This is a genomic window from Marinococcus halophilus, from assembly GCF_900166605.1.
GTDB lineage: Bacteria > Bacillota > Bacilli > Bacillales > Marinococcaceae > Marinococcus > Marinococcus halophilus.
Window position 1 is genome coordinate 1,547,505 of the sequence record NZ_FVZD01000006.1, and the last position, 57,671, is coordinate 1,605,175.

Here is a 57,671-nt window from a genome sequence, read left to right on the forward strand (position 1 = left end):
CCAGGGGTTAATACACTGTCGACCTTATATTTGGCTGCTTCAGCATGCTTGCATGTAACGTATCTCAGCGTATCGCTGTTTTTCCATTTCTGATGAATCATCGTAAGCCTCCTAACCATTTTAGTCATTATTATTGTAGCATATCACTTGCTGCAATGCCGTAACGGATAAAAAAGCGCCCCTTTGAAAAGGAGCGCTTCTGGTAAATCTGAATTTTTACAGGACAAACATGCCGGCAATCGAAGCACTAAGGAGTGATACTAAAGCTCCGGCCGCTACTGCTTTCAGCCCCATTTGAGCGATATCGTTACGGCGTGTCGGCGCCAGTGAAGCGAAACCGCCTAAAATAATAGCAAGGGACGACAGGTTTGCAAACCCACAAAGCGCAAAAGTGATGATCGCCTGGGATTTTTCACTGAAGCTGTCAATTTCCGGGGCAAAGTTCGCATAGGCGACAAATTCATTCAGTACTAGCTTCTGCCCGATAAATCCGCCAGCCTGAAGAGCTTCACTCCAAGGAACGCCGATCATAAATGCAACTGGGGCAAATACATATCCAAGAAGTAGTTCAAGCGTAATTCCATCAGCTCCGAACCAACCTGTTACCCACCCAAGCAGCAAATTAATCATTGCAATTAAAGCGACAAATGCGATCAGCATCGCCCCAACGTTTAAGGCAAGCTGCAGGCCGGTAGATGCTCCGCGGGCCGCAGCGTCAATCACGTTATGAGACTCAGTGTCTTTTTCTATTTCAATCTCATCCGTCGTCAAGCTGAGATCCGGTTCCGGGAAAATCACCTTTGCAATAATCAGCCCGCCCGGTGCCGCCATAAAGCTCGCTGCCAGCAGGTAATCGAGCGGAATACCAAGTCCTGCATAGCCAAACAGCACTGAGCCGGCAACTGAGCCGAGTCCCCCGGTCATAACAGCAAACAATTCGGATTTGGTCATGTTTGCCAGGAACGGACGAACAACAAGCGGCGCTTCCGTCTGGCCAACGAAGACGTTTGCTGCTGCGGACATGGATTCGGCTTTACTCGTTTTCAGAAGGGCGGACAGGACACCGCCGATAAATTTGATAATTACCTGCATGACCCCGATGTAGTACAAAATACCGATCAGGGAAGAGAAAAAGATAATAACCGGCAGTACGGTAAACGCAAACGCACCGGTCTCTGTAATACTTTCTCCAAACAAGAAGGTATATCCTTCACTAGCAGTATCGATAACGTCCTGCACACGAACGACCAGCCATTCGAAGGCCGTGCTCCCCCACGTAGAGCCAAGCACTAAAAATGCAAATATAAGCTGGAATAGAAGCCCTACGAGTACGGGACGAAAACGAATTGATTTTTTGCGGGAAGATAGTAAAAAAGCTAAAAACAGGACAAAAACAATTCCCATCAATCCCCATAATATGTTCATATACCCACCACCATGTATGTAAGATTGATCTAATTCACAAAGAATAGATCAAAGTTAATGTATCAAAAGGCGGGCATGAAGTAAATAACTATCTCCTCTTATGCTTAAAAATTGTGTAATTTCTCAATTATCAGTCAGGCCCCTGTGCTTTTAACAAGAAAGCGGTTACGAAATTCACAGGCGTTGAAAATTAGAAAACCCCGGGGCATTTGCCAGGGGTTTCAGCCTGTATAATGTTTACTCTACGCTTAAGCGCAGATCCGGCAAGTGGTTTAAAATAAATTGGGCTTTGTTCGTATCTACTTTCATTTTGAACTGCCGGTAATACTTCAGCGCTGTTTCAAAATGAGCAGGCATATGATGATATTCGTCCATCACACGGTCAAAGGCGTCATAGGCAAGCATTAATGAACTGACCATCTCTGTAAGCGGTAAAATATATTTATCAGTGCCATGGTGCGGAGATGTGCACAGTGTCATTTGCTCTACCTGGTCATCAAAGAAAGCTGCTGCATCCTCCACGTACGGACGGTACACGGATTGGACACTCTTTGCTTTTTCTTCAAAATAGGAGCGCCATTCCCGGCAGAAGCTGATCATGTACGGAAGATCGTCCCGTGTAATAACAATATCAAAGCCGGCCTGCCGGACACGATCCATACTCATTGGTTCCATCTTTTCCTGGTGTAAAGGCAGATAAAAGAATTTGCGACGATACGCTTTCATGCTGCACCCCGTCTTTCTACTATTTTCGGCATATTTTAAAATATTATAACATCTTCCTCCGGTGTTTCCTACTCTTTTCCTTTACTTTTTTCAGGTTGGCCGTCTTCTGTTTACCACTCAAAGGAAAAAGGCATTTCCGTATCCACTGCTCCCCGAATTTTTGTGATCCGCATCGGCTCTGCGTTCAACCAGGAAGCAAACGGCAGGAGCGCCGGGTACCTGTTCCCGCCAATACCCACATATATATTCTTTTCCGCGGGAAGATACTGAGCTGTATGAATGGTGCCTGACCAATGCTCATAGTCATTCGAATAAATCATATCTGTATCATGGTTGAAACGGCGAAAAGCACTATAGACTGTCTCCCGGTTCCAGTCGATGGAACGAATACGGGCTTCACGCTCCCGTGAATTTCCCATTAAATGGCGGTTTTCTTGCTGCATGGACGGTACATTGAAATGATTGGTACAGGCTACTTCTCCTGCTGGACGAACAGCGGTGCCCCGGGGGGAGGCCTCCACCACTGCCCCTTCTCCCGAAGCATCCATCATGGAATAATTGAATGAATGCCGGTGCGGAAGTTCCTGGAGAAGCCGGACGGCCTCTTTTGTAGTACGGCAAGTCTCGAGCACGATACGGAGAAGGTTTGAACAGACAATTCCCGGTTTTGGCTTAATACGGTGCACAAAATGGTAGCCAACAGAGAGCCCATATTCATTCATCGCATCCGAACGGCCGATAATCCGCTGGGCAAACCCTGCTGTTCCGGGACCGCCGGTTGGCTTTGTGAATAAGAACCGCCCTTCATACGTACTCGGCAGGTAATCATAATTTCGAATATACATACCGTTTGCCATCAGCCCGCTGCATCCCGATCGCACTTTTGACGCCTGATAGCCGCTAAACTCCTGAAGCACATCCCGAAATGTCCATTCGAGTCCTTCAGCCAACCCTTTCAATTCTTCCCACAGCCCAGGAACATAAAGCTGGTAAAGTTTTTTGACGTCCTCTACTGGAACATCATATTTTGCAAGTGAACGCTTCAAACGTTCATTATAATGGTAACGTACGAGCGGCGTATGTTTTAAGTAACGGCCCTGCCGGTAGCCGATATCTGCATAAGTTCCTTTGTAAGCTTTTACGTCTACATGAATATTTTTCATTGCTCTTTTGGACTCCTTTGCCCAGCATTTCTATTTGCTTTTATAAGTATAGAAAATATAACTCTTTTTATCGAACCATGTGCTTGGCAGCATAAAAAAACGCCCGGAGTACGGACGTTTAAAATTTATCATTTTTATAAGCAGGACCAGCGCCTTACATCGCTGATGAGTTCGAGTGTTTCACTCTCACGAAAAGCAGTCTGTTCAAGCATTTCTTTGAATAGATAGATGACAATGGTATGGCGGTCCCGGTTATCAATCATTTCTACTCCGGTTTTTCCTTCGTTTCCATGCACAATATCGAGATCCAGGCGTTCGCTCACCTCTTCAATGGAAGTTCTTCCTTTTGGAATATCAAGCACCACTTTGAGGAAATTTTCCCTGTCATCATTAATCATGCCCCAGCGTTTTCCGAACCATGCCCGGCAGCCGGTCATGCTTACTAACGTATATCCGTACGGAGGAGTCGGGACAAGTTTCGTGCTCGCCCACCCTCTTAATTCCATCGCATTTGACAATTCTTTCGCCTTTTCCTGAACGAATGTCAATTGATTTTCCTGTACTTCCATTTTATAGCCTCCTTAACAATCTCGTTTTACCGCTTGGTCTACTTACCACTCCCCAAGATATACATTCGTCCATGTGTGTAAATAAATATATCACAATTGAAAGCGGTTGTCGATAAAATGAAAGAAAATTCAAACAATGTTTATCGGCGCATTCACTGAATGCTTTTTCATTATACCTTATTTTCATATTTTTAAAACATCTCGTAAAAATTGTACTTTTACTGTTAGAATACGTTTGAGAGTGTTAATATAAGGAGATGAGTTTTTGAGCTGTTCAGAGGTAAAAGTTCGAGGCGTTTCTTTGGATGAAGAAACAAGATGCGCCCATTATCATACATCAGTCGATATTGTTGCCATGAAGTTTTATTGCTGTGGACGCTGGTACAGCTGCCACACCTGTCATGAAGAAAGTGAAAGCCATCCTATAGCACCCTGGCCTTCTTCGCTCTTTTCCGAAGAAGCAGTTTTGTGCGGAAAGTGCTGGCACACCATGAGCGTGACTGATTATCTTCATGCCGATCACCAATGCCCGAATTGTCATGCGGCATTCAACCCAGGATGCCAGCGCCATGCTTCCCTCTATTTTTCGCTATCACAGGGCTGAGAAATTTTTGAAAACCATTAGGTCTTCCTGACCTTTCTTTTCAACATAAATGCCTTTATTATAGATAAGTCGTTAATAGGTGAAGCACTGGCGGTGTCAAATGACGTTCAAAAACTAATCAGACCACCCAGAAAGGAGTTTGACCCGTCCCGTGAATGCACAAAAAATAACGTACATACTTGCTGCGGTCGTTGTCGCAGGACTGCTCATTTACGTAGGAGTAACAAACTTTGGAGGAAGCGACCAAAGCGGTTCCAGCTCTGAAGAAGAAAGTGCTCAAAATGACTCTAATTCAAGCCCCGGGGCTTCCAGCGACATTGCTTCCGGTTCTAACTACGAGGGCTACGGTGTTAGTACAGACAATGAGCTTGCGACAGAAGCCGGCATGCAAATTCTTGAACAGGGAGGAAATGCGGCAGACGCTGCGGTTGCTACTTCCTTTGCCCTGACGGTAACTGAACCATACGGATCCGGCATCGGAGGCGGCGGTGCGGCTCTTGTGATGAATGGGCCAAACGCTTCCCCGGAAGTTTACGATTACCGTGAAGAAGCTTCTACGACTAATCGTGCTTTAAATGTAGCAGTGCCTGGTTTCGTAAAAGGCATGGCTGCCCTGCACGAAGAACAGGGAAGTGGCCAGTTCACCCTTGCTGAGTTAATGCAACCGGCTATTGATTACGCCGAAAACGGGTATGAAATTAATAGTTATCTGGCCAGCCGCATGTATTACGCTCAACCGAGATTAAACCAGCAAAATTCTCCTGCCTTTTACGATGAGAATGGCAATCTCCTGCAGGAAGGCGATACTCTCGTTCAGGAGGAATACGCTCAAACCCTTCGTACCATTCAGGAAAATGGGCCGGAGAGCTTTTATAGCGCAAATGGAGCTATTGCCCAGCAGCTGACGACCGATTACTCACACATAACCCCGGAGAGCCTGCAGCAATACAATGTGCAAACCCCTGAGGTGGCACAGGGAACTTTTGAAGGTCAAAACGTCTACAGTGCTCCTTCTCCTCTTTCCGGGGTAACGCTGATTCAAATGCTCGGCATGGGCGAGCGCCTGAATATCGGTGAAGCTCTTCAGGGAAACGAAGCGGACTACATTCATATGATGAGCGCCATCACCCGGGAAGCTTATTACCAGCGCCTTGAAAACTTGGGAGATCCGGAGTTTAACGAAATCACCACCGAGGAATATGTGAGTGAGGGTACCATCGATGATCTAGCACAAAACGTCCGTGAAGAGCGTCTGGATACAGAAGAGCTTGAAAACGCGACAGGGTATAATTCTTCCGATGGCCAAAATACGATTACCCACTCGAGCACCACCCATGTAAATGTAATGGATGCTGATGGTAACACGGTGGCTCTTACAAACACGCTGGGTAACTTCTTTGGCAGCGGCCAGACGTCTGCGGGCATGTTTTTAAACAATCAGTTGAACAACTATAACGAGACTCCGTCTTCGCCAAACAATATCGAAATTGGAAAGCGTCCGAGAAGCTTCATTGCCCCTACCATTATTCAAGATCCAGAAGAAGAAACAGTTATGGGCATCGGATCTCCAGGAGGCTCGCGCATTCCAACTGCGATGGCAGAAGTTATTTTCCGCATGGAATATCTAGATGAGAGCTATGAAGAAGCTTTCGCTGCTAACCGTTCCTTTGTAGATGTTGTCGAAGGCCAGGCAACACTTGCTATTGAAAACGGGGACCAGCCGGAAAATGCAGAACTTATTGAGGAAATCAACAGTAAATACGGGGACCGCTACTTCATCGCCCCTGATAAAGGCCCTTCCTATTTCGGAAACGTCACCTCATTAATTAAAGATTACGACGACGAAGAAATGCAGGGAATTATTGACCAGCGCCGCGGAGGTTCCGCCCAGACTCAATAAAGGAGAAGTGAATGTGAATATCTTAAAGAAAATCGGCCCTTACCTCTTTTTGTTTGCGTTAGTGCTGTTTATGTATTTCTTTAAAGTGGATGCTGAGCTGTCCACCACAGAAGAAGTTGAAATCAACAGCGCACTCAATACACCGCCGGAAACAGAAACTCAAGAAAATACAAATACGCAGTAACTATTTTCTTAGATAAGCGTCTTAGTATTGGCATTGTTTGTGGGAGTGTCTCTTAACACAAGAGACACTCTACGCTTGCAATGAGACGATTACTCCTGACGTAAGCGGGTATGGAATATTGTTGGTGTTATTTGACATTCAAAGGGAGATAATATTAGAGAGCACCGAGGAGGTAAAGCGTCGATGTTATTATTGTACGGTTCATGTATAGCAATTGCGTTAGTGGGCATTTTTGAACTTCGCAGACACCAGAAGAGAGTTGACCAGATACCACTTCGCATCAATGTAAACGGCGTTCGCGGCAAATCAACAGTAACCCGTTTAATTACGGGAATGCTGAGCGAAGCTGATTACAAAGTAGTTGGAAAAACGACAGGCACGCAGGCACGCAGAATTTATTGGGATCGGACTGAAAAACCGATCGAACGTTCACTCGAAGGCCCGAATATCCGTGAGCAAAAGGAAATATTGAAGCATGCTTCGAGCCTTGAAGCCAATGCATTTGTCAGCGAGTGTATGGCTATCAATCCGGATTACCAGCGTGTACTGCAGGAGAAATACCTCCAGGCAAACGTCAGCGTCATTTTGAACGTATTTGAAGACCATATGGAAACACTTGGGCCAACCCTGAAATACGTAGCAGAAGCATTCAGCTCGACGATTCCATATAACGGCAAGCTTATTTTGTCCAACGGCCCTTATTTTCATTACTTCAGTGAAATTGCTGAAAAAAGAAATACGGAAGTATACCTTGCCAATCCGGAAGAAATCCCGGACGGCTTTATCGACAAATTCGATTACATGCTGTTCCCGGAAAATATTGCAGCGGCACTTGCCGTCGCCCGGGCAGTTGACATCGACAAGCGTACAGCTCTTTCCGGTATGCTAAATGCTAACCCGGATCCTGGGGCTCTCCGGATTGTTACCCTTGAAGACGGCAGCCGGGAGCGTTCCCACTTTGTGAATGGGTTTGCGGCGAATGATGCCCGGTCGACGCTTGAGATTTGGTCACGCGTACGGTCGTCAAGCTACATGACCGACAACCCGGTGATTATTATGAACTGTCGTGAAGACCGGGTAGACCGGACCGAAGAATTTACAAAGTATGTTCTGCCTTATTTACCGGCAGAGAAATTAATTCTTATCGGCGGAAATGTACGTCCGATCACCCAGGCTTTTGATCAGGGTGACCTGCCATTTAATTCCGTTATCAATCTGGAGGGCGAAGATGCAGATGCCATTTTGGCCCGGGTGAAGCGGGAAGCTTCCCATTCGCTTATATTCGGAATTGGAAACATTCACGGTGCTGCTGAAGAATTTATGGAAAAACTTTATGATTCCCCGGAAACACTCATTAGTAAAGTCGGCGAGGAGGCCATGTAACATTGTTTGGTACAGATCTTTATATCGCATTAGTCGTAGGAGTTATTATCAGTTTGATATACGCAGAAAAGACAGGAATTATGCCAGCCGGGCTAATTGCGCCCGGCTATTTGGCAATTGTTTTTGATCAGCCTGTCTTTCTGTTAACGATTTTTCTCATCAGTTTCTTGACGTATTTAATTGTCGCCCACGGGTTGTCCCGTATTATGATTCTTTACGGACGCCGGAAATTTGCAGCCATGTTATCTACAGGGATTGTGTTAAAGCTGATCTTTGACTACTTTTATCCTATTCTGCCTTTTGAAATATACGAGTTTCGTGGTCTCGGGGTTATCGTTCCGGGATTGATTGCAAACGCGATGCAGCGCCAGGGCGTTGTCCCTACCGTGGCAAGTACACTGGTTCTTACCGCTGCAACATTTGTAATCATCACGCTATACTATTTAATTTAGGGGTTCTTACATATGGCCAAGCGATTATTAAACTTCAAAGAAAAGTATTTAGCCTACACCAAACGCCAGCGCCGAAAAGCCGGCAAACATGCCATTCTCGGCATTATTATCTGCCTTGTGGCAATGACTTTAATCCGTGTGGTAGAGCCATCTGCTGCTGAAAGTGAATACCAGCAGGAACAAAACACTATATTTACATCTGCTATGGTTGGCGACATGATGACCGGCCGCCATGTAGAAGAAATTGCCAATCAGGAAGGTTACGAATCACTATTCCAATATGCAAAACCAACGCTTGAAGCTGCCGATTACACAATTGGAAATTTTGAAAACCCAATCGTGGATAACCCGGACCAGACAGAAGAAGCTGACAAAATAATTAATCTTTCTTCAAAATCAGGAGCTATTGATGGTCTTGAAGATGCAGGCTTTGATGCTGTCAATTTAGCCAATAACCATATGATGGACTACCAGTATGCAGGATTGAATGAAACCCTTCAGGCGTTTCAAAACTCCAGCATAGATGTAGTCGGCGCTGGGGCGAATGCAAATGAAGCCCATAACTATACGTTAAGTACACACAATGGCATGGACGTAGCCACATTAGGCGTGAATGACATTACGTATGCGAATATGGAACAGGCTGGACCAAACTCCCCTGGTATTTTAACAAGCCAGGACCCGAGTGCTTACATTGACGCCGTTCAGCGGGCAGATGCGAATGCGGACCTGGTCATCGTGAACATCCACTTTGGCCAGGAGTACGACAGCACACCTACCACGCGTCAACGGCAGATGACTCAAGCCATCGCAGATGCCGGCGCTGATGTCATCATTGGCGCGCATCCTCACGTGCTTCAATCGGTAGAAGTGTACAATAATACGTTCATCATGCATTCCATCGGTAATTTTGTATTTGACCAGGGTTGGACAAGGACGAGAGACAGCGTCATTGCCAATTACTCACTTGGCGAAGACGGCACTGCCCATTTGGAAATGCAGCCATTCCGGGTGTTTGAAGCTACTCCGCGTCCGGTCGAAAGCGCATTTCACCGTGAACGGATTTTCCGTCAACTGACGAAGGACACCCAAAACAAGGATGCTATCATAGAAAACGGTGAGCATCTCGTGTTTGAAGCAGATCATTCTAATGTTATTGATAGCATGGAACAAAACAGCAACCAAAATAACAACCAGAACACTACTCAAAACCAATAAAAATATTCATTTTCTACCTGCCGGTTTCATCTGGCAGGTATTTTTTTGTTTAATTTTTTTATGTAAAACTATTTGTAATTACAATACGGTAAATGAAATTTTACCTTTTGCTTTAGAAAGCCCCTGAATCCTCAGGGACTTACACTGTCTCCATTTCTATAGTAGAACCGCTACCACCCGGACTTGCCGGAGTCACCACCAGTCGTTTCGGCACACGCTGCTGCATATCCGGAACATGGCTGATCACCCCTACTGCTAAATACTCCCCGTGCAGATTCTCAAGGGCTTCCATTACCGTCTCGAGCAAGTCCTGGTCCAGCGTCCCAAAGCCTTCGTCCAAAAAGAAAAACTCTAATGGATGCTGACCCTTCAGCTGTATAGACGTGGAGAGGGAGAGAGCCAGTGCGAGAGAAGTCAGAAACGTTTCGCCTCCGGATAGCGTGGAAACAGGGCGGTAGACCCCTCCATTGGCATCGTCCCGAATAACAAAAGCATTCTGTTCGTTTACTTCAATGGCATAGCGTCCTCTCGTTAATGCATGCAGCCGCTGCGAAGCTTCTCTTGTCACCTGCACCAGCTGCTCTTCAGCAAGAAACTCGACGAATTTTCTTCCTTTCATGATCTGGTCAAGCTCTGTGAGCCGTTCTTTTTCTGCCTGCATTTCGATCCGGTTCTGCTCGAGTTCCTGATAACGTTCTACCTTTCGTTTAATATCTTCAAGCTTTTCTTTAATGCCTCCGAGTGTTTCTTTGTACCGGTCCCATTCCTTTGCTGCTTCTTTGTATTGCTTCTCCCCCTCGTTAAATACGTCTTCAGTTACCCGTTCATTTTGAAGCTTTCCCTGCAGCCGGCTATGTTCATACTGCAGTTCTTTCTGTTTGGTATCAAATTCCTCCACCTGCTGCTGAAGATTCGTTTTCTGCTTTTCCGAGAGCGAATAGGCAAGCACTTCTTCTGGGCCGGCGGTTGAGTCTTTCTGCTGTTTTTGACGAAGCCATTCGGTTTCTGCCTCTTTCCATTTGGCTGCGCATTTTTGCAGGGATTCTTCACTTTCTCTACTCGAAGTGCGAGTGCGTTCCAACTCCTTTTCAGCTTCCCGCTCCTGCCTCTGCAGGGCTTCCTTTTCTGTTTCAAGCTTCTTTGCCCGCTCGTCGACTGCTTCTTTCCACTCTTGCCTGGTGCGTCCTTCGAGCTGCACATTTAACTTGTTTTCTGCTTCTTCTCTGGTTTTTGCAGCCTGCTTCCACTCGGATACTGCTACCGCTTCCACACTTTTTACCTCGTAGAATTGACGCTCACGGGCAGCGAGATCAGCACGTTTTTTTTCAAGATAATTCTGGCCCTTTTCAATACGCTGTTGGATACTTTTTATTATTTCTTTTCGCTCTTTTGCCTGTTTATACTCTTCCTCAAATTGATCCAGGCGAAGGGGAGCGAAGGATTGTTCCCACTGGTGCTTTTGTTTCTGCCATTGGTTCTGCAGACGCTCGAGTTTTCTTTTCTGCTCCTCGGCATGTGCTTTTTGCTGGTCGATTTTCATGGCAAGACGGTCTTTCTGACGTCTCCACTCCTCCCAGGAGCGATTCAATTCCTGGGTTTGCTCTTTTAACCGGTCTATCGTGGCTAATTCCGCTTCCCACCGGGTAAACACAATACCTTCCTCTATTTCTTCCGGGGAGGTTTCTTCTATTTGTTCTTTTCCGGAGGAAAGTGTGGAAGCCACATGCTGCAAACTAACTTTTGTATTTTCCCACGCTGTTTTCCATTGGCGGAGTGCTTCCATTTCTTCCTGTACGTGCTCTTCCACTTCTTCATGCGGATCTGCAGCCGGCGATGGATGCTCTGTGGAGCCGCATAGCGGACATGCTTCCCCCTGTTGGAGCTCTTCTGCCAGGATTCGGAGCTGCCGTTTTTGTTCGGCTCGCTGCTTTTTTTCGACATATTTTAATTCCTGCTCAACGCGACGAATGTGCGTGGCTGCCCGGTCATACCAGTAATAGATATTCTGCGCTAATTCTCTAGAACGTATCTGAAGCGTTTCCTCTTCTTTATCTGCATTACTTGTTTCTCTGGCAATATCATTCAGTTTTTCTTTAGCGGCTGTGTCCTGCGTCATCTGTTCACTCAGCTGCTGATTAAGAGCATCAAGCCACTGCTTTTGTGACGAGGCTTCATCCATATCTGGAAGATGCTCTTCTTTTTTTTCAGCTGCGGCAAAGTCCTGCTTAAGCTTTTCGAGCAGCTTCTGTGCTTTTTGTTCTTCCTTCTGCAAATGAGTAACCTGACCGGAAGCTTCCTCATACAACCGGCGCTGCTTTTCCATCTCCAAAAGCTTTTCCTTTTCAAGTTCACTAAGGCGCTGATATTCCTCTTCCAGCGTCTCAATTTGTTCGTAGCGGCGCTGCCACTCCCGCACCAGCCGTTCTTCCTCCTCCCATCGTTTTTTATTTTCAGCAGCATTACCTTCTGCTTCCTGCTTTTTGTTTTTCGCCTTTTCGTGTGCTTTTTGTTTTTCTTTTAAGTCCTGCTCCTGCTCCCTGTGCTCCTGTGCCGCTTTTTGAAGCCGGTCAGCATACGGATAAAGCGCTTCATACATTTCATTTTCTTTTAACGTGAGCCGCTTTTTTTCTATCTCCGGCCTCGACGCTTCCCATTCTTGTATGGATGACTTCAGGTGTTCAAGCTCTTCTGTCCACTGATACTTCTGTTTAACTTCTTCGTACCGTTTCCTATACTTTTCCACCTGCTTTTGCTGCTGTTCGACAAGCTTCGTCCACCGGGCGTGTTCTTCTTGAGCTTTCTTTAAATCTTCATTCGAAGCAGGTCCGAGTCCCTGCTGTTCTGCTTCAATATTATGTACGCCCTGCTCGGCAGTTGTTTTCCGGGATTTCACAGAAGCGATCAGCTGATTGCCGTATTTCTCCAGATGAAACAGCCGTTCCAGCATTTTGCTGCGATCACTGCCCCCTAAATGAAGAAATTCAGCAAATTTCCCCTGGGGGAGCACCACAGCACGTGTGAAATCATCGAGGGTCAGCCCGAGAAGCTCTTCAATTTTTTGATTGACCGCTTTTGTTTTTTCCGCAAGCACTACCGGCTCCTCTGTTTGATCGGTTAACCGGCACAGCTTTCCAGCCATTGTCGCTTCCCCAGTACGTTTATAATGGCGCTCGATATGATACACTGACGGCCCAAGCGAAAACATAAAGGAAACCCGTAGTTCATTCTCCGACTGGTTCATGATCCCTTCGGTTTTCGAAGCCCGCTCGACATTTCCATATAACGCTAGCGTCATCGCGTCCAACAGTGATGATTTTCCGCTGCCGGTCGGCCCAAAGATGCCGAACACTCCATTTTCGCAAAGCGTTTTAAAATCTACGGTCTGTTTTTGGCGAAAACTATGCAAGCCTTGAATCTGCAGTTGTAATGGTTTCATTTTATCCGTCCTCTTGCTGAATAAGTTCTAAAAAAAGATTTGTCACTGACGGGTCAGGCACCGCCCCACCGGACTGTTTTTCATAAAAGCGTTCAAACAGCTGATCGATGGGGATATGTTTTTTGCTTTCCACCGGTTCAAGCTCCTGGCGGGAATAGACCGGGCGGATCGTCAGCAGTCCAGTATGCTTCGTTCTCAGGGCATGGATATCTTCAATGGAGAGCTGATTTTCCACATATACATCCACCTCTACCCAGGCGTTCCAGTCCCGCTGTTCCTCCACCCACTGCTGCAGCTCCGCGAGCCCGTTCCTTGCCTTCCATATACTGAGCGGTTTGCCTGCTGTTAAAGGAATAGTAGAAATCTGCGCTTCACTTTGGCTATCATTTGTATCTATAATTGTTACCGACTTCTGCTGGCCTGCTTCGGAAAAGCTGTAAGCAAGCGGGGAGCCTGAGTACCTTGCCGGCCCTGCTGCTCCCCTAACATCCTGAGGCCGGTGCATGTGGCCAAGAGCCGTATAGACTGCGTGCTCGGGAAGGCTGTCAGCAGTGACAGTGTAAGCTCCTCCCACTTCGATCGGACGCTCCGAATCAGTAGAGTCGCTGCCGGCAATAAATAGGTGGCTCATGCCTATAAGAATATCCTCCGGACGCCGGGAGGATGCAAGCCGCTGAAAAATTTCCCGGACTTTTTGATTGTAGGCGTCCCGTAGATCTATTTCTGTTGCTTCCTCCATAAATGCCTGCTTCAATCTTGATTCCGACGGGTATGGAAGCGTCTGCACGTACAGCCGTTCTTCTGAGAGCGGGACTACCACCGGTTCGATACCAGGATAACCACGCAAATGAATACCGTGTTTCCGAAGCAGTGTCCGTGACGCTGCCAAGCGTTCCGGATGATCATGATTGCCGGCAATGACTATAACTGGCACCCGTCCGTTATCACTCATTCTGGCCATCGCTTCATAAAACATTTCTTCTGCAGCGGCAGGCGGGTTGACAGAGTCAAACACGTCCCCTGCCATCAGGACCGCATCGATCTTTTCTTCTTCAATAATCTGAATCATTTCCTCAAGGATACGCTGCTGTTCTTCAAGTCTCGAACGCCCCTCTAGCGTCCGTCCTAAATGCCAGTCGGCGGTGTGCAGTAAGCGCATAAACTCCTGCCTCCTTTCCTTTCTTTCATTGGCCGTTCATGGAAATGGCCTGCATGCCGTCGAAGGCGAAAATATAAGCTTCTGATATAGCCGTCTTCCATATGCTCTCCAGCGACGAGCGGTATAAATCAAGCTGAGTCTGGTAGCGTTCCCGCAAAAATTCCTGCTGCTGCAGCGGGTTTCCTGGAAATCGGGATTGTACCAGGTCCGTTTTATAATCAATAAGTACCCAACGGCCATCCGCTTCCTGGATCACGAGGTCTGCCACTCCCTGGAGAAGCTGCCGGTTTTCAAGCCCTGCCTCGGTTACTCCAGCTGTAATAGGAACTTCTTTCTGCACTTTTTCTGCCGCCAGGACACGCCGGCCCAAATCAGTGTCAAAAAAGGCGATGACCGCAGCAGTATCAACGCTTTCTGCCTGCGCAGACGTTATATATTCTTCATCCACCAGCCTCCGCAGCAGCCGCTGCACCCGTTCTTCATCAGGGGCTCCAGTAAAAGCCAGCTGTTCCATAACAATATGAAGAACGGTTCCTTTTTCTGCCGGACTCACCGCTTCTTCCATCATAAATGATGGTCTTCTTGCATAAGTTGATGTGAACGTAGTCGCGTGTCGCTGCTCCGCCTGAGGATCCTCCGAGCGCCGCTTCCATTCGCTTACTGAAATTTTGGCTGCGTGCCTCGTGTCTGCCTCATATTTATAACGCCAATACATACGGCGCCGGACTTCTTTGCTCCACTCCTCGCCTGCAGGTACCTCTTCTTTATCCTTAACCGCCTGAAGCCAGCCGGCTGTCTCCGTCTCTTCCTGCACTGAACCAATCTGCAGGGTGGATGCCGGCACAATATGGACCCTCCAGGTGGAATTATCCCTCAGGTTTCTGCTTGTCCGCTGCTCTAATGGGTCTACATCGGCGTGCTGCAACAGCACAGGCATCAGCCAGTCAAATGCATGCTGGGCCTCCAGACGGTCATGCAGTTCAAGAGTGTTCCCCGCCTGGGCGCTTTTCTGCTCCCATTCTTCGAATTTCTTCTCCACTCGCTGCATCGAGCTTACGAGGACTAATTTTTCTTCCGCTCTTGTGAACGCTACATAGAGCACACGCAGTTCTTCGGCAAGGCTTTCTGTTTTCATTCGGTGCTTAATCGCCGCATGCGGAAGGGTCGGCCAACTGATGCGTTGTGTTGGATCTACATATTTCATACCGATGCCAAGCTCTTTATGAAAGAGCAGCGGCTGCCGTTGATCCTGCACGTTAAAGCTTTTTTGCAGACCGGCAGCATAAACAATGGGAAACTCCAGGCCTTTGCTTTTGTGGATGCTCATAAATCGTACGACATCTTCCTGTTCCCCAAGCGCTCGCGCTGTGCCCAGGTCTTCTTTTCGGTTCTTCATGCCTTCAATAAAGCGGAGGAAGCGGAAGACACCACGAAAAGATGTCGATTCATACACCCGGGCACGATCATACAGGGCAAGCAGATTTGCCCGTCGCTGCTTACCTCCGTGCAGACCGGAGCAGAAATCCAAATAGCCGGTTTCTTCGAGCAGTGCCCAAATGAATTCTGACAGTGGTTCGTATTTGGAGCGGCTGCGCCAGCCTTCAAGCTGCTCCAAAAAAGCCTGGGCCCGGGCCTGCATGCTGGAGGAACCAGCAGCTGCCAGCTCTACACACTGGTAAAAAGAAGCACTTTTGTCCTCAAGTCGTACCTGGGCTAGCATTTCTTCATCCCAGCCGATGATCGGCGACCGGAGCACAGCGGCGAGCGGAATATCCTGCAGTGGGTTATCAATAATCTGAAGCAGGGAAATCATAATTTGAATTTCAACTGCCTGAAAATATCCTCCGGACACTTCCGCGTACACAGGGATGCCATACGCCTGCATCTCTTCCATCATTTCGTTTACCCAGGGCATCGACCGCATTAAGATCACGTGGTCCCGGTACACCGGCCGGCGTTTTTCCCCTGTTTCCTGGTCCGTCACCCAGCCATTCTGCATTGAAAGACTGATCGCCTGGGCAATCCACCTGGCCTCTGCCCGGGCATTAGTCAGCTCTGCCGCCTGCGGATCCTGGTCTGCGACATTTTCCTGATCTATAACAGCTACCTCAGTTTCAACGTTTCCTATGTCCGGGTACTGATCGTTGCCCCATTTTAATTCTGCCTGTCCGTCGTAGGCAATCCCGCCGAGATCGTTATCCATCAGTTGGCGGAATAAGTAATTGACAGCATCAAGCACCTGGCGGCGGCTGCGGAAGTTTTTATCAAGCATGATCCGTTCACCGTCATCGCTTTCTCCGTACCGCTGGTATTTTTCTAAAAACAGGTCCGGCTCTGCCAGCCGGAAGCGGTAAATGCTCTGCTTAACATCCCCGACCATAAACAAATTATTACCAGAAGCAAGCTGATTGACGATGCTTTCCTGCACGAAGTTTGTATCCTGGTACTCGTCCACGAGTACTTCCTGGAAAAAACTGCGATAATGCTCCGAAGCTTCTTCAAAAGCCAGAATCTGCAGGCATGTATGTTCCAGATCGGAAAAGTCCATCATCGCCCGTTCCTTTTTTATCTGGTAGTACCTTTCACTAAACACCTGCACCAGCCGGCACAGCTCCCGGACCGAGGGATGGAGAGAAGCAATATCACTCAACGCGTCTTCCGGGTTTTCGGCTACCATTTCCTCCTGCAGTTTTTGAATCACTTTTTTGGCTCCGTCCCGGCCGTTTTTTACCTGTTCCCTTCGTTCAGGAGCCACCTCTTCTTCCTTTTTTCCCGCCAGGCGTTTAAAGGTGAATGCAGCCAGCGTCTGCTGCAGATCCTTCCACGTCTGGGCTTCAAGAGCCTTCCGGCACGTTTCAAGCTCATTCTGCAAGAGAGCGAGGTTTGCTTTTGGCCCGTCCGGCTGCTCTGCAGCTGCAATTGCATTTTCGTATTTGCGGGCCGCCCCGGCCAGCGAGGTCTTTGCCTGCTGTATCATTTCATGGCCCCATGGCAGTTCTTCAACCGACCTGCTTCCGTCTGTCCGGTATTGATCGGCCACTTCCCGAAGCCATCCCGACGGGTCTGCATGAGCCCGGGAATACTGGAACAGCCGGAGCACTGCTTCGCGCAGCGAGTCGTCGCTCCGATCTTTATTCAGCCGGTCAGCAAGCAGGACAAAATCATCGTTATCCTCGCCGGCATAATTTTCCTCAAGCAGTTCCTCAAGCAGTTCCTCCTGAATCATCGCCCCCTCATTCTGGTCCATAATCCGAAATTGGGGATCCACATCCACCAGATAATAATACGTGCGGATGACGTTCATACAGAACGAGTGCAGAGTGGAGATGGACGCCCGGTTCAAAAGCGCCAGCTGCCTGCGGATATGCAGATTGGCAGGCTCTGCTTTCAATTGTTCCTCGAGCGCTTTGCCTACTCTTGTCTTCATTTCTGCAGCGGCTGCATTAGTGAATGTTACGATCAACAGACGGTCTACGTCCACCGGGTTTTCTGCTTGTGTAATTTTTCGAATTACCCGTTCAACCAGCACAGCGGTTTTCCCGCTCCCCGCTGCAGCCGAAACTAAAATATTTGCTCCTTCTGCCTGAATTGCTTCCCACTGGCTGTCCGTCCAACGGGCATCTGTCGGTTTTTCAGGAATGGTCCTCAGACTCATCGTTTTCCTCCTCCTGGAACAGCGTCTCCCATTTCATGCCACCGCTTCGAAAGCTCCGGAACTCGTTGCCCGGGAACCCGCGGTCAAACTGGCATACAGAATGAAATTCACAGTAGTCACATGCTTTTTTTTGCTTCATTTGAAAAGGTTTAATACTCGTATCGCCGGAGCTCAGTTGTTCGCCGATAGCACGGATTTTTTCGCGGATATGCCCGCGAAGGCGTTCAAACTGTTCTTTTGAAACTACTGGCGATTGTTTATTAAATTCTCCGCCTTTAGTCAGACGTGCTGGAACGATAAATGAATCGGTTTCCGATTCAAGCCGCTCATCCATCATTTTAGCAATGCCGGGATCATCAGGAAGAATCCCTTTCATCCGGAACTGCTTCATCATTTCCTGTTCAATATCTTCCGGTGACCAGGACCTTCCCGCCTGAATAATCGGGTTATGGACGTTAAAATATAGCACCCCCGCAGGGTCTGCTTTCGTTCCGAGCCACTCTTCCGAAAACGACAGCACCACGTCCAAATATACAAGCATCTGCAGCGCCAGCCCGAAAAATACTTCTTCCGGACGCAGATCTTTTTCACTGGATTTGTAATCAATCACCCGCAGCAGCACTCCACTGTCCGATACAGCCTGATCAACGCGGTCAATTCTCCCTGCCACTTCCATCTGTGTGCCATCAGCCAGTTCAAATAGAAGCGGCGGAATTTCTTCGCTCGGTCCAAAGCCTACTTCAAGCCCAATAGGAGAAAAACGGCTTGATTTGGCCTGCTGGCTCAAAACCATCGAAGCCCGCTGCACGGTCTCTTCAAGCTTTTTCAGTAAATACTGGTGTCTGGAATTGCTTAAAAGAATCTGCCGCTGAATCGCCGGAGCCAATTCATGCACAGCTTCTTCTGCATAGTCACGGGCATTTTGCTCGGAAAGCTCCTCCCATGTCCGGCCGTCCCGGTACACTGCTTTTGTCACGTCTTTTAAAGCCGCATGGAACAGCTGCCCGATATCCGGTGCTTCAAGCTTGTACAACTGTCTTTCCTTGAGTTTTAATCCGTATGAAGCAAACTGCCGGAAAGCACAGGCTTCATACTGTTCCATTCGCGACACGCTTGTTTTCATTTTTCGGCCGTACAATTCCTGGGTCGTTTTCCTGGAAAGGTCCACGGCTTCATTGCGGTAAAACAGGCTCTTAGTCAGTTTTTCAAGACGGTTGTGTTTAACAAAAACATTATAGACGCTCCACCAGAGGCCTGCCACTTCCTCGCCCTGTTTACAGCGTTCGAGTTCCCCAATTAAAAAACTCATTGTTTTCATGGAAGCATTCACAAAATGCAGCTGCTGGTCTTTCGGGTAAACGCTTGGTTCATTTTGAACCAGGATTGGCGCCTGGTCCGGGAACATATCCAGCAGCTGCTGGATCACGATCGAAGGCTGCAGCCGCTTCCCTTCTTCATCTGCCATCGGATAGCTGACAATCAGCTTGTCCGCTGGCATGCTCATCGTACGGTAAATGAGAAAATTTTCATTCAAGAGCTTTGCCTCACCGCTTTCTTCAAGCTCGATTCCGCGCTGCTCCAGCCAGGCACGGTCTGCCTCCTGCAGCATGCTGCTCTCTTCAAGTGCGGCCGGAAGTATGCCTTCATTCACGCCAAGCAAGTATACCACTTTAATACCGAACAGGCGTGAACGTTCCATATCAGCTGCCGTTACCTGATCGAGGGAAGGCGGCACAATCGAAAATGTAGCTTTTGTAAGGCCCGCTTCCATCATCTGTTGAAACGTCTTCATCCCTGCTTTGTCATTACCAGCAACTTCTACCATCTGCTCAAGCAGTTCCACCATCATGTCCCAGATCTGTTCGTGCTCTCTCGCCATTTCCAGGCGATTATGCCGGAGGCAGTCATCACGCATCGTTTCAAGCTTTTCCGGAATCCGCAGCTCCTCCAAAAATGTAAATAGCGCCCCCGCTTTCCCTCGTACGGTATCCGCTTGTTTCAAGCGGGCCTGCAACGAGAACAACGGAGCGCTTAACCGCATCCGCGTGTGATGAATATCCTGCTCGATTTCGTAGTTGTCTTTATGCTCCCACTCGTCCTCCACATTTGTGGCATGGTACCGGTACACCCACCGCTCTTCGCTTTTCCAGTCTTTTTCTTTGATATTTCGTGCGAGCACATAGTTTTCCAGAAAGTCTACCTGTTTTCTCGCTTCTGCCCAGGACTCCTGCACGTCAAAGAGCATATCTGTCTTAAATGTTCGAAACACCGACTCATATCTCCAGCGTTCTGCAATTGTTTCAAGCGCCGAACGAATAAATTCTACCACCGGGTGGTTTAATACGGGACGTGTTTCATCCACGAACACAGGAATACGATAATCATGAAATACAGTTTCAATAATGTGATTGTAATCCCTGGGATTTCTGGCGACCACTGCAATGTCTTCATACCTGTAGCCGTCGTCCCGGACGAGCGCTGCGATATCCCGGGCACATTCTTCTACTTCGGTCCGGCGGTTGACCGCATTTTTAACTGTAATAGCTTCGCCAGCACGAAATGTTTTATAAGAACGGTTTTCCATAAATCTTTCTAAATGCTGTAGTGCTTCGTTTTTAGTTGATGCGCTGTCGTTGAACCAGTATGGCTTGTTCACCGGCACTGCATGTTCTTCTGCCAGGGCACTTAGCTGATAATACGTTTTTGCTGTCTGCCTGAACATATCCGGGGCGGGATGAGCCTCTTCCTTATTTGTCAAATCATCGAGCGTCAACGCCACCCGGACGCCTTGTGAATACTGGAGCAGCTGCTCGACCACTGCCAGTTCCTGCGGCGTGAACCGGTGAAAGCCGTCAATATATATGACGGCATCTGCGATATACTCAGATGCAGACACCTTTTCGGTCAGCCAGAACAGCTGCTCTTCGCTGCCAATGTACCGGTCGCCGATGACTTTATCCATCTCCTCCCAAATCAACAGAAGATCCTGAAGCTTTGCTGTTAAAATACGATCAGCCCCGGTTGCCCCGCTATTTTCCAATTCTTCCACCATACCGTGCATAGCCGCTTTCGACACGTTATGGGTTTTCCATTCCGTGATCACGTCATCCACCTGGTCAATGAACCCGTCCGTATAACTTGAGGTTTCGTACAGTCGAAAATGCTTACGCTGCTCACTGATAATCTTTCGAATCAGCATCTGCTTGCCTGTTTTCTGGAGAGCTGTTTTTGCTGCTCCGCCTGTTTCCTGAAAAATTTTCCATGCCAGCCTGGGAAAACTGTAGACCTGGGCTCGCGTCATTCCTTTTTCCGACAAGTGGACTAGCTGCTGTTCCACTTGAAATGTCATTTGGTCAGGGGTAATAACGATTACCGGCGGCCCGTTGGGGTCACTGGTAATCATTTCGTTAATTTCATGATATATGGCGGTGGACTTCCCCGTTCCGGAACGCCCAAGGTAAAATTGTAGGCTCATGAACATTCTCCTCTACCGGATTAAAAACCGGATCATATGTTTGGTTTTATTATATCAGATTTTTATTTTTTTGTTTAACTTGGTATGTGAAATTAAAAAAATGATTAATAAAAACGCCCTGGCTGCAGGGCGTTCTTTGATAATATTAGGAAACAGCGTTTGCTGTTTTTTGAGGTTTGCTGAATCGCTTCACGCCTGCACAATTAAGATGTTCGAACGGACCGAATCCATGGAGGAATAGGCGCAATTCTTTTTTCAACTGTAGGCGTTCATGTACGTACACAGAGATATCTTCAAATTGGTAAAGCGTATATGTAGCAGTTTCAGCAGGGCTTCCTACCTGTACTACCGTATCAACTGGGCCTTTGTCTTTTTTCTGATTCCAAAAATAAAATGGGTCCAGCGTAACTACGCCTCCATCTCTTCTAATACGCGCAGCTGTTTTTCGGTCCATTTTAATATTGCTCATACTATCCCTCCTTGATATATCGCGTTCTCTTAACGATCACAAAGCGATTATATCAATAGGTACAAGATGTACGCAAGCGTTATTTAAAGAAAAAATCATTTATTTTTACTTCACCTCTAATTTTACGAAGAAATAGCTGAAAATCAGGTTTTATCGCAAATTATCAAAAAATGTGGGTTTTTACTCCCATGGTTTCGCACATTCATCATCCACCTGTTACTTATTTCCATAGAAAAAAGCCCGCGATCAGCGGGCTTTTTTTCCTCGGATATTAGCCTTCAAGGAGAAGGTTTTCCGGATCTTCAAGCAGCTGCTTAAGCGTTACGAGAAAACTCACTGCTTCTTTTCCATCTACGATACGGTGGTCGTATGAGAGGGCTGTATACATCATTGGGCGATTCTCCATCGTATCCTGGTCAATGGCTACCGGGCGCCACTGAATAGTGTGCATTCCGAGTATGCCAACCTGGGGAGCGTTCAGGATTGGAGTCGACAGCAGGGAACCAAACACGCCGCCGTTCGTAATCGTAAATGTACCGCCCTGGAGATCTTTCAGGGTTAATTTATTGTCCCGGGCTTTTAAGGACAGGTCCATAATCTCCTGTTCGATTTCGGCAAATGTTTTGCGATCGGCGTCCCGGACGACAGGCACCACGAGGCCATCATCAGTGGAAACAGCCATACCGATATCATAAAATTGTTTTTTAATTACTTCTGTTGCCTGAATTTCTGCATTTAATAGCGGGTATTTTTTCAGTGCAGCAATAACACCCTTCGTGAAGAAAGACATAAATCCGAGGCGCACGTCGTGCTGCTCCTGGAACGTATCCTTCCGGCGCTTTCTCAGGTCCATAATTGCTGACATGTCCACTTCGTTAAATGTAGTCAGCATCGCCGTTTCCTGCTGGACTTCCTTCAGGCGGCTTGCAATTGTCTGGCGGCGGCGGGACATTCTAATACGCTCGACCGGCTTGCCTTCGAACTCATCCTTTTCACTTTTAGCCGCAGGTTTTTCAGGCTGTTTTTCCTCTTTTTTGCTGCTGCCTTTTACTTCCTTATCCACATCTTCTTTACGGACACGTCCCTTTGGATCACTTCCGGCCACTTCGTTCAGGTCAATGCCTTGTTCGCGCGCGTATTTGCGCACTGATGGGGAAGCAACCGGACGGTCAGCCGGAGATTCTTCTTTCGCTTCCTCTTTTGTTCCTTGTTCAGGTTCAGATGCTGCCGGTTCTTTGGAATCTTCCTGTTTTTCTTCCTGTTTCGCTTCGCTTTCTTTTTCAGGGGCCGCTTCTTCCGAACTTTTTTCTTCTGAGCTTCCGCCGCCCGCTTCGCCGTTTTCATCCACTACAGCAATTACTTCGCCGACTTCCACGTTGTCGCCTTCTTCTTTCAGCAACTCCTGGAGGACACCAGATTTTTCCGATGGGATTTCCACATTTACTTTATCGGTTTCGAGTTCAGCAATGTTTTCTCCTTGTTCGACTTTATCGCCTGGCTTTTTTAACCATTCTGCAATTGTTCCCTCTGTAACGGATTCACCTAGTTCTGGTACTTTGATCTCTGCCATGACTGCGTCCTCCTTATTCGTTTCCTTTTAGGGCTTCCTGAATAATGCGGTTTTGCTCTTTTTTATGAATCGTGGGATCGCCCTCTGCCGGACTTGACCTTCTGCGGCGTCCAATATAGTCCACCGTTGTCCCTTTTGGAGCCAGATTATGCAGAAGCGGGTACATGTAAGACCATGCGCCCATGTTCTTCGGCTCCTCCTGGACCCATTGAATCGATTTTACGTTTGGATAAGCTGTTAAAATATCTCGAATTTCTTCTTCCGGGAACGGGTAGAGCTCTTCGACGCGGACGATATGAATATCACTCGGCACTTCGCCTTCAGCCAGTGCTTCATGCAGATCAATTGTCATCTTTCCGGTGCCTACAAGCAGACGTTTAACTTTCTTTTTATCTTTACCAGTCAATGGATCCTCTACTACAGACTGGAAAGAACCTTCTCCGAAAGCTTCGGGTTCACTTGCTACGGTCTGATTACGCAAAAGACTCTTTGGCGTCATAAGCACAAGGGGACGCATCTCGTCTTTTCCGAGAAATTCTGCCTGGCGCCGAAGCAGGTGAAAATACTGGGCTGAACTTGACAGATAAGCGACATTCCAGTTGTTTTCTGCCGAGAGCGTCAGGAAGCGTTCAAGCCGGGCGCTCGAGTGTTCCGGTCCCTGTCCCTCGTAGCCGTGGGGGAGCAGAAAGACCATACCTGATTTTTGCCCCCACTTGGCCCGGCCTGCAGAGACAAACTGATCGAATATTACCTGGGCAGCGTTGCCGAAATCACCAAACTGGGCTTCCCATAATGTCAATGTTTCAGGAGCCTGCACGTTATAGCCGTATTCAAATCCGACAATGCCGTTTTCAGAAAGCGGGCTGTTATAGAGTGCAAAAGCCGCATTCGCTTTCGAGAACGTATGCATCGGAGAATAAATGTCGCCATTTTTATGGTCATGCAGCACCAGGTGTCTCTGTGCGAATGTACCACGCTGGGAATCCTGGCCCGTCAAGCGCACCGGCGTCCCGTCAGCCAGGATTGTCGCAAAAGCTAATGCCTCAGCGTGGCCCCAATCCACTTTGCCGTCTTCTTCCATTGCCGGACCGCGGCGCTCAAGGATTTTTCTTAATTTCGGGAATACGTTAAAGTTTTCCGGCCAGGTAATAAGCTCCTGGTTAATTTCTTTGAGCTCGTTTAAATCATAGCCGGTTTCTACTTTTGGAAGGCGTTTCTCCACTTCTTCCGGCACTGGCCCGATCTCAGTTTCTGTTTCTTTATCTTCTGCTACTTTATTGTATTGGTCCCGCAGGTGATTCATCGTATCTTCTTTCAGCTGATCTGTTTCGGATTTACTCCAGAATCCGATTTCGTCCAGATAGTTCGCATAATGCTCACGCACGGTCGGATGCTCCCGGATCAACCCGTATAAGTAAGGCTGGGTCGCCGCTGGTTCGTCCGTTTCGTTATGGCCGTAACGGCGGTAGCCAATCAAGTCAATCAGGAAGTCTTTGTTAAATTTGTTTCTGTATTCGTAAGCAAGCTGTACAGCTGCGAGACATGCCTCCGGTTCATCCGCATTCACATGGATAACCGGGATTTCATACCCTTTAGCCGGATCACTCGAATAGGTAGTGCTTCGTGCATCATGCGTATCTGTCGTAAAACCGAGTTGGTTATTGGCAATGACATGCACAGTTCCACCCGTCTGGTACCCTTTCAGCCGGCTCATGTTTAAGGTTTCCGTTACAACACCTTCACCGGGGAAAGCTGCGTCCCCGTGCACCAAAATAGCCATGGCTTTAGAACCGTCCTGCTGTGGGAAGCCCGGTTCGCTGACATCGTCCTGTGCCGCCCGTGTATAGCCCTCCACAACCGGGTTTACATATTCCAGATGGCTTGGATTGTTTGCCAGGGAAATACGGGACTCAAAGGATTCCTGGTTAATGTTTTTATCCGCACCCAGGTGGTACTTAACGTCCCCGGTCCAGCCGTAGTTAATCCCGACCGACCCTTCAGAAGGCACGAGATCTTTATTCGGAGAATGCTGAAACTCGGAAAAAATTAAATCATATGGCTTGCCGATAACCTTAGCGAGAACGCTTAACCGTCCCCGGTGGGCCATGCCGATCATAATATTTCTTGCGCCGTCCTGCATCGCGCTGTGTGTGAGCTCTTCCATAATAGGAGCGAGGATGTCGATCCCTTCTATAGAAAAACGTTTTTGCCCGACGAATGTTTTCTGCAGAAACTGTTCAAACGCTTCTACTTCTGTAAGGCTTTTCAGCAGTGCTTTGCGCTTATCGTCCGAGACAGCACTGTAAATTTCGCCGGACTCCACTTTGCGGTTAAGCCAGCGATGTTCTTCCACATCGTGTACGTGGTCGAATTCAAACGCGATGGTTTTAGTGTACATCTGTTTTAAATGCTCAATTGCTTCAAGTCCGTCAGCCACTGATGCCGGAGCGTCCGGGCAGAGAATTTCCTTCGGAATCGTGCGAAGATCCTCTTCGCTTAATCCATACTCTTCAATTCGTAAAAACGATGTTTCTCCGTTTGGTTCCTGCAGCGGGTTAATATCCGCAGACAGATGGCCATGAATACGAATGTTTTCAGCAAGCTTGACGGCATGCGCGATTTTTTCCATGTTAAGTCCGGCACCGACTGCCTGGTCTTTTTCGTCCACAGCAGGAGCATAACTGACTGCTGCTTCCCCGTTTGAAGAGGGCGGGCCGTACTGGTCAAACCAGCTTTTGATATCCGGATCTACATCTTCCGGATTTTCTTTATATAGGTCGTATTGCTCCCACATATAACCCAGATTGGGACCATAAAATTCCTGCCAGGCTTCTTCAGCCCTGGATTGATGCTTACTCATCGAGTGATACCCCCAGCTTATGTGATCAATAAGTTTTCCAAACTATCATATTAGTCGTGTATTATCTATGAAAGTGAACCATTGGAATGGAGTTTCCACCATCACTTCCCTTCTTCGACTCAACCAATTCTTCGAGAACATGTCTTTTCATAAATCAGACATATTTTAACATGCTTAAAGCAGTTGCTCAAAACCGTACACAGTCAAGTATACGTAAAATATGTATGTTCCTCGCTGCAGGAGGCCGAAAATTCACCTGATTCCCGTTTCAAGGCACCTTTAGAGCGGCGTTTCTTATGAAGCGTTCTCACACACCTACATTGTACACTAATTCTTTTCACTTGACAGTCCCTAAACTGAATTATTTGCTTTTCAGTACGGCGCGGCATATTTCTTTTTCTTAAATAATAATCGCTGTGCTATGATTTATACATACTTTTTACTTTCACGGGGGAATTTTTATGAAGACACTTATCTTTGATTTAGACGACACCCTGCTTTGGGACAAAAAAAGCATCTCCGAGGCCCTGCGTGCTACAGCCTTCGACGCTGAGATACGCACCGGGGTAAAAGCGCCGCTGCTCGTGGAAACTGTGAAGCAGACAGCACCCGAACTCTACAAGAATCTCTCTGTGTATGACTTCACTAAAACCATCGGTATTAACGCATTCGAAGGTCTCTGGGGACATTTTGACGATATCGAGCACCGGCGCTTTCAAGAAATGAGCCGGCTTATTTCCTCTTACCAGAAGGAGACCTGGACAAGGGCGCTTTCGGCCCACGGTATTCATCAGCCGGAGACAGGGGAATGGCTGAAAAATCGTTTTATTATGCACCGGCGGCACCTTCCCTACGTCTACTCCGATACTTTTGAAGTACTCCACACGCTAAAGGACCAGTATCAGCTGCTTATGCTTACTAACGGCTCCCCGAGCCTGCAGCGGCTGAAGCTCTCCCTGACTCCAGCCCTGGTGCCTTTTTTTGATCATATTATTATCAGCGGCGAATTCGGAGTTGGAAAGCCCGACCCTTCCATATTTACTCATGCGCTCCGGCTTGCCGGCAGCGATCCCGAGAATACATTAATGATCGGAGACAATATGAACACCGATATTTCCGGGGCCAAAAACGCCGGCATCAGCAGCGCCTGGATCAACCATGACGGCAGCATCCCGGCACACGACTTCCGGGCTGACCATGAACTAGCGTCACTTGGGGAGATTCTTCATATTCTGCGCTGAGCCTCTGCCTGCTCTGTGTAGCTTATAAAAACGGGCGCAGCTTTTTAACATATCGTTTCACACGGAAGAGCACCTCACGCTGTACCGCCGGGCGGGGAATCTGGGAGGCCACTGCTTTTACGTCAGGATAAACTCCGTAAGCATGATAAGCAACCGGTATGAGGGCTTCAAATAGTATATCGCCGCGTTCCCGGTGGATGACTTCAGTTTTCACCTCCGCTATATGTGTCCGGAGCTCATCCTCTGGTTCTTTTAAATAAACGGCTTCAATATCGAAAATGTATTGCGGCATAGCCTGTTCGTTTCTCCTTTCCAGATGAAGGGTAAAAATATTCTTTGCAAATGGCGGCTTTCGTGTTAATTTAGTACAATGTTTGTAGTAATTATACATAAAATTGTATGAATATCGAGGTGAAGAAAATGAGTTCCACCCCATCCAATCGGGCGTCCCACGCCCTTAAGTTTATTATCCCTTCGTTGATCGGGATTTTCTTATTTATGGTTCCTATTTCTACCGACGCCGGCTTAACTGTTCCGGTGGCCCTTCTTGCCGGGTGGCTCGAAACACTGCTAAGCGGCATACTGCCCGCTCTGGGCGTTATTTTCATTGGCATTTCCGTAGCCGGCGCCATTATTGCCAGATTTCGGCCGTTCTCTTCAGGCATTGCTGTTTCATTGTTTCATGTAACGAACGGCTGGCTTTTCATCCGGATCTTAGGCTTTCTGTTTGCCTTTTTAACATTGTTTCAAATCGGCCCTGACTGGCTTATCGGGGATGCCACCGGCGGTCTCCTTCTTTATTCCCTAATACTGCTTTTAATTACCGTCTTCTTTTTCGCCGGTTATTTCCTGCCGTTTCTGCTTAATTTCGGCCTGCTCGAGTTTTTCGGCTCCATCCTTACCATTCTGATGCGCCCGTTATTTACGCTTCCGGGTCGTTCGTCGATTGATGGTCTTGCTTCCTGGCTGGGAGATGGAACCATCGGGGTGCTTTTAACAAGCCAGCAGTATGAAAGCGGCCATTACACACAGCGGGAGGCTGCAGTTATCAGTACGACGTTCTCGGTGGTCAGCATCACCTTCACTATCACCATTCTCGGTGAGTTGGATCTGCTTGCCTACACCCTGCCGTATTACCTCACCATCGTTGCTGCAGGTGTCGTATGCGCACTCATTATGCCCCGGATTCCTCCGCTTTCCCGGAAGAAGAACGAGTATTACAACCAGCAGCCTGCAGACGAGATTGCCAATGGCCAATCAGGCAAGAACCCTGTCGTTTCCGGGTGGGAAAAAGCGCTCCATAAAGCTTCCCACACCCGCTGGTCTTCCGTCCTGGTCAGCGGCACAAAAAACGTACTCGACATGTGGATCAGCGTGATCCCAATTGTCATGGGCCTTGGTACTATTGCTGTTGTAATTGCTGAATCCACGCCGCTGTTCGCGTGGCTTGGGGCCCCGTTTGTTCCGCTCCTGCAGCTCATGCAGGTCCCGGAAGCTACAGCAGCCAGCGAAACGATGCTCATTGGCTTTGCGGATATGTTCCTGCCGGCTATTCTTGGCACGGACATTGAAAGCGAAATGACCCGCTTTATTATTGGGGCTTTATCGGTCAGCCAGCTTATTTATATGTCCGAAGTCGGCGGCCTGCTGCTTGGCAGTAAGCTTCCTGTCCGATTTACCGATCTTGTTCTCATCTTTTTGGAAAGAACCATTATTTCACTCCCAGTTATTGTTCTTATTGCTCATTTCATTTTTTAATACAGCGGCAGGAGACAAAAAAGCTATAAAAAGCCGGCGGAGGGCTCCGCCGGCTTTTTTATGCTTCAGTACGCTGTTTTCCGTACCATTCATCAAGCACTTTTGCATCGAGTACCTTGCTTTCAATAAAGTTCTGCTGCTTTGTTTTAAATTCTTTCTGCCAATTAATATTCAGCTCTTCTGCAAGCTCTACAGTGGTAAGCAGCTCCTGCCAGGCTACGTAACGTTTGTACCAGAAAAACTGCGGCTGTTCATTCATATAAGGATACAAATCGTCAAAAGCTGTGTGTTTACAGTCGATGGTGCGTTCAAATTGAGTTTTTGCTTCCTGCAATTTGCCGGCAAAAAACGTGCTGAGGTTTGTTTCGTTTTGACTCATCAGCTCTCCATCCCTTCTGTTATTTACCTATATTCTGCCACAGAAACGCCTGTTCGAAAAGAATTAAGTGCATCCTGATCTTTCCAGAAAACAAAAAGCGCTGCGGCTCCGCAGCGCTTTGTTTATCTATTAACCAATTCGGTCAAGACGGCGTTCCATCCGCTCAAGCTGATGGTCTCCAGCTTTCTTTTTATTGGAGGATTTAATCAATTTTTTCAGTTTTTTCTTCGTCGTTCCTGCCGGAAGAAGGCCCTCGCTGAGCAGAAACTTGTAGAAGAAATCAAGGCGCCCGGTCTCGAGTTGGTAAGCGCGCGGCACCTGCTGCAAATACGAGGTAACGGCCTCTGATAAGGAAGAATTGTGAGCATCCAACTCGCTGTAACGTTCTTTATACATGCGGTAATTGTTTTCACTGAGGCGGTTCATAAGCGTCAGCAGAAAACGCTCTTCATTTCCCTGAAGCTGAAAGCCTTTTTTCTCAATCAAACGAAGAAACACCGCAAGGTCCGTGTTATAAAAGTCGAGTGCCAGCTTCATTTCGCTTGTGACAGAAAGCGTCAGCGAGTATTTTCCCTGGGCACGGGCAAGCAGCCGATTGTAAAGCGCCCGGTTTACACGGTCATTTAAAAGAAACGACGGATGGATCGTATACAAATACTTTTCGATATCCTTATTGAGAAGTTCATCAGTCCAGTCATCGTTTTCACGTCTCTGCCTCATCTGTACCTGCAGGTCTGTGTTATGACCCTGGATCCGTTCTTCTGTTTGGCGGGCAAGCTGATTGCGCTTATCTCTCCATTTTTGCTTCATTGCTTTAAGCATATGAAAGCCTCCCTTCCTTATCCTCTCTCTTATAGGCTGGTTTTATCCAACCCTCTCTTTATTTCCTAGAGCAGTGTATCACATCACAACTCAAAATAAAATAGAGCATTTAAAAGTTTTTCGTATTAATTTAAACCTTTGCGCTACTGAGAAGACTTATTAAGCTCACATAAGGATATATCGCTTTTTAAAGGCATTCATTTCTGTTTTTTGTAACAAAAAAACCTTTCCGGCCGGAAAGGTTTTACGTATCAATATGCAGGCGGGGACCCACAGTCGTTATGTATAATGAATTAATTGAATTCATGCAGGCCCAGGCTTATTTCGAGGCCCTTGCGTACCTGCTCCATGGTATCATCGTCCAGGTGGGTAATCTTATCCGTTAACCGCTGCTTGTCAATGGTACGCAGCTGCTCAAGCAGAATAACGCTGTCGCGGTCAAACCGATGCTTGGCTGCATCAATTTCCACGTGCGTCGGCATTTTTGCTTTTTTAATCTGTGCCGTAATAGCTGCTACAATTACCGTGGGACTGAAGCGGTTACCAATATTATTTTGAATGATAAGTACGGGTCGGACGCCTCCCTGCTCAGAACCGACTACTGGAGACAGGTCCGCAAAAAATACGTCCCCCCGTTTAACTACTTTTTTATGATGCTGATTGTTTTGTTTCGAATCACTCAAACCACCCATTCACCTCCTTTTCCGGTTGCGCGCTTATGCTGCCGGACAGGATGAACAGCTAGTTTTGTTCGTTCAGCCGTCGTTCTGTCAATTGTGTAGATTCTGTTTCGGCATATTCAAATTCAGCGCATATTTCAGCATTTAGTGCAGCCATTTCTGCATATCCGTTCTTCAATTTTTCCTGCATGTCTGTAGATTTTTGTTTTTCGATCTGGTCCTTTAACACCTGATGAAAAAAAGAATCCTTTTCGGACTGGGACAGATGTTCGATTTCCGTATAGAGTTCTTCTGGAAGTTCTAGAGCGATCTGCTGAAGCTGCGACATACGTAATTGGCCCCCTAATGTTCTGTTTTCCCTCCCTTATTATATAAGAAAGCTTCCCGAAAATGAAATGTGTTTTTAAAAATTTTTTATTAACATAACTGTAGAACAGTCAAAACAACTGCGGAGAAGGGATAAATAATCGATATTTAATTATGTTTATGTACATTAGAATTGGGCAATATAGAAAATACAATTAATTTTAAGACGGACTATTGTCTTTCAGGACGTTATCTGCTATGGTGTAATTAATTAATTTCATATCCTGCTTCTTTATTTGAGAAGTGAGGTTAGAGGTTGCGAAAATTATTAGTACGCTTTAGGAAGAGAAGGAGCTCTGGTGATTAAAGCGGAAAGGGGTTTTTGCCGAAGCTGAGAACGACTCACTCGTTCAACGCTGGTCTCGTATTGAATAAATGCGGGACTGTCATACAGGTTTTCTGTATGGAGGGCTATCTCACGCACGTGCGGTTCTGCTTAACAGCTGAAGCGTTCCTGCAACGATGGACTCCTTCCATGGTTGCTTTTTTCGTGTCCAGGCGGAGGCGAAGACGTGAAACCGCAAGCCCTCTCTTTTTAGGCAAGACTATACTTTTAAGAGGGTGAGTAATTATGAATTTTGGAAGATTAAGTACAGCGATGGTGACTCCATTCGATGAACACGGAGATATAGATTACACTGCATTAACCAAATTAATTAATCATTTGATCAGCACTGGAACAGAGAGCATTGTAGTTGCCGGCACCACCGGCGAATCTCCAACGCTTTCCCATGAAGAGAAAATTTCATTATTCCGTCATACGGTCCAGACTGTTAACGGCCGGGTTCCGGTTATTGCAGGCACCGGCTCCAATGACACTAGAGCTTCGCTTGCATTATCCCTTGAAGCAGAAAAAATTGGCATTGACGCTGTCATGCTCGTTACTCCTTATTACAATAAACCGAGCCAGGAGGGAATGTATCAGCATTTCCGCACGATTGCCGAAGGAATTAACACTCCGGTGATGTTGTATAACATTCCGGGAAGAAGCGCGGCCGGCATGACCCCGGAAACGATTGTCCGTCTTTCCCATGTCAAAAATATATGCTCTATTAAAGAAGCTAGCGGCGATCTTGAAGCTGCTGCCTATATTCTGCAGCATGCGCCTCAGGACTTCACTTTGTACAGCGGTGATGACAGCCTTACACTTCCACTGCTGTCCGTCGGAGCTACAGGCGTCGTTTCTGTCTCTGCCCATGTAGCCGGAGAAAGCATGCAGGACATGATCCAGAGCTTCTTTAACGGCCAGCCGGTATACGCCGCTTCCCGGCACCGGGACCTGCTGCCACTCATGAAGTCCATGTTTGCAGCTCCTAGTCCGACACCGGTAAAAGCAGCCCTTGAAATGCGCGGCATCATTTCCGGCGATGTCCGTCTGCCGATGGTCCGTTTAAATGCCGAAGAAGAAGCGCAGCTTCGCCAGGTAGTGGCGCCAGCAGCTTCCTTTTATGTTGGCTGATACTGGCCAACAGCCTTAAACCCCGCTGTTTTAAGCGGGGTTTTTCTGTTTTGTTTCTATTTATGCTACGATGTAGAGGCAAAAATGATTATAGGAGTGCGTATGGATGAAAAAAATAATAATCGCGCTGATTCAACTGTATCAACGATATATTTCCCGGTTCACTCCACCTTCGTGCCGCTTTTATCCTACCTGTTCACAGTACAGCATCACCGCCTTTGAAAGGTTTGGATTTTGGAAAGGGGCCTTTCTAACAATTCGGCGCCTCGTCAAATGCCACCCTTTTCATCCAGGCGGTTTTGATGAAGTGCCAGAAAAAAAACAAGCGCCTGCTAAGAATGATGCTTAACAGGCGCTTGTTTTCGTTTTTTTAACAGCAGCTGGTCCACCCAGCCGGTACCAAGCAGCACGCCAGCAACAATAAATACGAAGCCTCCAAGCTGCGCTGGTGATACGTTTTCTCCGAGGATAAACGCAGAACTCAATAAACCAAAAAAGGGAACGAAATTATTAAATATAGCGGTTTTCCCCGGACCGATTTTCGAAATTGAGGCGTTGTATAATATCTGGCCAAGGCCGGTGGCAAATATCCCGGAAAGCAAAAACACGAGCCATACCCAGCCGGGCGCCGTGATGTATGATTCCCAGCCGGACGGGGCGAGGATAAAGCTGACGGCAAACAATCCGACAGAACCGACCATCAGCGTATAAATCGTCAGCACTCTCGGGGCTACCAGCTCGGAGGCTTTTTTTATAAACAAAAAGCTGATAGCCTGTGCTGCCATTGCGGCAAAAATAAAAGCGTCTCCTGTGGCTGCGCCTTGAACTGCGCCCCCATCTTCTCCAGTAACATTGATGAGCACTGCCCCGGCGAACCCGGCAAATACACCGAGCCAGCGAAGTTTCGTAAAGGCATCACCTAAAAAAATCATAGCTAACAGCGATGTGGTAATAGGAAGAAGAGCCAGAATCAGGGAGCTTTTCACAGCGGTTGTTTCACTCAGCCCTACAGCCAAAAATGTATGGTGGCCGGTCATGCCAAACACCGCAGCCAGCAGAATATACTTAATGGCGGCCCTTGGGACCCATTCAAACTCCCTGCGCAGAAAAACAAACAGAGCTACGGAAAGACCGGCGAGCAGGATGCGTGCTGCCTGCATGTAAACCGGGTTTATTTCCGCCACCAGCACCTTCAATGCCACCACGTTAAGCCCCCACATCAGCATAACAAGCATGACAGATCCATATAATTTTCCGGCTTCAAGTGGTCGCATTCCTGATTCTCTCCTTCTTTATTACATTATTGTTTCGCCTAGTATAAATAACACAAGACTCAATACTACGGCAGCGCTTAAAATAAATGCAGCATTTTTCCTTATTACCTGGATGGTGGTTGTCCCCATTAGATGAGAAGACATGAGGATGGCGCCTGTGAATGGAGACACCTGGACGCCAAGCATCCAGGACATCAAAAGCAGTACAGCCATAAACGAAGCCTCCACCCCAAAAACTTCTGGAGAGAGAGCCCCGCCAAGGCCTGTAACGATGATCACTGGGTGAATCCCTAAGGTGGAGAGACCCATTACAATAGCCACCACCCAGGCAATCAGCAGAATCATATAGCCCTGGGATAAAAAGCTGACAGCCTCTGAAAGCCAAGCCCCGGCATCACTGCTTCGGAGCGCAACGCTAAAGAAACCGGCCGTTACAAAAATACCAATTTCATTATACAGGCGTTCAAACGACCCGCTCACGTGTTTCCACGTGGACTGGGCAAATGAAGTGGCCTGTTTGAGCGCAAGAGCCCATGTCCACGGATACAATAGAGCCAGTATAGAAACAATTGTCAGCATATTATAAGGTAGAAGCATTTCAAGCAAAAAAGAAGCCCCAAGCAGTATGCCCAGAAATAGTAAAAACGTACGCATCGAAGTCATCGGAGGTTTTGCTTCTTTGTTTTTTCCCGGCGACGTCCAAGTATCATCAGCAAATGCGGAGGCCCGGAAGAATACAATAACCAGGATAGTCAACACGGCAGCCATTATGATGCCGTATGGACCGACTTCGCTCCAGCTCAGATCATAGATACTTAAAATAAGGGCCATGTTTACAAAGTATGGCGACCAGAGCATACAGGAACCGAAGCCCCGCAGCACCGTCAATGCCATTCTTTTTTGTTCAAAAGATGGAAAGCTTTCCTTGGCAATACCGTACACAAGCGGCATGGAGCCGAGATTAAGTATGGCACCGATGCTTGCTGTTACTCCGTAGCCAAGCTGATGCGGAGGGACCGCTTTCTTTTCATTTCTCCGTTCAAGGTACTGCTGAAAAGCATGCAGGTGACCCGCTTCAGACATGTACGTGCCGATGAGAGGCACTGTTAGAAAAAGTGCCAGCAGGGAAAGGTTCTCCCCAAAGCTTGTCCATACAATATGCCAGGAAACTCCGTAAATCCAGAACAAAGCAATGCCGACAGCAAGCAGCACATAAACGATGCGGCGGTTCAATGCAGGCATAACAGGCAAGGAGGCCACAAGCAGTACTCCGGCAATAAAACTGTACGCGTATTCGATGTAAGGCACGTGTAAAAGCACTTCTAAAAAATAGCAAAAAACAGCCACAAAGGCAGCGGCTCCGAGTGTAGTTCTTATGCAGGCCTGATGGTTCATGTTCATACCTCTTTTTAGTCAAGTCATCGTTGCAAACATCTTTTATGCTATCACTATCCGGAAAAAATAGCCAACACCTGCCTCTCACAAAAAAAGCAGGCCCCTTTAAAAGGAGCCCGCTTCCTGTATACTATCTGTAATTGGCATTCATCCTGCTTTCCGCAAAACCATCACCAAGCACTCCGGGTTCTTTAATATACATCTCCCTCGGCACGTGGCTTAGTAATTCACACCCGTTTTCCGTAATACGGATTGATTCCGTAATTTCCACGCCGTGGTCATCCAGCCATATGCCGGGCATGAGATGAAATGTCATGTTCGGCTGCAAAATAGTGTGGTCGCCTTTCCGGAAGCTGACGGTATGCTCGCCCCAGTCCGGGGGATAGCTGAGTCCGATGGAATAACCGAGACGGGATTCTTTAAAATATCCACGTCTTGCAATGGTCCGGCTCCAGACATTTTCCACTTCTTCCGCCGTCATTCCAGGCTTAATTGCGTCCATCGTTGTTTCGATCCCTTCAACCACTGTTTCCGACAGGTCGTACATTTTCTCCGGAGCCTGTCCGATCGCCATCGTCCGTGCCATCGGAGTATGGTAGCGCATATAGGCTCCGGCGATTTCAACTGTCAAAAAATCCCCATAGTTATATTTCCGGTCTGTCCATGTCAAATGAGGCGTTGCTGTGTTTTCATTGGCAGGAATCATCGGCACAATGGACGTATAGTCACCGCCGAATTCCTTCGTACCAAGAATTTGAGCGTTAGTAATGGCCGCGGCCACTTCATTTTCCCGAACGCCGACATCCACTGTATCAAACCCTGCCTGCATGGCATTTTCAAGTATTCGGCCGGCGCGGTACATGCATTCGATTTCCGCGTCTGACTTCACGAGCCGGACCCAGTTGACGAGCGTGCTGAAATTACGGAATTCTGCATTTGGGAGACCAGCCTGAATTCGCTCGTAGCACATCGCGGTGAAGTAGAATGCATCCATCTCCAGGCCAATTTTCCGGTTGCCCTGTCCAATTTCTGTCAAAATATTCGCCGCGAAATCCATTGGGTGCTTGATTGTCGACTGTACAAATTCATCAGGGTACGGGATGATATGATCGTCATCGAGCCAGGTGGTGACTACTGCACTATGGGCATCCATTTCCCTGCCGATCCATAGCGGCTGATCTTCATCAATCATTACAATCACCATCTGATGCACATAAAACGACCAAGCATTGTATCCCGTTAAATAATACATATTGGACGGATTAGAGACCAATAGTACTTCAATCCCGTATTCCATCATTTTCATTTTTGTCTGGTTCATTCTCATCAGGTACTCATCTTTTTCAAACAACATGAGCTGATCCCCCCTTTTATCCCGTCTACATTTATTTATTCATCGATGGCAAAGCATACGAGCCGTTTTTCCGACATTTCCTCGATTGCAAAAGCCACGCCTTCCCGGCCGATCCCGGAATGTTTGACGCCGCCAAACGGCATGGCATCAATGCGGAAATCGCTGCTGTCATTTACCATGACGCCGCCGACATGGAGTTTACGTACAGCCTTCAGCGCAATATTAACATCTTTCGTATAAATGCCGGCCTGCAGACCGAAAGGCACGGCGTTTGAGCGGGTGATTGCTTCATCAAACGTGGCAACAGAAGCAAGTATGACGACCGGCCCGAACACTTCTTCTTTTACTATCGCCAAATCCTCCGGAACATTCGACAGGACGGTCGGTTCGATAAAGGCACCGTGCCGGTTTCCGCCGGCGAGTACTTTGGCTCCGGCCTCCACTGCTTCTTTTATCCAGCTTTCAATTCGCTTAGCCTCTTTTTCATTGATGACCGGTCCAATATCGGAATCCTTATCCATTTTCCTTCCGGCACGTACCTGTCTGGCCTTTTCCACAAATGAAGTCTCAAAAGCGTCGTAAATATCTTCATGAGCGTATACCCGCTGCACACTCAGGCAGTTTTGGCCAGCAGCCCCAAATGCTCCGTCTACGCCTGACTGGGCTGCTTTTTCAATGTCCGCGTCCTTCCAGACAATATATGGGGAATTTGATCCGAGCTCCATGGACAGCTTTTTCAGACCTGCTTTGTGGGCGATACTTTTGCCTGTTTCGTACCCACCAGTAAAGCTGATCATCTGTACATCTTCTGACTCCACCAGAATGTCGCCAATGTCACGGCCTCTTCCGGTAATCACCGTCATTACTTTTTTCGGCAGCCCGGCAGCGATAAATGCTTCGGCCAGCTTCAGGGCACTGAGCGGCGTTTCTGTCGCCGGTTTCACGATAAGCGCATTTCCAGCAGCGATGGCCGGCGCTACTTTATGGGCCACTAGGTTCAACGGATCGTTAAACGGTGTAATAGCTGCCACAACTCCCACTGGAAAATGATAATAGTAGCCCATCCGGTGCGTATTGCCTTCCATCTGGTCAAAATTAATCGATTCCCCGGAAAGACGGCGGGCTTCTTCCGCCCCGAGACGAATAGTTTCGGCAGTTCTCCTTGCTTCACCGGAAGCTTCTGCTATCGTTTTGCTCCCTTCAAGAGCAATTATTTCCGCAAACTCCTCTGCATGGTCGAGCACGTAATCCGCCACTTTGTTTAATATATCCATACGTTCCCGTACACTCAAAGCTTCGGCAATCTCTTTACCTTCAACAGCAATCCGCACAGCTTCGCGTGCATCGTCGCTGCTTGCCATCGGCACTGTGCTGATCACAGATTGGTCTTCGGGATTGACAACGTCCAGCGTCTGCTCACGGCCGACCCATTCTCCGCCGAGAAGCATTTTTTGCTCTGTGATTTTTGTGGTCATGTTATCCCGCCTTTATATAGTATTTCGATCCATGTTAATCAGGTCGATCAACAATGCAAATCCTGTCTCCGGCACGCCGGCTCCAGCCCCCATCAGCGTAATTGGACCGCTCAGGTCGCATTCATAAGTGACAGCGTTTACTGCACCTCCTACATTGGCGAGGGCGTCGTCTTCGGAGAGCAGCTCTGGTTTTACCGATCCTTTGATTGTGCCTCCATTGTTTTCAACACGCCCGATCAGCTTCCAGTGCTTGTTTTCATTTCTTGCCTTCTGCATATCTTCTGCAGAAAGAGCCGTAATTCCTTGGCGTTCCACATCGTCTTTTTTCAAATCCGCTCCCATCACAACATTGGCGAGAATAACTACTTTATACAGTACGTCATAGCCTTCGACATCGCTGGTAGGATCCGCTTCTGCATATCCACGGGACTGAGCTTCTTTTAAAGCTTCGCCGTACTCCATCCCCTGCTCCATCTGGGTGAGCATGTAGTTTGTTGTTCCGTTCATTATACCTTTAATTGAGGTAATCCGGTTCCCGGAAAGGCTTGTCAGCGGCATTCGAAGCGCCGGGGTGCCGCTCATGACCGTCCCTTCGAATAAAAACCGTACGCCATTATCCTGGGCAAGTGCCTGAAGTTCTTTATAGGCAAGCGCCACTGGCCCTTTATTCGTAAGCACAGCATTTTTTCCAGCCTTAAAGGCTGTTTTGCAGTGATCAATCGCAGGCTGGCCTGTGTCCACATTGGTAAACGTGATTTCAATCACGGTATCTGCGTTTGACTGGGTGATTGTTTCGATACTGTCCCAGCCGCGCACGAGCCCTTCGGTATCAGGGTAGTTTTCGACTGTTCCATCTCTTTTCAGACAATCAAGAACCTTCTGCATGTCAAGGCCCTCCGGGTGGTGAAGGGAGCCTTTATACAAATCGGACACGGAAACTACTAAAAAGTCGGAACCAAAGGTTTCTTTCAGCCAGCTCCCCCGTTCGAGCAGTATTTCTGCAAGGCCGCGGCCCACTCCGCCAAACCCGATAAAATCTAATTTATGCGGCATATTTTTTCCTCCCAGTCTAATCTGTCTTGTGCTTTGTCATATAGTGTACAGCTGCTCCTGCAAGCAAGGAAGCGCCAATTGGTAAAATGGTTTCTTCAATATCAAACTGGGGCATGTGCAGCCCACTGTCTGCACGATCAGGATAACCTGCGCCGAGAAACATCATGCAGGACGGCACCTGGCGGGCCATGTAACTGAAATCTTCTCCGCCCATGCCGTAGGATTCTTCGTGGATCATTGTTTCCGGGTACAGTTCTTCAAGCACCGCCCGGTAAACCTTTACCGCTTCGGGACTGTTAACGAGTGCCGGCTCGCCTTCAGCAATCGTTACCTCCTGGGAGGCGTTCATTGATTCCGCTATGCGAAAGGCCTGCTGAAGCTCCTCGCGAAGCCGCTTACGGGTAGCATCTGAATAGCTGCGCATTGTGCCCCGGATACGGACTTCGTCCGGTATGACGTTGGTCGACGCTCCGGCCTTTAATTCACCGATACTTACAACCGCTGGTTCAAGCGGAGATGTCCGCCGTGACACGATTCCCTGCATCGCCTGCATCACAAACGTGCTGATCCATACTGGGTCAGTCGCAAGATGCGGATACGCCCCGTGGCCGCCGCTTGCGCGGATGATCCCTTCAAACGTATCAATGCCTGCCATGCTCGGACCTTCCTGCAGCCTTACATGACCCGGCGTGAACTCAGGGTCCATGTGCAGCGCAAAGGCTGCTTCGGCTCCTTCGAGCCATCCACGGCTGATTAAATAAGGACTGCCGGTGCTTCCGTATTCATCCGTATCTTCTTCAGCCGGCTGAAAAATAAACCGGATTGTTCCTTTTAAATGCTCCTGCTGCTTGTGTAGCATAAAGCAGGCACCGAGCAGCATGGCCGTATGAGCATCATGCCCGCACGCATGCATTTTCCCTGCACACGTAGAAGTGTAATCACAGTCGTTTTCTTCCTGAATCGGAAGGGCATCAATATCAGCACGCAGAATGACGAGAGGGCCGTCACCGGCCCCGAGCTCTGCGATCACGGCCGTGTCGAGACCTGTCTCTTCTCTTCCGCTATATACTGTTAAATTGGGGAGTCTTGCAAGCGTCTGTTTAATAAATGCTGCTGTCTCATACTCCTCAAAGCTCAGTTCCGGATGGCGATGCAGGCTGCGTCTCCATTCCACCAGCTGCTCTTTGATCGCTTCTGCTTCTTCCTTAATCGTTTTTGTCATTATCGTCATCGCTCAAACCGTCCTTTAGTTTTGCACGCTTTCAGCTTTTGGCAGCGAAGCCAGCGCCTGTTCCAGATCGTTAATGAGGTCATCTGCATCTTCAATGCCGACCGAGTAGCGCACAAGGCTTTCGGGGATACCGAGCGCTGCCCGCTCTTCCGGCGTATTTTCTACGTGGCTCGTCGTTCTTGCCGGACCAACCGTTGTTTCCACCGACCCGAGGTTTGCCGCCCGGTTGGCGTACTCAAGCTTTGGCAGAAACTGGCGTACAGCATCCATTCCACCTTTTAGCGAGAAGCTGAACATGCCGCCAAACTGGTTCATCTGTTTCGCCGCAATATCATGACCCGGATGAGTTTTAAGCCCTGGGTAGAAAACCTGGTCGACCTGCTCATGATTTTGCAGATGTTCAGCGATTTTCATCGCGGATTCACACTGCTGGCGCACCCGGAGATGTAATGTTTTCATGCCCCGAATCATCAGGTAGGCAGCCATTGGATCCATTGTAGCTCCGTTAATTTCGCGGTAATGAAAGATTTTTTCTACCAGGTCTTTCCGTCCGCATACTGCTCCACCGAGGGCGTCTGCGTGTCCTCCTAGAAACTTCGTCGCACTGTGAATAACAAGATCCACACCAAATTCGAGCGGGTTCTGGTTGATAGGGGTTGCGAACGTATTGTCAACAAACACAAGTGCGCCTACTTCTTTTGCTACCTTGGTCATTCGCTCAATGTCAGTAATTTTCACTGTAGGGTTTGTTGGCGTTTCTAAATACAAAACGTCGCAGCCTTTCCGCACTTCTGCTTCAATTTCTTCGTGGTTGCCTGTTTCACAGAGTGCAACCTCGATGTCCATATGCGGAAGAAACTCAGTAAAGATTTTATTGGTGCCTCCGTACGTATCTTTCATCGATACTACCCGGTCGCCAGGGCGAAGGAACGTAGCCAGGGAGTTGCTGATTGCCGCCATGCCGGTTGAAAAACTTGTAGCCGCTTCAGCGTCTTCCAAAATACGGATTTTATCTTCGAACGACTGCAGGGTTGGATTGGTGTTCCGGCCATAGATATGCCCTTCTTTTTTTCCTGTTGCCACATCATACCAATGGTCTAAATCATCGTAAGTATAGGCAACACTGTGGACTACCGGAACCTGGGTAGCTCCAAAAGCGCGGTATTCTTTTTCTCCTGCCCATACTGCTTTCGTTGAACGATTAATGTGTGTGTTTGCCATGATTGAACACAACCTTCCCTGTTACTATTTTTTCTCTATTTTTAGTGTATAGATTATTTGGTTAAATTCCATTCACACAATTGTATGAAGTTTCGCACTTTTTTTTGCACAATGTGCATGACACATTATCTTCCATGCAAATATGGTAGAATAAAACTAGAAGAAAAATTTACGTTTTTGGTACTGTAAAGGGGTGTCTCGCGATGATTTCCATGCAACAAATATTACAGCTTCCGATTATGAACACGGCCCTTCCATTGACGTCGAATGCCGATTCAAGCTCAATTACAGTCTACTGGGCATCGGTCATAGAAACACCTGTAGAAGATTTTGTCCGGCCGCGGGAATTAATTTTAAGCTCGGGGATCGGCTGTCAAAATGACCGGGAGCTGCTGGAATTTATTGAAGAACTGATGGAAGCGGGAGCGAGCGGCTTAATTTTGTCGGTCGGTCACTATATTTCGTCTATTCCTGATGTCGTAATTGATTTTTGTGAAACAAAAGCGTTTCCGCTTGTGGAAGTTCCGTGGGAAGTTCGCTTTTCGGACATTACAGAAGCGATTTCTGGAGCTCTTCATAAAAGCTCTCTGCGTTCCATTGATGTGTCAAATAAAATCCGCACAGACCTTCTCGAAATTATTCTCGAGGGCAAAGGTATGGAAGCGATTGCTTCTTACGTATACGAACAGCTGCAGATCCCAATGCTCGTAGTGGATAAACGCGGCCGCCTGAAAGCCCAGACGGACCAGTCAGCCGGGGCAGCTGAGTGGTGGAACAAGTATTTAAGCCAGGGGGGCAACCCGCTTTTTCCTCCTTTTCAGCAGCCGGATCCGGAAAAGACCCTGCCGGCAAATATGGAATGGATGGACACTGATGCCGGCACTCTGCTGCGTTTAACTGTGCAGACGACCCAGGATATCCAGGGCTATATGATTCTTCAATGGCCCAGCAATAAAGAAAAGCATGACGTGTTTGAAGAATACACCCTGCTTCTTCTTGAGCACTCGGTCACTACTTCTGCTCTCTGCTTTCTGCATGACCAGACAGCGCTTGAAACCGAGATGCGCTTGAAGGATGATTTTGTCTGGAGCCTGGCCAAAGACAATTACGAATCCCGGGACCAGGCGTTATCCCGTGGAAAATCATTAGGCTATAACTTAGAGCTTCCTTACATCTGCTTTGTGGCAAAGCCCGAAAATGTTGAACGGGTTTTCCACGCAGAATCCCCACCGCTGTCGTATGACCACTGGCTCGAACAGATCGGCTATACGTTTGAAGAAGAAGTCTCCCATGCAAGTCGTTATTTAAAAGCCCGGGTGATGAGCACTTTTCAAAAATCCGAACTCATTGTCTATTTGGAAATGCATCCGACCATGATGTATGATACCGTTTATTATTTCGCTGAAACGGTGCAGTACCGTCTCGAGCAGAAAATCCCTCACCTTGTCATCTCCTGGGGTGTCAGCAAAACAGCCGCCCCGTGGGAATTTGTGGCCAGCTTTTCGGAAGCTTCCTCTGCGCTTGATGCCGGCCGCAGACAGCGGGGCTTCGGCTACATTCATACGTACGAAGACACGCGTTTCGACCGGGCTCTGATGTCTCTTGCCAAAAATGAAGAAATCCGCCAGATTGCTGAAGCTACAGTTGCCCCCCTTCATCATTATTCCGTTGAACGGGGCATTGATTTAATGAAAACGGTCCGCACCTATAACGAATGCAAAGGGAACGTCAGCCAGACCTCGCGGGAGTTAAACCTGCACCGCCAGTCCCTTTTATACCGCCTAAAAAAAATTGAGTCGCTTACAAGCTGTGATTTAAATAATTCCGACGATTTGTTTTTAATCGAGCTTTCCATCCGGCTTCATACGGCCGGAGCACTGTTTGTTACCGATGAGCGTACGTCTCACGCATAAAAGAACAAAACACGAAAATAACTCTGCCCGCGGGCAGAGTTATAATAATTTTTGCCGCTCGTAATCCGTTTTTACGTCACGAAGCGTTTTCAACGATTTTTGGGAAAATTCATCTTCTTTACTTTCAAGTTCCTGCTCGTAAGCATTAAATGCCTGCCGGAGAGATTCTTTATAAGTCATGTCAGGCACTGTGTCAATTGGCTTCACGGCTTTTTTCTGTACCCAGATTTTTTCCTTTTCCGCAAGCGCCCGGCGTTCATGAAAAATTGGCACATTTGTTTTTTTTGGCTGGTGCAGATCTCCCTGCTTAGGATGCTCTAGTACCATCTGTACTTCCATCAGCCACTGTTCTGGATTTTCTTTCACAGGGATTCCAACATAAATTCCTGATTTGTAAGGAAATCGATACTGTTCCATCTTTTTTCCACCTTTCCTGTCAGCCTCCCGGCGTTATCGCAACAAACCATTCCCACAACATCTCTGCCCACGGCACAAGATGCGTGTTTGTCCATTCATTATATTCGCTCCATCCGAAAAGCACCTGGGCCATTTCCCCGGAAAACGAAACCATTACAAACAATAACGCCGTTGCCAAAATTAGTACGATGATGACTGCATAAACAATTAGTGCTGTTAAAATCCCTTTCGCAACTTTTTTCACTATAAACCCTACTCCAACAAAGTTTTAATCTATTGTATCAGATTATTTATAAAAATTCATTACAGTACGTGAAATTTAAATATTTTTTCTTAAAAAAGCCCGGAGTTACCGGGCTTTTTTCTACTACTGCAAATTGGTCATTCCCATCAAAAATCGATCGCACTCGCGGGCTGCTTCGCGTCCTTCGTGGATAGCCCAGACTACAAGGCTTTGGCCACGACGGTTGTCGCCTGCTGCGAATATTTTTTCATTGTTAGTCACATAACTTCCGTACTCGGCATTCACTGTGCTTCTTTCAGTACGCTCGATTTCCATCTGCTCAAGAAGCTCCTGTTCCGGGCCGGTAAAGCCAACAGCTAGCAATACAAGGTCTGCTTTCCAGACACGCTCAGTCCCAGGCACTTCATGGCGGACCTTTTGGCCATCTTCAAAGACAGTTTCCACTTCTACCGTATGGATTTCTTTTACCTGGCCTTTTTCATTTCCAACAAATTTCTTAGTCATAACTTTGTATGCACGCGGGTCATCACCTTGAAGAGCGGCCGCTTCTTTGTGACCGTCCTCCTGTTTATAAACAAGTGGATACAGCGGCCACGGGTTATCTTCTGGACGGTCGTTGTCTTTTTCTTTATTAATATCAAATTGTGCCAGGGAGGCGCAGTTGTGACGGAGGGAAGTCGTAATACAGTCCACACCGGTGTCCCCGCCGCCAATGACGATTACATGCTTGTCTTTTGCGCTGATATAGCGTCCGTCTGCGAGATTCGAATCCAGCAGGGATTTTGTGTTTCCGCGAAGAAAGTCCATCGCGTAGTGGATTCCTTTTAACCCGCGTCCTTCTGCTGGCACATCACGGTGCTTCTGGGCTCCGGTACAGAGAATAACCGAATCGTATTCTTCGTCAAGCTGCTCGGATGTAATATCTTTTCCGACATCGACGCTTGTCCGAAATTCGATGCCTTCTTCTTCCATAATGTCTGTTCGCCTGGTAATTGTTTCATTTTCCAGTTTTACTTCCGGGATACCGTAGGCAAGCAGTCCACCAATGCGATCGTCCTTTTCGAAAACTGTAACCGTATGACCGGCACGGTTCAGCTGTTGTGCTGCTGCAAGTCCAGCCGGCCCGGAACCAATCACTGCCACTTTTTTGCCTGTTCTCGTTTTTGGAGGCTCAGCTGTAATCCAGCCTTCCTTAAACCCTTTTTCAACGATATGATACTCAATTGATTTAATGGTTACAGGGTCATCGTTGATAGCTACCGTGCAGGATCCTTCGCACGGAGCCGGGCACACCCTTCCGGTGAATTCCGGGAAGTTGTTCGTTTTATGCAGGCGTGTTAATGCTTCCTGCCATTTCCCGCGGTAGACAAGGTCATTCCATTCTGGAATTAAATTGTACACCGGACAGCCAATTTCATCGGAACCCACCATGGAAGTGCCGGCCTGGCAGAAAGGAATTGCACAGTCCATACAGCGGGCGCCCTGTTCCTGGAGTTTGTCTTCCGGCATCATGATTTGAAACTCCTGCCAATTTTTCACCCGTTCGAGCGGATCCAGCTTGCTTGGAGCTTCTCTTTTATATTCTAGAAAACCTGTTGGCTTCCCCATTTCCTTCACTCCCACTTTTAAAATCGTTGCACGCTGTTCGCACAACGCCTTTATTTGAAAAGTCAGGAAGGCTCTAAAAGCCCTCCCCCCTATTAATTTCCAGTGACTTTCTCTTTATCTTTATCTCCCTCAGTTGTTGCCTCCTGGAAGGCTTCAAGTACAGCGTCCGCTTCGCTTAAACCGTTGTCTACTCTTTCCTGAATCGACTGCAGCATCGCCTGGTAGTCGTATGGAATGACTTTCACAAAATGCTTTTGTTCGGTTTCCCAGGCAGCGAGAATGCGTTCTGCCACTTCACTGCCTGTCTGTTTTCCGTGCATTTCAATCATCTGACGGACTTCCTGCTCGTCCTGTGCGGATTCGAGCGGCTCCAGGCCTACCATTTCGCTGTTGTATTTGCTTTCCAGTGTACGGTCGGGGTCGTACACGTACGCTACGCCACCAGACATCCCTGCTGCGAAGTTCTTTCCGGTAACGCCGAGATTGACGACCACGCCTCCGGTCATATACTCACAGCCGTGATCCCCGACGCCTTCAACTACGACTTTCGCTCCGCTATTTCTGACACAAAACCGTTCTCCGGCTACCCCACGGACATAAGCCTCTCCAGAAGTAGCTCCGTAAAACGTGGTGTTTCCGATGATAATGTTATCCTCCGGCTCAAACGTAGACGTATCCGGCGGCGTAACGATCAATTTCCCGCCTGAGAGTCCTTTGCCGATATAGTCATTGGCATCACCAATCAGGCTTAGCGTCATGCCCTTAGGGATAAACGCCCCGAAGCTCTGTCCCGCGGAACCGTAGAAGGTAAATCTGATGGTGTCCTCCGGCAGGCCTTCGAATCCGTATTTCTGGGTAATTTCGCTTCCGAGCATCGTTCCGGCCACCCGGTTCGTGTTTTGAATATCGAATTCTCCAAATACCGGTGTCCGGGATTCAAGAGCGTCCTTGGCCGCGTGCTTTAGCGTCGTTTCATCAAGAGATATATTCAACTCATGGTCCTGTTTAATGTGAGCCACGTGCTTCGATTGATTTTTCGCTTTCGGCCGGTGAAGCAGGTTAGACAGATTCACGGTCTGTGCTTTTTTATTATTGACTGATTCTACCTGCTTCAGCACCTCGGTATGTCCGACCATATCGTCGACACTGCGGAAACCGAGCTCTGCCATAATTTCACGCAACTCTTCAGCCACAAAAGTCATAAAGTTTACGACATTGTCGGGCTTACCCATGAATTTTTTCCGCAGTTCAGGATTTTGTGTCGCCACACCTACCGGACACGTATCGAGGTGGCAAACACGCATAATGACACAGCCGAGCACTACGAGCGGTGCCGTAGAAAATGCATATTCTTCTGCGCCGAGAAGTGCGGCCACCGCTACGTCCCGGCCTGTCATCAGCTTGCCATCCGTTTCCACTGAGATCCGATTCCGCAGGTTATTCATTACAAGCGTCTGGTGTGTTTCCGCCAGGCCAATCTCCCAGGGAAGGCCGGCATGCTTAATGCTTGTCCGGGCTGCTGCCCCTGTGCCGCCATCGTAACCGCTGATGACTACGTGGTCTGCGCGTCCTTTTGCGACTCCGGCAGCAATGGTGCCGACCCCGGTCCCTGAAACAAGCTTTACGCTGACACGGGCATTCGGGTTGGCATTTTTCAAATCATGGATCAGCTCCGCTAAATCCTCAATCGAATAAATGTCATGGTGCGGCGGTGGAGAAATCAAGCCGACACCTGCTGTCGTACCACGCACTTCCGCAATCCATGGGTACACTTTTTTGCCGGGAAGCTGTCCGCCTTCGCCTGGCTTTGCCCCCTGAGCAATTTTGATTTGTATCTCATCGGCGTTCACCAGATAGTGGCTTGTAACACCAAAACGTCCCGAAGCTACCTGTTTGATTGCACTCCGGCGCAGGTCTCCGTTTTCATCCGGCGTAAACCGCTCTGGATTTTCCCCGCCTTCACCCGTATTTGATTTCCCGCCAATACGGTTCATCGCAATTGCGAGTGCTTCGTGGGCTTCCTCGGAGATAGAGCCAAACGACATTGCTCCGGTTTTAAAGCGTTTAAAAATGTTTTCCACCGGTTCCACTTCATCGATACTGACAGGTTCACGTACGCCTTTGTTAAATTCGAGCATCCCGCGAAGAGTCGTCTGCTCCTGTTCCTGTTTATCAATAGCATCTGAATATTTTTTAAACAGGGTAAAATCATTTGTTTTTGCGGCGTGCTGAAGCATATGGATGGTATGCGGATTATACTGGTGAGGTTCGCCATTTCGCCTCCACTGCAGATCATCTCCCGGGTCAAGCGTTGTGTCCAGGCCTTCCCGGTCATTGTAAGCCCGGAAGTGGCGCTCGAGGACGTCTTCAGCAATAATTTCTGTGCTTACACCACCGATTCTCGAGGATGTCCATGTGAAATAGCGATTGATCACTTCGTCATTAATGCCGACAGCTTCAAAAACCTGGGCGCCCCGGTAACTCTGTACCGTAGATATGCCTATTTTCGAAAGAACCTTCATGATCCCTTTCGTAGCCCCTTTAATATACGTGCTTACCGCTTCCACGTAGGAGCCTTCCATTAATCCTTCTTTGATCATGTCATCGACCGAATCAAAGACGAGATAAGGGTTGATCACTTCTGCCCCGTATCCGAGCAGCACTGCCAGATGATGCACCTCCCGTGGTTCAGCACTTTCAAGCACCAGGCTGACGTCTGTCCGGCGGCCCGTGCGGATCAGGTGGTGATGCAGGCCGCTGACGGCAAGCAGAGCTGGTATTGGGGCAAAGGTCTCGCCTACATCGCGATCGCTTAAAATAAGAATGGTCGAGCCGTCATCGATGAATTGGTCCGCCTGCTCAAATAACCGTTCGAGGGCGTCTTCCATTTCATTAGCTCCTTTTGCAGCTTCAAAAACGATAGAAAGCGTAGAAGCAGCAAACCCTTCCTGTTTATTGGATCGCAGCTTGGCTAAATCCTCGTTGTTGACTATTGGCTTTTTTAAATACAGCTGCTGGGCATGCGAAGGTTTCGGGTCGAGCAGGTTCCCCTGTTTACCGATAGTCGTACCAACAGCAGTGACTATTTCTTCACGGATGGCATCTATTGGCGGATTTGTCACCTGGGCAAACAGCTGTTTGAAATAGTTATACAAAAGCTGCGGCTTTTTCGAAAGCACTGCAAGCGGAGAGTCGTACCCCATTGAACTTACCGGGTCGCCCGCTCCGGTTGCGAGCGGCTTAACTACTTTTTCCAATTCTTCATACGTATAGCCAAAAGCAAGCTGGCGCTGCTCTAATTTTTCAAAGTTAGTATTGTAGACGTCCTGACTTTCAAGCACATCCTCTAAATCTGTCAGGTATTCATCAGTCCACTCCTGGTATGGATGCTCACCAGCAATTTTGTCTTTAATCTCTCCGTCAGGAACAATGCGCCCTTCTTCAAGATCCACAAGCAGCATATGACCCGGATGCAGGCGCTCTTTGTACAGAACGTCTTCCGGAGCGATATCAAGTACGCCCACTTCCGAAGACATGACAATCTGATCGTCTTTAGTGACATAATACCGGGCAGGACGAAGCCCGTTGCGGTCAAGGCAGGCGCCGATCTGGCTGCCGTCAGTGTAAGCTATGGCTGTCGGCCCGTCCCACGGCTCCATTAAACAACTGTGGTACTGGTAAAATGCACGTCTCTTTTCATTCATTAACGGGTTATTTTGCCACGGTTCCGGAATCATCATCATCGCTGCATGAGGCATTTTATGTCCCGACAGCGTCAAAAATTCAAACGCGTTGTCAAACATCGAAGAGTCGCTGCCTTCGGCGTCCACCACCGGATGCACCTTCTCCATATCGCTGCCAAAGAGCTCTGATTCAAACTTTGGCTCTCTCGCATGCATCCAGTTAACGTTCCCTTTGATCGTGTTGATCTCTCCGTTATGGATGAGATAACGGTTCGGGTGCGCGCGCTCCCAGCTTGGAAATGTGTTCGTGGAAAAGCGGGAATGCACAAGCGCCAGTGCCGTTTCAAACTGGCGGTCATTCAAATCTTTGTAAAACTGATTGAGCTGCTCGGTCGTAAGCATCCCTTTATAAACAATTGTGCGGGACGACAGGCTTGCAAAATAAAAGCTGTCCTGGTCATGAAGCTTAACTCCGTGCTCATGCTCAGACCGTTTTCTGACAATATACAATTTTCGCTCAAAATCTTCTCTCGTTTTTACATTTTCCGGGCGTTTAATAAAAAGCTGCCGGATGGCAGGCATTGCTGAGAGTGCAGCATTTCCAAGCATGGAGTCGTCAGAAGGCACTTCGCGCCACCCAAGCAGGGGGAGGCCTTCTTCCTCCACCATTTTTTCAATAGCCTGTTCGCACTGGGCACGCCTGGTCTGGTCTATAGGCAGAAACAGCATCCCCACTCCGTAATCGCCTTCTTTCGGCAGCGAAAAACCGAGCTCGTTTTCTTTATTTTTAAAGAAACGGTGCGGAATCTGCAGAAGCATTCCTGCCCCGTCTCCTGTATTCACTTCATCTCCCTGGCCTCCGCGATGATCCAGGTTTCTTAAAATTTGCAATCCTTTTTCAACAATATCATGTGATTTTTTCCCTTTAATATCCGCAAGAAAACCGATCCCACAGTTATCCTTCTCAAACTGGGAGTCATACAAGCCTTCTTTATAATGTTTTCTAGGCAATAACATATACCCCTCTCCACCTCTCTCCATGGTGTCCAAATTTAAATTGGTTTGCATATTATATCATTTTTCTAAACATTCGACAAATTAAGATTTGAGTTCCACAAGTCATGTAAACGCTTATAAACGGATATACACGTTTTCATTCTTTGAGCGTATTTTTATATTCATACGCATAAAGGAATAAATATTCACATTTATACATGCCATTCATAACGGCCTGTGCCAGTACGGGCGTCTGTCATCCGCTCGATCATCGTAATTTTTCCGTCTTTTCGCACCGTGAACAGTGTCTGGCATCTCGTTTTATATTCAGGCAGATCAATAAACATTGAGGACAGCTGCTTTTCAAGCTGTTTGTCTATTCCCGTGTCCGGCAGGTCCTGGTCGGCAGCAGGCTCTGCATTCCGCATCGCCGTGAAAAAGCTTTCAGGGTGGAGCGTGTTTTCTGAAGAAGCAAGCAGCGTTTCTATTTGTTTTTTCGCTTTTTCCACCTTTGGCCACGGAGTGTTCAGGGAGGCGTTACTGAGAGCGTGCACTCCGGGAGTAAGACGCTCCACATGCGGGCCGTCTTTGTGGTTATGTAAATAAAAAACTTCTTTCCCGGAGCCGGCGATCATGTTGAACCCTCTGTATTCATTCCGGTCCTTCTGTACCGCTTCAAGAGCCTGTTTCGTTTCATTCCGCAAGAACCGCAGCGGCAGATGGCCCCGTGATTTTTCCCCGGCTTCCATTCCAGGTCTGCGGATATTTGTTACTGCTGCGAACCGTCCGGAAAGGCTGCCCCCCATCCATGTTCCGCCCTGCTTTAAATCTTTGCCTGCAATAATGCCTTCCCCCTGCCACATATGAAGACGTTTGGTCGGCCTTTCTAAAAATTCATCCCGGTTAGAAACCACGACAAGCGGAAACCACGGGTGTGCCTGGTGCGCCAAAGCAATTAAACACATGCCATTCGTTCCTTTCTTATTCCAACGGATACTTTCTCCACTCCGGATCTGCATCATCGTCTGTCGCTTCGATTCTTTTTCTTTTCGTATACACCGCAAATAATTCCCTGTACCTGGAAATAGCGGACTCCCCGAATTTCCAGCTGAGCATAACTGTACGCCCGTTCGCTTTTGCCGGAAGATCAATTTGCCCGTTCTGAACGCTGCGGACAAACACGTATTTCGTCTCGAGCTGTCTAATAAGATCCCGTGTCTGCCATTCTAAAAAATCAATGGCTGCCTCGAGCAAAAATACTTCTTCTTCCCCGGCGTCCGCTGCAGCCCGTCTCTTTCTGTATGTACGATGAAGAGTGTCCTGCAGATATTTCAGATAAATTATTTCTTCGTGGAACCATGGAATTAATGTATTTGCTTCTTCCAGTGAATAGTATTTGCTGAACATGGCAATTCTCCTTGGACACGCTTTCCTGCTTCTGCTCCCTAATTTATATACTGCTTCTATAATATGTTACAAAAAATTTTCAAAATTGCAAAGGAAAATGATTTGTTTTACATGCCCGGGCCCACCTATATTAACGAACATTTTTTACTATTGCACGCTCTAATGCTAAACTATAAGTATTATACTTCCTGTTCATAAACTATTGTTAATGACATACGATATATAAATAAAGGCCCCGTGGAATTAACTATTGAGGAGGAATCTGCATGACTGATGCATCCAATACGAATCAAGAAGATTTAACCCCCTCCACAAGCGAAGGGAAAAGCAGGGAAGAAGCTGAAAAGTTTATCGAGCGTTTCAAGAATGAAAAGGATTCAGACCAGCTTGTCAGCACACTCGGCGGCCTTGGGGAAACGGAACAGCGCAAGGCTGGTGATTCTCTTGAAGCACTAAAGCGGCCTGTCCGTGAAATGATGGATCAAAAAGACAATGAACTTCCTGATAAACTTCATGAATTAAAAACGGTGGTAGGCGAGCTTGAACCAGAATACCTGAAGGAAGGCCGTTTCCAGAAAACGCTGAATAAAATTTTGCGCCGGGACCCAGTAGAGCAGTATGCAAAAAAGTATGAAACTGTGGAAGCCCAGGTGGACAATATTATTCATGGCCTTCTCGCCGGCAGGGATAAGCTGCAGGAAGACAATGTCATGCTTGAAGAATTAAGAGAAACTGCCATCAAGCGTATTGAAGAGCTCGAAACACAAATTGAAACCGGCAAACAGCTGAACGCCATACTCGAAGAAGAAATGCTTCAAGAAGAATGGCGGGATAATCCGGCAGCTATTCAAAAAGGCCAGCAGAAAGTGATCTCGCGGGTAAAAAACATGACGCAGGCAGTGATGGTTCTGCAGCAATCGATTGCCTCGATTGACCTGATCGTTGACAACAATGGAAAGCTCGAGGAAGCGATTTTTAATGCTATTACCACGACCAAAAACATTGTTACCGTCACCGCTTCCATCCAGCTTGCTCTCGGCAATCAGCGGAAAGTGATCAATGCGGTGCAGAGTGTCAACGAATCCACCGAAAATATGCTTACCAACAATGCACGCATGCTGAAAGAAAATACGGCTGACACGCTGAAAACACTTGAGGAACCGGCTATTGCCCTTGAAACGTTTCAGCAGGCTTACCAGGATGTGTATGAAGCCATCCAGATGACCGAGCAGTCCAATGAGCGTATTGTCGCATCAAGCAAACAATTTATTTCTGAAATGGACGAACTGAATAATCAAATGAAACACAAGCTGTTAAACTAATATGATAGACACCAATGTATAGGACGGTGAATCACTTGGCTAACAAATGGTTCGAACACCCCTGGATCGAGCGCTTCCTGCCGGACCATATGCGACCGGTGGATGATCATATCTTCTCCGACAGCCACGGACTGTTTATCGTGGAGGAAATGGAAGCAGCGATCGACCGGGTGATTGCCCGGGCGGAGGAACTCCGTCAGTCAAAGCGCCTAAAGCGCGAAAACGAACTTTTTTTGTTCCGCATGAAGCTGACAGCCCGGCGCATCCGTATAACGAGCTCCGAAAAAGAAAGGTCCCAGGCGGCCATTCAAAAAACAGTGACGATTGATTATGTAAGAAGTACTGATGGGCATACCCCGGCTTTTTTGCGGGAAGCGCTGGTGCATTATATGAAGAATGGCAAAATGCATGCCCGGAACATTGAAAAATCTTCCTATTTTCAGCATATTTTTCGAAAGCTTGAAGTGCTTGATTATACCCTGCAGGGCCGGGCACCCCGTGATATTCAGCTGCACACGGCCGAGCCGGTCCGGGCAGAAGAAGTTCCCGAAGAAACACCGGTGAAATGGCATGCAGCGCTCGACCGGTTTTACCAGCACTATGTAGTTCAAGACGCCAGTATCCCGCCAGACATCCAACAGGAAATCCAGCAGATTGCTCAAGAGCTTGAAGAGCTGCGCTCCACGTCTTCCCTGCAGTTTGACGTGGAGGAGGAGTACCTGGTAGAACGTATGCTCAGCCGGGAAATACCGGATTTAATCGAAACGTACCGGCTCCTTGAACCGAATCACCGGCACGAGCAGCACGATGCGCTCCTGCAGGCGCTTGAAGCGATGCACAGACGGATTGGCTCACTCCGCATAGAACAAAACGATGTCCATGCCCGGAAGATGCGCCAGCTGTTGAAGATAAACGAAAAAAGATACCGGCAGGAAAAGAAATTTTAAAGGAATAAAGCGAGGTTCACTATGAAACGACAAGAAGCATTTGAGCACCAAGGCCGCCCCGTGGTTGTCGATTACGGCAGATCCGGGGCCTATTATGGTATTTTGGAACAAACTTCCGCCGCTCCCCGTAAAATATGGGAAGGCCGTGTCCGGATCCAGCAGGCCCACCGTCTTCCAGAAGTAGAAAAAAAAGAAGCAGTCCATGAATTTAATTTAGAGACTATCACCGCTCCAGGCACTAAAATTTATGCTGCTGATGAGCGTACTCCTGCCTCCTATGAGCATTCCGTCGTCCAACTGCTGGAAAAAGAAATCTCTTCCCCGCTCGTATCCTACAGCGATAAAAAAGAGTGGAAGCGCCTTTTGCACTCACTTTCCGTTACCTTTACACCGGAGCCGAAAGAACCACAGGAAGAGTCTTATATTTATTACGAAATTCACCGTTCGAGAGGAAATGTGTTTCTGCGGGAGGCGCCAAACGGCCAGGCCCTCGACATTGAAGACTGTCCATTCGAACTTGAGATTTCTCCGGCAGGTCTTCCGTGGCGCCGTGCAGTACATTATTACGATATGTATTTCCGCAACGATCACGGACAAATTTTCGAACTCCAGGAGCACGACCATGTCCGTATTCACAGTGATCAATTCCGCCCGTTTGCTATCTTTCTGAATGAGCTTGAAGACCCTTCCCGCTATAGCCTGGTTAAAAATATACACTCTAACGGCTTCAGCAAAGAGGATCTGATTGAGTGTCACAATCACCTGCTGTATCAATTGATGCAGGAGCCCGAAGAGACTTCTTTTACCGGAGTGAATTTTTTGTATTTCCGGAAACAGCAGTCCGTGCTCATCGTCCAGCACCATTATGAGCGCATTCTGCACGCAGAGGATGAGGACTATGTGTTCGACCGTTTTGAGATTACCACCGATAAAGGAGCCCGTAACCTGTTTATTTACACTAACTCGTTTTCCTGCAGGCAGTAATTATAACCATGCACAAAAAGGCTTTTGAACTGTGGTTCAAAAGCCTTTTCTTTGTGTTTTAGCAGCAGCGCTATCGCATGCCTTCTGGTACCAGGAAAAATAGGCCGCTTCGTCTTGTTCATCTACATCCCGTAAATAAACTGTCCTTCCGGTCACGCTGCTGATAACCGAAGCTGAAATTGTATACAGCTTCCGTTTCCGCTGGAAAAAGGACTGGGTGTTTTCCAAATATTGAATACGCCGCTTCGGTACGAAGTTATATATAGCACTCCAGGCTCTTTCCCGGACAATCAGCTGCTTTTCTTCCACCTTCATGCCGGATCCTTTGTAGCACATCCATCCCCACCAGGTGAAAAAGAACGGCACTACGGCTGCTGTCCAGCCATAAGGCACCCAGATGGCTGTTGGAATGAAGACCAACCACCAAAAAACCGAGGCCCGGAACATGTATCTTCTTGCAGCCCGTTTCGGCAGTTTGTTTACCTTTTCCGGAATCAATGCCGTATCGTCAATCTGCTTCATAAAGGTATGTAACTGCTTTTGGTGAATAAGCGGCAGCAGCATGATCGAATTCTGGCCCCGTTCGGTACTTCCACCAGCACTGTCTATATACACCGCCCACATCCCGAGCGCCTGCCTGGCTGGATTACTGATAAAACGAATACACGTTATCCGGTGCATTTGAAGCGTAATCTGCTTTCGTTCGAGAAGCCCCCATGTGATTTCAAGATCATTTCCGGTTCGGTTCACTTCGAAATTTCCGTGCTGCACGAGTGTCCATGCAGACGACACGAGCCAGCTGAGCAGTGCTGTCCCTAACAGTCCCCCGATAATAAACCAGTAGCTCAGATCAATTAACACACCAATCGACTGCTCCACCCACGCATCGGGAAGAAGGTTTCCCACTTGGGAATATAAGCCGGCTAAAGCAGCAAAAATGAGGCCTGCGCGCCCGGAGGTGAGCCCGGCTATGAAAATGGCCCGCATCGGCACTTTCCAGGAAAATGCCGGTGAAGCCGGCTCCGGGGCTGCCTCCTCCCCTGAATAATCTTCTTTTTCTTCTTCCGCCGAAAGCGGGGATTTTTGGATGAGGGCTGCCTGAATCATACCTGCCTCTTCCCGGCGGATCGCCTGGACCGACGCTTCCGCTTCTGCTCCACCGCCCGCTGTTTCAATATTAAGGCGGACAAGGCCGAACATCCGCTGAATGATGCCTGCAGTAATGTCTACCGATTGGACACGCTGGCTGCGGATAAAACGTTCCTTTTTCACAAAAATGCCGTAGTGAATCTGAAGCTCTCGTTCTATTAAACGGTAACGAAAAAAAACCCATTTCATGATGCTGCTGATGATGATAAACAGAACTAACAGCAAAAAAATCCAGTTAACTGGAAGCGGTCCGGAAGCCGTGCTTCCAGCAAAAAACGTAATAATCAGCGGAAAAAGAAAATCTTTCAACTGACGAAAAAAAACGGTTACAATAGCTGCCGGGTGCATGCGTCTCCATTCATTCATCGTCATCATCCGTTCCAGCTAAAAAGGCTATGCGATTTCGCAGCTCCGGCGCCGTCTCTTCTTTAAGAGCTGGAATTTCATGCATACCGGCTGCGGTGGAGATGGTGACGGTGGAAAGCCCGTAGCGCTTGTAAATCGGCCCCTGAGCTGTGTCTACATGCTGGATGCGCACCATCGGAATCAGCACGTGCTTAGAAATAATGACGCCGTACTGAAGCTCCACTTCCGTTTCGTATACCTCGTAGCGCCAGCGCTGCCATTGCCATTTCGGCAGCACCCAGGCGTACCAAACAGAAATAACAATTAAAAACCCAAGGACTCCGCCGAGAGACCAGCGGAGCCATTCCGGCCACCCGAACCAGATGGCGATCACAAGTAAAGCAAGAGGGATGAAAGAAACTACAGCCATTTCAATCATCCCCTTGAAGCGCCAGACCGTCAGCGCGTCTTCAGATATACGCTGTGACGGAGCCGGCCTCGTTGCATTTTCTTCCTCATAGATGCCGTCATTCATTCCTCATCCTCCACGTAAATAATCGTGACTCCTTCGTCCTGCAGCACTTTCAGCACTGCGTTGTTCAGCGTTTCATCACGAAGAAGGCCAAGAGAAGCGGCCAGCTCAAGCTCTTTTAAATCGCCATTTTCAGCGTCCTCAATCAGCTCGAGCACTTCCTCCATA

47 protein-coding genes and 1 riboswitch (2 of these 48 cut by a window edge) are annotated in these 57,671 nt (G+C 47.9%); of the genes, 14 read left to right on the forward strand and 33 right to left on the reverse strand.

The window, feature by feature from the left end; all coding sequences use genetic code 11:
- The 5 genes from B5066_RS13915 to B5066_RS13935 form a co-directional block, all read right to left on the reverse strand.
- Positions 1-101, reverse strand: the 5' end (the start) of a protein-coding gene (locus tag B5066_RS13915; protein ID WP_079476502.1) for a DUF6501 family protein. The gene continues 103 nt to the left of window position 1, outside the view; only the first 101 of its 204 coding nucleotides appear in the window; its start codon is at positions 99-101; the stop codon falls past the left edge of the window.
- A gap of 115 nt (positions 102-216) precedes the next feature.
- On the reverse strand, positions 217-1,425 hold the full coding sequence (locus B5066_RS13920; protein ID WP_079476503.1) for a NupC/NupG family nucleoside CNT transporter: 1,209 nt from the start codon (positions 1,423-1,425) through the stop codon (positions 217-219).
- Positions 1,426-1,662: 237 nt separating this feature from the next.
- The gene (locus tag B5066_RS13925; RefSeq protein WP_022792179.1) at positions 1,663-2,151 is read right to left on the reverse strand and encodes a hypothetical protein; all 489 of its coding nucleotides are present in this window, start codon (positions 2,149-2,151) and stop codon (positions 1,663-1,665) included.
- A 110-nt stretch (positions 2,152-2,261) separates the two neighbouring features.
- A complete protein-coding gene (locus tag B5066_RS13930) occupies positions 2,262-3,314 on the reverse strand; it encodes a C45 family autoproteolytic acyltransferase/hydrolase (protein WP_079476504.1) in 1,053 nt (350 codons plus the stop codon).
- Between the two features lie 134 nt (positions 3,315-3,448).
- Positions 3,449-3,883, reverse strand: coding sequence for a hypothetical protein (locus B5066_RS13935; RefSeq protein WP_079476505.1), 435 nt, complete (start codon positions 3,881-3,883; stop codon positions 3,449-3,451).
- Between the two features lie 265 nt (positions 3,884-4,148).
- Here B5066_RS13935 and B5066_RS13940 point away from each other — a divergent pair, with 265 nt between their 5' ends.
- From B5066_RS13940 to B5066_RS13960, 6 genes are all read left to right on the forward strand, one after another.
- Positions 4,149-4,487: a CHY zinc finger protein gene (locus tag B5066_RS13940; RefSeq protein ID WP_244897374.1), complete on the forward strand. Its 339-nt coding sequence runs from the start codon at positions 4,149-4,151 to the stop codon at positions 4,485-4,487.
- A gap of 151 nt (positions 4,488-4,638) precedes the next feature.
- Positions 4,639-6,387 (forward strand): gamma-glutamyltransferase family protein, encoded by a 1,749-nt coding sequence (locus B5066_RS13945; RefSeq protein ID WP_079476506.1) that lies wholly within the window; start codon positions 4,639-4,641, stop codon positions 6,385-6,387.
- 13 nt (positions 6,388-6,400) lie between these two features.
- Positions 6,401-6,571, forward strand: coding sequence for a hypothetical protein (locus B5066_RS16845; protein ID WP_158219079.1), 171 nt, complete (start codon positions 6,401-6,403; stop codon positions 6,569-6,571).
- 183 nt (positions 6,572-6,754) lie between these two features.
- Entirely contained in the window at positions 6,755-7,954 is a 1,200-nt protein-coding gene (pgsB, locus tag B5066_RS13950) for a poly-gamma-glutamate synthase PgsB (RefSeq protein ID WP_079476507.1), read from the forward strand.
- A gap of 2 nt (positions 7,955-7,956) precedes the next feature.
- Entirely contained in the window at positions 7,957-8,406 is a 450-nt protein-coding gene (gene pgsC, locus B5066_RS13955; protein WP_022792185.1) for a poly-gamma-glutamate biosynthesis protein PgsC, read from the forward strand.
- A 12-nt stretch (positions 8,407-8,418) separates the two neighbouring features.
- The gene (locus B5066_RS13960) at positions 8,419-9,624 is read left to right on the forward strand and encodes a CapA family protein (protein ID WP_079476508.1); all 1,206 of its coding nucleotides are present in this window, start codon (positions 8,419-8,421) and stop codon (positions 9,622-9,624) included.
- Between the two features lie 139 nt (positions 9,625-9,763).
- On the opposite strand, the gene B5066_RS13965 is transcribed toward B5066_RS13960, so the two are convergent.
- The 7 genes from B5066_RS13965 to B5066_RS13995 form a co-directional block, all read right to left on the reverse strand.
- Positions 9,764-13,060, reverse strand: a complete 3,297-nt coding sequence (locus tag B5066_RS13965) for an SbcC/MukB-like Walker B domain-containing protein (RefSeq protein ID WP_079476509.1) — start codon at positions 13,058-13,060, stop codon at positions 9,764-9,766.
- A 1-nt stretch (position 13,061) separates the two neighbouring features.
- On the reverse strand, positions 13,062-14,219 hold the full coding sequence (locus B5066_RS13970; RefSeq protein ID WP_079476510.1) for an exonuclease SbcCD subunit D C-terminal domain-containing protein: 1,158 nt from the start codon (positions 14,217-14,219) through the stop codon (positions 13,062-13,064).
- A 25-nt stretch (positions 14,220-14,244) separates the two neighbouring features.
- Positions 14,245-17,874 (reverse strand): helicase-exonuclease AddAB subunit AddA, encoded by a 3,630-nt coding sequence (gene addA / locus B5066_RS13975; protein WP_079476511.1) that lies wholly within the window; start codon positions 17,872-17,874, stop codon positions 14,245-14,247.
- Positions 17,852-21,349, reverse strand: a complete 3,498-nt coding sequence (gene addB / locus B5066_RS13980; protein WP_179124121.1) for a helicase-exonuclease AddAB subunit AddB — start codon at positions 21,347-21,349, stop codon at positions 17,852-17,854. Before addB ends, addA begins: the two co-directional genes overlap by 23 nt.
- Positions 21,350-21,494: 145 nt before the next feature.
- Positions 21,495-21,818 (reverse strand): hypothetical protein, encoded by a 324-nt coding sequence (locus tag B5066_RS13985; RefSeq protein WP_079476513.1) that lies wholly within the window; start codon positions 21,816-21,818, stop codon positions 21,495-21,497.
- Between the two features lie 271 nt (positions 21,819-22,089).
- Positions 22,090-23,388 carry a 2-oxoglutarate dehydrogenase complex dihydrolipoyllysine-residue succinyltransferase gene (gene odhB / locus B5066_RS13990; protein ID WP_079476514.1) on the reverse strand — a complete coding sequence of 433 codons (1,299 nt, stop codon included), beginning with the start codon at positions 23,386-23,388 and terminating at the stop codon, positions 22,090-22,092.
- Positions 23,389-23,401: 13 nt separating this feature from the next.
- A complete protein-coding gene (locus B5066_RS13995; RefSeq protein ID WP_079476515.1) occupies positions 23,402-26,248 on the reverse strand; it encodes a 2-oxoglutarate dehydrogenase E1 component in 2,847 nt (948 codons plus the stop codon).
- Positions 26,249-26,709: 461 nt separating this feature from the next.
- Between B5066_RS13995 and B5066_RS14000 the strand changes: the two genes are divergently transcribed.
- A complete protein-coding gene (locus B5066_RS14000) occupies positions 26,710-27,489 on the forward strand; it encodes an HAD family hydrolase (protein WP_079476516.1) in 780 nt (259 codons plus the stop codon).
- A gap of 22 nt (positions 27,490-27,511) precedes the next feature.
- Here B5066_RS14000 and B5066_RS14005 read toward each other — a convergent pair whose 3' ends face one another.
- Positions 27,512-27,781: a hypothetical protein gene (locus B5066_RS14005; RefSeq protein ID WP_079476517.1), complete on the reverse strand. Its 270-nt coding sequence runs from the start codon at positions 27,779-27,781 to the stop codon at positions 27,512-27,514.
- Positions 27,782-27,909: 128 nt separating this feature from the next.
- Between B5066_RS14005 and B5066_RS14010 the strand changes: the two genes are divergently transcribed.
- Positions 27,910-29,247, forward strand: a complete 1,338-nt coding sequence (locus B5066_RS14010) for a YjiH family protein (protein ID WP_079476518.1) — start codon at positions 27,910-27,912, stop codon at positions 29,245-29,247.
- A 58-nt stretch (positions 29,248-29,305) separates the two neighbouring features.
- On the opposite strand, the gene B5066_RS14015 is transcribed toward B5066_RS14010, so the two are convergent.
- The 4 genes from B5066_RS14015 to B5066_RS14030 form a co-directional block, all read right to left on the reverse strand.
- The gene (locus B5066_RS14015) at positions 29,306-29,626 is read right to left on the reverse strand and encodes a hypothetical protein (protein WP_079476519.1); all 321 of its coding nucleotides are present in this window, start codon (positions 29,624-29,626) and stop codon (positions 29,306-29,308) included.
- 129 nt (positions 29,627-29,755) lie between these two features.
- Complete coding sequence (locus B5066_RS14020) at positions 29,756-30,448, reverse strand: hypothetical protein (RefSeq protein ID WP_079476520.1); 693 nt, start codon at positions 30,446-30,448, stop codon at positions 29,756-29,758.
- A gap of 293 nt (positions 30,449-30,741) precedes the next feature.
- The gene (locus tag B5066_RS14025) at positions 30,742-31,131 is read right to left on the reverse strand and encodes a type II toxin-antitoxin system PemK/MazF family toxin (protein WP_233133223.1); all 390 of its coding nucleotides are present in this window, start codon (positions 31,129-31,131) and stop codon (positions 30,742-30,744) included.
- 58 nt (positions 31,132-31,189) lie between these two features.
- Positions 31,190-31,456 (reverse strand): hypothetical protein, encoded by a 267-nt coding sequence (locus tag B5066_RS14030; RefSeq protein WP_079476522.1) that lies wholly within the window; start codon positions 31,454-31,456, stop codon positions 31,190-31,192.
- A 280-nt stretch (positions 31,457-31,736) separates the two neighbouring features.
- A riboswitch (Lysine riboswitch) is annotated at positions 31,737-31,916 on the forward strand.
- A gap of 149 nt (positions 31,917-32,065) precedes the next feature.
- On the opposite strand from B5066_RS14030, the gene dapA reads away from it, so the two are divergent.
- Together dapA and yidD are read left to right on the forward strand one after the other, a co-directional pair.
- Positions 32,066-32,953: a 4-hydroxy-tetrahydrodipicolinate synthase gene (gene dapA, locus B5066_RS14035; protein WP_079476523.1), complete on the forward strand. Its 888-nt coding sequence runs from the start codon at positions 32,066-32,068 to the stop codon at positions 32,951-32,953.
- A 106-nt stretch (positions 32,954-33,059) separates the two neighbouring features.
- Complete coding sequence (gene yidD, locus B5066_RS14040; protein WP_079476524.1) at positions 33,060-33,302, forward strand: membrane protein insertion efficiency factor YidD; 243 nt, start codon at positions 33,060-33,062, stop codon at positions 33,300-33,302.
- On the opposite strand, the gene B5066_RS14045 is transcribed toward yidD, so the two are convergent.
- From B5066_RS14045 to B5066_RS14075, 7 genes are all read right to left on the reverse strand, one after another.
- On the reverse strand, positions 33,286-34,227 hold the full coding sequence (locus B5066_RS14045; RefSeq protein WP_079476525.1) for a DMT family transporter: 942 nt from the start codon (positions 34,225-34,227) through the stop codon (positions 33,286-33,288). The two genes, yidD and B5066_RS14045, sit on opposite strands and share 17 nt — an antisense overlap.
- Before the next feature lie 21 nt (positions 34,228-34,248).
- Positions 34,249-35,622 (reverse strand): hypothetical protein, encoded by a 1,374-nt coding sequence (locus B5066_RS14050; RefSeq protein ID WP_079476526.1) that lies wholly within the window; start codon positions 35,620-35,622, stop codon positions 34,249-34,251.
- Positions 35,623-35,752: 130 nt separating this feature from the next.
- On the reverse strand, positions 35,753-36,976 hold the full coding sequence (locus tag B5066_RS14055; RefSeq protein ID WP_079476527.1) for a M24 family metallopeptidase: 1,224 nt from the start codon (positions 36,974-36,976) through the stop codon (positions 35,753-35,755).
- Positions 36,977-37,011: 35 nt separating this feature from the next.
- Complete coding sequence (locus B5066_RS14060) at positions 37,012-38,451, reverse strand: aldehyde dehydrogenase family protein (RefSeq protein ID WP_079476528.1); 1,440 nt, start codon at positions 38,449-38,451, stop codon at positions 37,012-37,014.
- Positions 38,452-38,463: 12 nt separating this feature from the next.
- Positions 38,464-39,504, reverse strand: a complete 1,041-nt coding sequence (locus B5066_RS14065) for a homoserine dehydrogenase (protein ID WP_079476529.1) — start codon at positions 39,502-39,504, stop codon at positions 38,464-38,466.
- Between the two features lie 16 nt (positions 39,505-39,520).
- Complete coding sequence (locus tag B5066_RS14070) at positions 39,521-40,735, reverse strand: M20 metallopeptidase family protein (protein ID WP_079476530.1); 1,215 nt, start codon at positions 40,733-40,735, stop codon at positions 39,521-39,523.
- A 15-nt stretch (positions 40,736-40,750) separates the two neighbouring features.
- A complete protein-coding gene (locus B5066_RS14075) occupies positions 40,751-41,956 on the reverse strand; it encodes a cystathionine gamma-synthase family protein (protein WP_079476531.1) in 1,206 nt (401 codons plus the stop codon).
- A gap of 203 nt (positions 41,957-42,159) precedes the next feature.
- On the opposite strand from B5066_RS14075, the gene B5066_RS14080 reads away from it, so the two are divergent.
- A complete protein-coding gene (locus tag B5066_RS14080; protein ID WP_079476532.1) occupies positions 42,160-43,869 on the forward strand; it encodes a PucR family transcriptional regulator in 1,710 nt (569 codons plus the stop codon).
- Positions 43,870-43,908: 39 nt separating this feature from the next.
- Here B5066_RS14080 and kapB read toward each other — a convergent pair whose 3' ends face one another.
- From kapB to B5066_RS14110, 6 genes are all read right to left on the reverse strand, one after another.
- Positions 43,909-44,286, reverse strand: coding sequence for a sporulation phosphorelay system protein KapB (kapB, locus tag B5066_RS14085; RefSeq protein WP_079476533.1), 378 nt, complete (start codon positions 44,284-44,286; stop codon positions 43,909-43,911).
- A 19-nt stretch (positions 44,287-44,305) separates the two neighbouring features.
- A complete protein-coding gene (locus tag B5066_RS14090; protein WP_079476534.1) occupies positions 44,306-44,530 on the reverse strand; it encodes a hypothetical protein in 225 nt (74 codons plus the stop codon).
- 123 nt (positions 44,531-44,653) lie between these two features.
- Entirely contained in the window at positions 44,654-46,138 is a 1,485-nt protein-coding gene (locus tag B5066_RS14095; RefSeq protein ID WP_079476535.1) for a glutamate synthase subunit beta, read from the reverse strand.
- 92 nt (positions 46,139-46,230) lie between these two features.
- Positions 46,231-50,838: a glutamate synthase large subunit gene (gene gltB, locus B5066_RS14100; RefSeq protein ID WP_079476536.1), complete on the reverse strand. Its 4,608-nt coding sequence runs from the start codon at positions 50,836-50,838 to the stop codon at positions 46,231-46,233.
- A gap of 191 nt (positions 50,839-51,029) precedes the next feature.
- The gene (locus B5066_RS14105; protein WP_079476537.1) at positions 51,030-51,839 is read right to left on the reverse strand and encodes an NRDE family protein; all 810 of its coding nucleotides are present in this window, start codon (positions 51,837-51,839) and stop codon (positions 51,030-51,032) included.
- Complete coding sequence (locus tag B5066_RS14110) at positions 51,799-52,224, reverse strand: DUF2203 family protein (protein ID WP_079476538.1); 426 nt, start codon at positions 52,222-52,224, stop codon at positions 51,799-51,801. The genes B5066_RS14105 and B5066_RS14110 overlap by 41 nt, the downstream gene beginning before the upstream one ends.
- Positions 52,225-52,490: 266 nt before the next feature.
- Here B5066_RS14110 and B5066_RS14115 point away from each other — a divergent pair, with 266 nt between their 5' ends.
- From B5066_RS14115 to B5066_RS14125, 3 genes are read left to right on the forward strand one after another with little or no spacing between them, the layout of a single operon-like run.
- Positions 52,491-53,546 carry a toxic anion resistance protein gene (locus B5066_RS14115; protein ID WP_079476539.1) on the forward strand — a complete coding sequence of 352 codons (1,056 nt, stop codon included), beginning with the start codon at positions 52,491-52,493 and terminating at the stop codon, positions 53,544-53,546.
- A gap of 35 nt (positions 53,547-53,581) precedes the next feature.
- The gene (locus B5066_RS14120) at positions 53,582-54,493 is read left to right on the forward strand and encodes a hypothetical protein (protein WP_079476540.1); all 912 of its coding nucleotides are present in this window, start codon (positions 53,582-53,584) and stop codon (positions 54,491-54,493) included.
- Positions 54,494-54,514: 21 nt separating this feature from the next.
- The gene (locus B5066_RS14125) at positions 54,515-55,477 is read left to right on the forward strand and encodes a DUF2777 family protein (RefSeq protein WP_079476541.1); all 963 of its coding nucleotides are present in this window, start codon (positions 54,515-54,517) and stop codon (positions 55,475-55,477) included.
- A gap of 36 nt (positions 55,478-55,513) precedes the next feature.
- Here B5066_RS14125 and B5066_RS14130 read toward each other — a convergent pair whose 3' ends face one another.
- The 3 genes in view from B5066_RS14130 to B5066_RS14140 are tightly spaced (each overlapping or abutting the next) and all read right to left on the reverse strand, a layout consistent with a single transcriptional unit that may run on beyond the window.
- Complete coding sequence (locus B5066_RS14130; RefSeq protein WP_179124122.1) at positions 55,514-56,992, reverse strand: PH domain-containing protein; 1,479 nt, start codon at positions 56,990-56,992, stop codon at positions 55,514-55,516.
- Positions 56,985-57,506, reverse strand: a complete 522-nt coding sequence (locus tag B5066_RS14135; RefSeq protein ID WP_079476543.1) for a PH domain-containing protein — start codon at positions 57,504-57,506, stop codon at positions 56,985-56,987. The genes B5066_RS14130 and B5066_RS14135 overlap by 8 nt, the downstream gene beginning before the upstream one ends.
- Positions 57,503-57,671, reverse strand: partial view of a hypothetical protein gene (locus B5066_RS14140; protein WP_079476544.1) — the 3' portion only. 41 nt of this gene lie beyond the right edge of the window; 169 of the gene's 210 nt are visible here — the last part of the coding sequence; the start codon falls outside the window, past its right edge; its stop codon occupies positions 57,503-57,505. Before B5066_RS14140 ends, B5066_RS14135 begins: the two co-directional genes overlap by 4 nt.

Coding starts and splice junctions, on each gene's coding strand:
- addB (WP_179124121.1), bottom strand. CDS start 21,349: ATGAGCCTACAATTTTACCTTGGGCGTTCCGGAACGGGGAAGTCCACC.
- B5066_RS14050 (WP_079476526.1), bottom strand. CDS start 35,622: ATGAACCATCAGGCCTGCATAAGAACTACACTCGGAGCCGCTGCCTTT.
- B5066_RS13970 (WP_079476510.1), bottom strand. CDS start 14,219: ATGCGCTTACTGCACACCGCCGACTGGCATTTAGGACGGACGCTAGAG.
- B5066_RS14135 (WP_079476543.1), bottom strand. CDS start 57,506: ATGAATGACGGCATCTATGAGGAAGAAAATGCAACGAGGCCGGCTCCG.
- B5066_RS14055 (WP_079476527.1), bottom strand. CDS start 36,976: ATGTTGTTTGAAAAAGATGAGTACCTGATGAGAATGAACCAGACAAAA.
- B5066_RS14000 (WP_079476516.1), top strand. CDS start 26,710: ATGAAGACACTTATCTTTGATTTAGACGACACCCTGCTTTGGGACAAA.
- B5066_RS14125 (WP_079476541.1), top strand. CDS start 54,515: ATGAAACGACAAGAAGCATTTGAGCACCAAGGCCGCCCCGTGGTTGTC.
- B5066_RS13925 (WP_022792179.1), bottom strand. CDS start 2,151: ATGAAAGCGTATCGTCGCAAATTCTTTTATCTGCCTTTACACCAGGAA.
- B5066_RS14070 (WP_079476530.1), bottom strand. CDS start 40,735: ATGACGATAATGACAAAAACGATTAAGGAAGAAGCAGAAGCGATCAAA.
- B5066_RS14080 (WP_079476532.1), top strand. CDS start 42,160: ATGATTTCCATGCAACAAATATTACAGCTTCCGATTATGAACACGGCC.
- gltB (WP_079476536.1), bottom strand. CDS start 50,838: ATGTTATTGCCTAGAAAACATTATAAAGAAGGCTTGTATGACTCCCAG.
- B5066_RS14030 (WP_079476522.1), bottom strand. CDS start 31,456: ATGTCGCAGCTTCAGCAGATCGCTCTAGAACTTCCAGAAGAACTCTAT.
- B5066_RS13935 (WP_079476505.1), bottom strand. CDS start 3,883: ATGGAAGTACAGGAAAATCAATTGACATTCGTTCAGGAAAAGGCGAAA.
- addA (WP_079476511.1), bottom strand. CDS start 17,874: ATGAGTCTGAGGACCATTCCTGAAAAACCGACAGATGCCCGTTGGACG.
- B5066_RS14045 (WP_079476525.1), bottom strand. CDS start 34,227: ATGCGACCACTTGAAGCCGGAAAATTATATGGATCTGTCATGCTTGTT.
- dapA (WP_079476523.1), top strand. CDS start 32,066: ATGAATTTTGGAAGATTAAGTACAGCGATGGTGACTCCATTCGATGAA.
- B5066_RS13920 (WP_079476503.1), bottom strand. CDS start 1,425: ATGAACATATTATGGGGATTGATGGGAATTGTTTTTGTCCTGTTTTTA.
- B5066_RS13960 (WP_079476508.1), top strand. CDS start 8,419: ATGGCCAAGCGATTATTAAACTTCAAAGAAAAGTATTTAGCCTACACC.
- B5066_RS14060 (WP_079476528.1), bottom strand. CDS start 38,451: ATGACCACAAAAATCACAGAGCAAAAAATGCTTCTCGGCGGAGAATGG.
- B5066_RS14010 (WP_079476518.1), top strand. CDS start 27,910: ATGAGTTCCACCCCATCCAATCGGGCGTCCCACGCCCTTAAGTTTATT.
- B5066_RS13930 (WP_079476504.1), bottom strand. CDS start 3,314: ATGAAAAATATTCATGTAGACGTAAAAGCTTACAAAGGAACTTATGCA.
- B5066_RS13965 (WP_079476509.1), bottom strand. CDS start 13,060: ATGAAACCATTACAACTGCAGATTCAAGGCTTGCATAGTTTTCGCCAA.
- B5066_RS14110 (WP_079476538.1), bottom strand. CDS start 52,224: ATGTTCAGCAAATACTATTCACTGGAAGAAGCAAATACATTAATTCCA.
- B5066_RS13985 (WP_079476513.1), bottom strand. CDS start 21,818: ATGAGCAATATTAAAATGGACCGAAAAACAGCTGCGCGTATTAGAAGA.
- B5066_RS14005 (WP_079476517.1), bottom strand. CDS start 27,781: ATGCCGCAATACATTTTCGATATTGAAGCCGTTTATTTAAAAGAACCA.
- B5066_RS14115 (WP_079476539.1), top strand. CDS start 52,491: ATGACTGATGCATCCAATACGAATCAAGAAGATTTAACCCCCTCCACA.
- B5066_RS14015 (WP_079476519.1), bottom strand. CDS start 29,626: ATGAGTCAAAACGAAACAAACCTCAGCACGTTTTTTGCCGGCAAATTG.
- odhB (WP_079476514.1), bottom strand. CDS start 23,388: ATGGCAGAGATCAAAGTACCAGAACTAGGTGAATCCGTTACAGAGGGA.
- B5066_RS14095 (WP_079476535.1), bottom strand. CDS start 46,138: ATGGGGAAGCCAACAGGTTTTCTAGAATATAAAAGAGAAGCTCCAAGC.
- yidD (WP_079476524.1), top strand. CDS start 33,060: ATGAAAAAAATAATAATCGCGCTGATTCAACTGTATCAACGATATATT.
- B5066_RS14130 (WP_179124122.1), bottom strand. CDS start 56,992: ATGAATGAATGGAGACGCATGCACCCGGCAGCTATTGTAACCGTTTTT.
- kapB (WP_079476533.1), bottom strand. CDS start 44,286: ATGGAACAGTATCGATTTCCTTACAAATCAGGAATTTATGTTGGAATC.
- B5066_RS14020 (WP_079476520.1), bottom strand. CDS start 30,448: ATGCTTAAAGCAATGAAGCAAAAATGGAGAGATAAGCGCAATCAGCTT.
- B5066_RS14075 (WP_079476531.1), bottom strand. CDS start 41,956: ATGGCAAACACACACATTAATCGTTCAACGAAAGCAGTATGGGCAGGA.
- B5066_RS14105 (WP_079476537.1), bottom strand. CDS start 51,839: ATGATGCAGATCCGGAGTGGAGAAAGTATCCGTTGGAATAAGAAAGGA.
- pgsB (WP_079476507.1), top strand. CDS start 6,755: ATGTTATTATTGTACGGTTCATGTATAGCAATTGCGTTAGTGGGCATT.
- B5066_RS13995 (WP_079476515.1), bottom strand. CDS start 26,248: ATGAGTAAGCATCAATCCAGGGCTGAAGAAGCCTGGCAGGAATTTTAT.
- B5066_RS14065 (WP_079476529.1), bottom strand. CDS start 39,504: ATGCCGCATAAATTAGATTTTATCGGGTTTGGCGGAGTGGGCCGCGGC.